We start from the raw sequence: 46496 nt of genomic DNA on the forward strand, positions 1-46496 counted from the left end.
CTCCATCGTTAACTATTGCTATATCATTTTCTATTCCTAATCTTATAAGATTTCTGTAAAATTCTTCATCTGCTACTGCACCAGTAGGATTGTTAGGATAATTAACAATTAATATTTTTGCTTTTTTAAGTATTTCTTTATCGATATTACTAAGATCAGGCAAATAATTATTTTCTTCTTTTAAAGGCATCTTAAATATATTACATCCAGCAATTATTGCAGCTGCTTGATATACTGGATATGCTGGATCAGGCAAAATAACATAATCATCAATATCTGTCAATGATAGAAACAAATGAGCTATTCCTTCCTTTGAACCAATAAGTGCTGCAACTTCTGCATTATAATCAAGATCAACATTATAATTTTTATTATAATAATTTGCAACTGCTTTTTTAAATTCATCAATCCCGCTATAGGGCGGATATTTATAGTTTTTTGGATTTTTTATATAATTCCCCATAGAATTAACGATAACTTCAGGCGTTGGAATATCTGGATCACCTATACCTAAATCAATAATTTCAATTCCCTTCTGCTCTAACTGCTTTTTTACAGCGTCTAATTTAGAAAAAATATACTGAGGAATTTTTTGTGTTCTATTTACAAATTTCAAAATTTATCCCTCCAGATAATCATCTTAAAATCATAATATTCTGGAGGGAATTTTGTTGTTACTAATTATATGAATTTAAAACCATTTCAATCCAGCTTTCCTTAGGCTGTACTATTTCGTAATTTAAATTTTGTTTATCTGATTTCTTAAGTTTTAAATTCAAGGTGTTATTTTTACCATCTTTATTAATTTGTGCTCTAAGTACAACTTTTGGAGCATAACCATCCTTATATGAGATAATTGTGATTTCTCCATATTCTTTTGCAACTGGGTAATCTACAACAGTTGAATTGTCAAAAGGAATATCAAATTGGGCAATACCCTTTTTATCAGTAACAGCTGAAAGTTTTGCTTCAGGTATAACGATTTTAACGCTTTCTATAGGTTTTTTATTTTCATCTGCTACTGAAACTTTGAATTTTATCATATTATCAGTTTTAATACCTTCACCTTCAAATTTTTCATAGGCCTTTACCATGTTTTCAATATAATTTATATCTGGAAGATTACAATTAGCTGTTATTTTCTTACCTTTTGTTAATTCAACTTTTGCAACTGAAGTCGAGCCTCCAGGATAAATGTTGTAATCCATTTCCATATGTTTTCCGTATCCATCTTTAACAACTATTATATTAACAAACCCGCAGTTCATTTTATTAATTACTTCATCAGTATATCTTGAAAAATAATCTTTATTCAGTTCAACAATAATTTCAGGGGTTTTTCCCATCTCATCGGTTGTATATACTGTGCTGTCTCCTACAATATATACCTTTGCATCTTTAATTGGTGATTTAGTTTGCTTGTCTAATGCTACCACAATCATTTTTTGTTTTTGCGGCATTTCTGCTATTACATTAGTTGAACTGGATTTTTTGAGGCAGCTTTCAGCAAAAAAAATCATCACTATTGCGAGTATAAGTAATAGCTGCTTATATTTCAATTATATCCCCCCAATAATTAACTCTTCTTATCTATATTTATTTGAGGGAATATCTAAATATTACTTTTTTATTCTATATTAAATAAATATATTTATAGTGAATAAATACCTTCACATATAAATTCAGCTGGTCCTTCCATAACAACATTTTCTTCATAATATAATACATTTAAATCCCCTGCCGCAAGCTTAGCAGTTACTGTTCTATCTGTTTTACCATTAATATAACAAGCAACAACACTTGCACAAGTTCCAGTACCACAGGCCAATGTAAGTCCTGCCCCTCTTTCCCATGTTCTTACTTTAATTGTTTTCCTATCTAATACCTCAACAAAATTTACATTTGTTTTTTTAGGGAATATACTATTATTTTCAATAATTTTGCCTATTTCTATTACCTCTTTTTCGTCAATCTCATTTACATAAACTATTGTATGGGGTACACCCAACAATATTGTAGATAAATTATATTCCTTACCACATATTGATAATGTATAATTTTTATTATCTAAATCACTTAAAAACGGTATTTCATTTTTAACAAAAGATGGTCTTCCCATATCAACTTCAACGCTGCAAACTATTTCATTGATTACTTTAAGTTTTACATTTTTTATTCCTGATAGAGTTTCTACATTAAAACTTTGTTTGTTTATTATTCCCTTTTCATATACATATTTTGCAAAACATCTTATTCCGTTACCGCACATTTCAGCAAGACTTCCATCTGAATTTATAATAGTCATTTTTATATCTGATATATCTGATTTTTCAACAATAAGTATACCATCTGCCCCTATTCCTAAATGCCTGTCACAGCTTTTTTTTGCAACAATGCTCCAATCAACTGAATACTCTAACAAATTGTCAAAAACTATAAAGTCATTACCTAAACCATGCATCTTCGTAAAAAACATTTTAATCACAATCCTTTCAAATTATTATATTTAGTGTTATACTTTTATTCATAAAAAATTGTTCGGAGGTAATATTATGCCCTTAGATGGAGTATTCGTGAATTCTATTGTTAAAGAACTTTCAACTATAATAAATGGTAAGATAGATAAAATTCATCAGCCATCAGACTATGAAAATATATTATTAGTTAAAAAAGATAAAAAAACATATAAAATATTATTGTGCTCTAACCCATCATATCCCAGAGTACATATTACAGAAAATAATTATGAGAACCCTGCAGCACCTCCATCTTTTTGCATGACTTTAAGAAAGCATTTAAATGGTGGTAAAATAGCCGATATATATCAGGTAAATTTTGATAGAATCATTGAGTTTAAAATTGAAGGAAGGGATGAATTAGGCTATCCTATAATTTATTTTCTTATAATTGAAATCATGGGTAAACACAGCAATATAATTCTTCTAAATGAAAAAAGATATATTATTGATAGTATAAAACGTATTACAAGCGATGTAAACAGGTATAGACAAATAATTCCGGGTGTAGAATACATCTGTCCTCCTATAGGAGAAAAAATCAATCCATTAGAACAAAACGATGAAAGCATTATAAATATTTTTTCAAATTTTAATAGTGATAAACCTGTATACAAACTCTTTACTGATAGTTTCCTTGGAGTTAGCAAGACTTTAGCTTATGAGATATGCAATAACTTAGCAAACACCAAACTGAAAGATTTATCAAATGAGCAAAAGCTTTTATTAAATATTAATTTCCTATATTATATGGCAAAAATAAGAAGCTATGATTATAAATATATAATATTTTATAAAGAAACTTCTATGTTCGATTATTATGTCTTTGAGCTCAGTGAATATAAGAATTTAAAATTCGAATTATATGAATCTCCCAGTAAAGTTCTCGATACTTTTTATGGTCAAAGAGATTTGAAGGATAGTTTAAAACAAAAATACACTTCTTTATTTAAACTAATAACTAATTTCATTGAAAGGACAGATAAAAAAATTCAAATCTATAAAGAGAAGATTGAGGAGTGCAGTAATTTTGATATATATAAGATATATGCAGATATTTTAATGGCTAATCAATATTATATAGACTTAAGTTCTGATAAAGTTGAACTTCAAAACTTTTATGATCCTGAACTTAAAAATATTGTTATACCAATTGATGTTGATGTTTCACCTGTTCAAAACGCTCAAAACTATTATAAAAGATATAATAAAGAAAAAAATACACTTGAAATTACAAATAAGCTTCTAAAGGATAGTATAGAGGAAAAACAATATCTCGAATCGATACTTTGTAACCTTGAAAACGCTTCAGATATGGATACTATAGAAGAAATAAAGTCAGAACTTTTTGAGCTTGGATATATAAAAAAGAAAAAAAACAATATAAAGCAAAAAAAATCATCCCCTCATCATTTTAAATCGAGCGATGGATTTGATATCTATGTTGGAAAAAATAATTTTCAAAACGATTACCTGACTATGAAATTTGCAGTAGGAAGCGATATTTGGATGCACGTTAAAAATATACCTGGTTCTCATGTTATTATAAAATCTAAAAATGGAGAGGTTTCTGATACTGCCCTGCTTGAAGGTGCACTTTTAGCTGCATTTTTCAGCAAGGCAAAAAACTCCTCTAATGTTCCCGTAGATTACACTGAAAAAAAGAACGTAAAAAAACCTTCTGGTGCAAAACCTGGTATGGTAATATATTATACAAACAAAACTATATATGTAACTCCTAATGAACATAAAATTAAAAGTCTTATTTCCCTTGCCTAAAAATAAGATTGCAAGTTTAAAACTTGCAATCTTATTTCATTTCTCTAATGACTATCTCATCTAATATTTCTGCTGCAGTCTCAATCATTTTTATACATCTTATATCATCATTTCTATATCTTTGTTTTAAAATTGCACAGTTTTCTGTTCCAAGTCTATTAGTGAACTTTTCAATAAACTCTTTAGTAAGATTTTTAATTTTATCGCTCTCATGAGCTCGTTCTTTTGTAAAAAGAATACCTAAAACTGCAATTGCTCCTGATATAGCTCCGCATACTCCTTCAACAGCCATTCCCCCGCCAAAAGCCGCCATAGTTTTTAATACAGTTTTGTCTAAATTCATTTTATATTCTTCATTTGCAGCATATAAAATCGTTTCAGCACAGTTCAAATCATATTCACTCGAGTAAAATTTGCGAGCAGTATTAATTAACAAGAAAATCACTCCTTTTTTATATTTATTAATTTTTTTATTTTATTTGTTTAAGTATTATTTAGGCTTATCAATTATGATAATAGCACATATGATATTTTTATAGCTTATTTATCATACTTGAAAGGTATCCTGCTCCAAATCCATTATCGATATTTACAACGCTGACACCGCTTGCACAGCTATTCAGCATAGTAAGCAGTGCTGATAATCCTCCAAAATTTGCTCCATATCCAACGCTTGTTGGAACTGCAATTACTGGTTTATCTATTAAGCCCGCAACTACGCTTGCTAGTGCACCCTCCATACCAGCAACGACTACAACTACTTTAGCAGCTCTAATAATATCAATTCTGCTAAAAAGCCTATGTATTCCTGCAACACCAACATCAAATATTCTTTCAACTCTATTACCTAAAAATTCTGCTGTTGCTGCAGCTTCTTCTGCAACTGGAATATCCGATGTGCCTGCTGTAACAACGGCTATGAAGCTCTCTGGTATACTTATATCTTTTCTCTTAATTGTAATTATACGAGCAGTTTTATTATATTGTGCATCTTTACATATATTATAAACTGCATTATACATTTCTTCATCAGCTCTTGTAGCAAGTATATTACAATTTCTTTCAAGCATGCATTGTACTATTCCTGTTACCTGTTCAACTGTTTTACCTTTACAATAAATAACCTCTGGATAACCAACTCTAATTTCTCTATGATTATCAATCATTGCATATCCTATATCTTTAAATGGATAGTTTGCAATTTCTTTTAATCCATCTTCAATTGAAATTTTATCATTTTTTATATCCTCAAGCAGTTTTCTAATATCCTTTTCATCCATATTATCACCTGTTTTTATTTTTTATTGTTTCATTTAAGCTTCCTGTTCTATATCCTTCAATATCAAGGCAAACATATTTAAATCCAAAGCTTTTTAAGTTTTTAACAATGTCATCTAAAAGATTTTCATCAAAAAAATTAACTCTTTGGTCTTTTGGAACTTCGATTCTTGCTACATCATTGTGGTTTCTAACCCTTACAGCCTTAAATCCAATACTCATTAGATACATTTCTGATTTTTCTATTTTTTTTAGTTTTTCTATTTCTATTTTCTCACCATAGGGTACTCTTGAAAGCAAACATGCGTAGGCTGGTTTATTCCAAGTATTAAGCCCTAATTCTTTAGAAAGCAGTCTAATATCTTCCTTAGTAAATCCTAATTCGAGAAGCGGACTTTTTACATTAAGCTCCTTTAATGCCTTCATTCCTGGCCTATAATCCCTTATATCATCAGCATTTGTTCCATCTAATACGAATTTTATGTTTTTCTTTTCTGCTGTATCAATTACACAGCTGAATAAAGCCTTTTTACATAGATAGCATCTGTTTTCAGGATTATCCATTATTTCATTTATTATTGGCATATCAATTATTAAATGTTTGATATTAAAATCACTTGTAAACAATTTTGCTTCTTTTATCTCCCACGAAGGTATATAGGGAGAGTTAAAAGTTACAGCTAATGCATTTTCCCCTAAAGCATCTTTTGCAGCTTTTAATAAAAATGTGCTGTCTACTCCTCCTGAAAAGGCTATCAAAACCTTATCAAGAGTTTCTAAGTATCTAACTAAACTCATGTACTTGTCTTTTAAATTCATTTAATATCACCTCAAATTATATGTCAATTTCTATTTTAAATATAATTTGACAGTAATGCAAATAAAGCTTCTGCGAAACGCAGAAGCTTTATTTTATCTATTCATTGCTTCTTCAATTGCAACAGCTACAGCAACACTAGCTCCAACCATCGGATTGTTGCCCATACCTATAAGTCCCATCATCTCAACATGTGCTGGAACTGAAGATGAACCTGCAAACTGTGCATCAGAATGCATTCTTCCCATCGTATCAGTCATTCCATAGGATGCTGGGCCTGCAGCCATATTATCTGGGTGAAGAGTTCTTCCTGTACCGCCGCCTGATGCTACTGAAAAATATTTTTTACCTTTATCGTAGCATTCTTTCTTATAGGTTCCTGCAACTGGATGCTGAAATCTTGTTGGGTTTGTTGAATTACCAGTAATAGATACATCCACATCTTCAAGGTGCATTATTGCAACACCTTCTCTTACATCATCAGCACCATAGCATCTAACCTTTGCTCTTTCTCCATTTGAATATTTTATTTCTCTTACTATTTCAAGTTTTCCTGTGTAATAGTCAAATTTAGTCTGCACATATGTAAATCCATTTATTCTTGATATAATCTGTGCAGCATCCTTACCAAGTCCATTTAGTATAACCCTTAAAGGTTCTTTTCTTACTTTATTAGCAGATTTTGCGATACCAATTGCTCCTTCTGCAGCAGCAAAAGATTCATGTCCTGCAAGGAAAGCAAAGCACTTTGTTTCTTCTCTTAAAAGCATAGCAGCAAGATTTCCATGACCTAACCCTACTTTTCTGTCGTCTGCAACTGAACCAGGTATGCAAAAAGCCTGAAGTCCTTCTCCTATTGCCTCAGCAGCATCTGCAGCTTTTTTGCAGCCTTTTTTTATTGCAATAGCAGCACCAAGAGTGTACGCATAGCATGCATTTTCAAAGCAGATAGGCTGAATACCTTTAACTATATTGTAAACATCTATACCTTTTTCATCACATACAGCTTTAGCCTCTTCAATGGAGTTCATGCCATATTTATTTAAAACAGGTATTATCTGATTTATTCTTCTCTCATATCCTTCAAATAACGCCATCTGTAAAACCTCCTTTATTCATGTCTTGGATCTATTACTTTTGCAGCTTCATTAAATCTTCCATAGGTTCCTGATGCCTTTTGAAGCGCTTCATTAGCATCCATTCCTTTTTTAATCATGTCCATCATTCTTCCAAGACTTAGATATTTATAACCTATTATTTCATTATTTTCATCAAGTGCTAATTCAGTAATATAACCTTCTGCCATTTCAAGATATCTTGAACCCTTATCTAATGTACCATACATAGTTCCAACCTGGCTTCTAAGTCCTTTGCCAAGATCTTCAAGACCTGCTCCAACAGGTAGTCCACCTTCTGAGAAGGCAGTTTGGCTTCTTCCATATACTATCTGCAAAAATAGTTCTCTCATTGCTGTATTTATAGCATCGCATACAAGATCTGTATTTAATGCTTCAAGTATTGTTTTACCTGGAAGTATTTCAGATGCCATTGCTGCTGAATGAGTCATTCCTGAACATCCTAAAGTTTCAACAAGAGCCTCTTGAATTATACCATCCTTTACATTTAAAGTAAGCTTACAAGCACCCTGCTGAGGAGCACACCAGCCAACTCCATGGGTTAACCCGCTAATATCTTTTATTTCTCTTGCCTGAATCCATTTTCCTTCTTCAGGTATTGGTGCTGGGCCATGATTAGGTCCCTTTGCAACGCAAACCATTCTTTCAACTTCCGATGTGTAGTTCATTTCATATCCCCTTTCTGTAACTTTATAACTGTTTATATATTAACAAATACTTTTAAATACAACAATATATAATTTTACATTTTAAATAATTTTTAATAAAAGTTTTTAAATAAGGATATGGCTGCAAGTATGCAGCCATATCCTTATTTTTCTTCATCAACATTTACTGTTGTATTGTTTTTATTTCTTAAAGCTCTTGCTTTAGCATGTATCATTGCATCATTCCCAACTTCAAGATATCCATGCCTCGATTTTCTGCTCTCTTCACTATGTGCCATTGCTGAAATGAAATCAGCATTCTTTTTATTATTTTTACCTTTGAATTTAAAACCTCCTTTCAAAGTTATAATTATTTTTTGTAAAAAAATTAAAAAATAATTAAGTTTTTTAATACAACATAAAGATTTTGTGTTATTATAATTATGATACAAATTAATTGTAGTATTTTTAACATTAATTGGTAACGCCTTTTTTAAGGCATTTACATGTATAATTTTTTATACATGTTTGCATATAATTATTAAGTTAAGGAGGTCTTTAAATGGTTAAGAAGATGAAAACAATGGATGGAAATACTGCTGCAGCATACGTATCCTATGCATTTACTGATGTAGCAGCAATATATCCAATAACACCATCATCTCCCATGGCAGAAAATGTTGACGAATGGGCTGCCCATGGTCAAAAAAATATTTTTGGTCAAGAAGTAAAAGTAGTTGAAATGCAGTCAGAAGCTGGTGCAGCTGGTGCTGTTCATGGTTCCCTCGCAGCCGGTGCTCTTACTACAACTTTTACAGCATCACAGGGTTTACTTCTTATGATTCCTAACATGTATAAAATCGCTGGTGAGCTTTTACCTGGAGTATTTCATGTTAGTGCAAGAGCTTTAGCAAGCCATGCTCTCTCAATATTCGGAGATCATCAGGATGTTATGGCAACAAGGCAGACAGGCTTTGCACTTTTAGCTTCAAGCTCAGTACAGGAAGTTATGGATCTTGGAGGAGTTGCACACCTTTCAGCAATCAAGTCGAGAGTTCCATTCCTTCATTTCTTTGATGGATTTAGAACATCCCATGAAGTTCAAAAAATTGAATTAATTGATTATGAAGATTTAAAGAAGCTTGTTGATTTTGATGCAGTTAATGAATTCAGAAACAGAGCATTAAATCCTGAACATCCAGTAACAAGAGGTACTGCTCAAAACCCAGATATATACTTCCAGGCAAGAGAATCTTGCAATAGATTCTATGATGCTGTTCCAGATATAGTTGCAGGTTATATGGAAGAAATATCCAAAATCACAGGCAGGGAGTACAAGCCTTTTACATATTATGGTGCAGAAGATGCAGAAAACATAATAGTTGCAATGGGTTCTGTTACTGAAACTATAAAGGAAACTATAGATTACCTTCTATCAAGAAATGAAAAGGTAGGCTTAATAACAGTTCACCTTTACAGGCCTTTCTCTTCAAAATACTTCTTAGATGTTCTTCCAAAAACAGTAAAGAGAATTGCTGTTCTTGACAGAACAAAGGAACCAGGTGCAATTGGTGAGCCATTATACTTAGACGTTAAAGCGCTTTTCTATAATACCGAAAATGCACCTTTAGTTGTTGGAGGACGCTATGGACTTGGTTCAAAGGATACAACTCCTGCTCAAATTAAAGCAGTTTATGACAATCTAAAACTTTCAAATCCAAAGGATAAATTTACTATAGGTATAAATGACGATGTAACATATACATCCCTCGAGGTTAAAGAAGAAATAAGCACCGCACCAGAAGGAACAATCAGATGTAAATTCTGGGGACTTGGTTCAGACGGAACAGTTGGTGCAAATAAAAACGCTATAAAAATTATAGGCGACAAAACTGATTTATATGCTCAAGGGTATTTTGCATATGATTCTAAAAAGTCAGGCGGAGTTACAATATCTCATTTAAGATTTGGTAAAAAGCCAATTCGTTCAACATATTTAATAAATGATGCTGATTTTATAGCATGCCATAATCAATCCTATGTAGATAAATATGATATATTAAAGGGATTAAAGGATGGAGGTACCTTCGTTCTTAACTGCAAATGGAGCGTTGATGAACTCGATACAAAGCTTCCATCATCAATGAAAAAATATATTGCAGAACATAACATAAACTTCTATATAATAAATGCAACAGATATAGCTCAAGAAATAGGTCTTGGCAACAGAATCAATATGATAATGCAGGCTGCATTCTTTAAATTAGCAAATGTTATTCCAATAGATGATGCAGTAAATTATCTAAAAGAAGCTATTGTTAAGTCCTATGGCAAAAAAGGTGAAACTATAGTTAAGATGAATAACCTTGCTGTTGATAAAGGTATAGATGCACTTGTTAAAGTTAGTGTTCCATCCTACTGGAAGGATGCTGCTGAAGAAGCTGCAGCTGAAATTGATGCTCCTGATTTTATAAAGAAAGTTCTAATTCCTATGAATCGTCAGGAAGGAGATTCGCTGCCAGTCAGCACTTTTGTTGGTGCAGAAGATGGTACATTCCCAATGGGTACAGCAGCATATGAAAAGAGAGGAATAGCAGTCGATATCCCTGAATGGCAAATGGATAAATGTATACAGTGCAACCAGTGCTCATTTGTTTGTCCTCATGCTGCCATAAGACCAGTTCTTGTAACTGAAGAAGAATTAAAGGGCGCTCCAGAATCCTTTAAAGTTAAAAAAGCAGTTGGTAAAGGACTTGAAAATTATTCATACCGTATGCAAATAAGCCCTCTCGATTGTACAGGATGTGGAAACTGTGCTGATATATGTCCAGCAAAGGAAAAAGCTTTAATAATGAAACCACTTGAAACTCAAACAGAATCAGAGGTTCCAAATTGGAATTATGCAATGTCAGTTCCAGTAAAGGATAACCTTATGTCAAAAGAAACAGTAAAGGGAAGCCAGTTTGCGCAGCCTCTTCTTGAATTCTCAGGCGCATGTGCTGGCTGTGGAGAAACTCCTTATGCAAAGGTTATAACTCAGTTATATGGAGATAGAATGATAATAGCTAATGCAACTGGATGCTCATCTATCTGGGGAGCATCAGCACCGTCAACACCATATACTAAGAACGCAGAGGGTAAAGGACCTGCTTGGGCAAACTCTTTATTCGAAGATAATGCAGAATATGGTTACGGTATGGCAGTTGCAGTAAAACAAATCAGAAGCAGACTTGAAGACTTAATGAAGGAAGCTCTAACTCTTGATATTCCTGAAGAATATAAGAATGCTTTCTCAATGTGGCTTGAAGGTAAAGAAGATGCTGAAAAGAGCAAAGCTGCTACAGCTAATATCCTACCCCTAATAGAAAAAAATGTCGTTGCTAATGATAGAGCAAAAGAAATTATAAAAGAAATATCTGAAAAGAAGGATTACCTCATAAAGAAATCAGTTTGGATAATAGGTGGCGATGGCTGGGCATATGATATAGGATATGGCGGACTTGATCATGTTCTTGCATCAGGTGAAGATGTAAATATACTCGTATTTGATACTGAGGTTTATTCAAATACTGGTGGACAATCATCAAAATCAACCCCAATAGGTGCAGTTGCTAAATTTGCAGCTTCAGGAAAGAAAGTTAAGAAAAAGGACCTCGGTATGATAGCAATGTCCTACGGATATGTATATGTAGCTCAGGTTGCTATGGGTGCTGATAAAAATCAATTCCTTAAAGCAATAACTGAAGCTGAAAAATATCATGGACCATCAATTATTATAGCTTATGCTCCATGTATAAATCATGGTCTTAAGGAAGGTATGGGAAGAACTCAAGCTAATGCAAAACAAGCTGTTGAAGCTGGATACTGGCATCTTTACAGGTTCAATCCTGAACTTAAAGAGCAGGGCAAGAATCCATTCATACTCGATTCTAAAGAGCCAACTGCAAGCTTCAGAGAATTCTTAAATGGTCAGGTTAGATATACATCTCTGCTTAGAACTTTCCCAGAAACAGCAGAGGAGCTATTTGCAAAGGCTGAGGAAGTTGCTAAAGAAAAATATCAAACATATAAGAAATTAGCTGAATAAGTTTAAACATTGAGTCGGCTCAAAAAGGTTACTGCAAAAGCAGTAACCTTTTTATTACGTTTATTAAATATAAATTACAAAATGAATGTCTAATCTATTCGAAAATTTGGCACTACCACAAATTAACATTCTAAGATAAGGATAATTTATAGCACTATAAATTCGTACAGTGTTATTAAGAAAGGCATAAAAAAACTACTGCAAATAGCAGTAGTTTTTTACTATTAAGCAACGTTAGCGTTATCTTTTCCTTGTGCCTTCTTCATTGCTGATCTAAACATAGTAACTGATGTATAAAGAATAACTATTATTACAAGCCATTTTAATGTGTTAAGAGGAAGTGATTTTACTATATATGCTGCTATGAATACACCGATTGTACCAAATATTGTTATAGCAAGGGATGCCTTTCTGTCATAAGCTCCTTCTTTAACGAATTTAACTGATGCAGCTGGCATTAAGAATGCACAAGAACCCATCATTATTGGGAATGCAACCTTTGGGCTCATTCCAAGAGCAAATACAAGTGCCATACATGGAGCATAAAGTCCAATTCCAAGAGTCATAAGCGCACCAAGTATAAAGTTTGCAACGATTGCTATAATAAGTTTTGCTCCGGTAAGACCTATTGCATCTCCACCTGCTGGGAAAAGCTTAAGCTGTGATGCAAGCATTACAAGAGCAACTACTGCAAGTGCAATACCCATACCAACTTGAACTTTTTTCTCATCAAGCTTTGATACTATTCCTGCTCCAAAAACTGCACCTATTGTTGCAGCAGCAAGCATAGTAAGGAGGGTTATTGGTTCAACTTGTATTACAGTAATAAATATAAATGCTTCTGCAACAACTGGTATTGTCATTGAAACGTTAAGAGTTCCTGGTATTGTTCTGTCGCTTGTTAGTTTGAATAATTTAAATAATGCTGTTGTTGGAGCAAAGCTGCCTATACCAAGAGTATCAAAGAAGTTTGTTAGAAAACCTACTGCACCTAAAGCAGCAAAGTTTCCATTTTCGAGCTTTCCTTTTTTTGATGCTTCGATGTAGTCCTTAATGAATACTACTGCGAAATATAATGTTAAGAGTCCGAGTAAAGAAAGAACGATTTTTAACATGTTTTTTCCTCCTTTATATAATTTTTTATTTAAATATGCACTTTTTTACTTGGTGCATGCATATTTAGCAACACATTATACATATTTCTCTCTATTATACAACAGATTCTATTATAGAGTAAAGCCATATTTTAATGGGTCTTCTGGATCAATTATGAATTGATTGAAACCTGTTATATAAGCGCTTCCAGTTATTTCTGGTATTATTGCATTATAGTCTCCAACCTTTGTTTCTCCTACAACTTTTCCTTTAAACATAGTTCCTGTTATACTTTCATAAATAAATTCTTCATTCATCTTTAGCTGTCCCTTTGCATAAAGAGTTGCTAATTTTGCACTTGTACCAGTTCCGCAAGGAGATCTATCTACTTGTCCCTGACCAAACACAACTACATTTTGTAGTGTAGCCTTTGGATTTTTAGCTGGTCCATATATTTCCACAAGATCTACACTCTTAATATGCTCAAGAACTGGATGCTGAACCTTAACCTGCTCATTAACAGCCTTTAATATCTTCATACCTACATCGCATAACCTTTGAGCATTGCTTGTGCAAATATCTATTCCAAGATCTGCTGATTTAACGAGTGCAAAGAAGCTTCCTCCAAAGGAAATATCTATGGTAAGCTTGCCTACTTCTGGCACATCAACTTCCACATCCTGTTTATAAAGGAATGATGGAACATTAACTATTGAAACTTCCTTTGCCTTTCCATCCTCAACCTTTACTTTTCCTTTAACAAGCCCAGCAGGCGCTTCAAGTACAACATCAGTAAATGGCTCTTGAACAGGAACCATTCCTAATTCTACAGCAACTGTTAATGCACCAATTGAGCCATGACCGCACATGTTTAAATATCCGCCGCCATCCATGAATATTATTCCAAGATCTGCTTCTTCCTTAGTTGGCTGTGTTATTATTGAACCAAACATATCCTTATGGCCTCTTGGTTCATGCATTATGGCAGTTCTAATGTGGTCGAGATTTTGTTCAAGGTAAGCCTTTTTTTCAGGCATTGTTTTACCTGGTATTACAGGAACTCCTCCTACTACTATCCTTGTTGGTTCTCCCATAGTATGTGAATCTACAGCATTTATTGTTCTCATCGCTTTCATATTATTCTCCTACCTTTCTCATTTTTAATTTTAAAAATGCAAGAGCTTTTTTAGCATCTATTTCTGTTACGTTATTTTCTCCAACTACTTCTGTTTCTATGCCTTCTGACGATTTATTAAAGTCAACTATTGTATCCATATATTTGTTAGTTACAACGAATTGCGCTTGTGTTCCAACAAAGCTTAATCCTACAACCGGAATATTTCTTTTTCCAATTTCTTCTATAGTATTAGCATAATCTACATGGCTGTTTCCCCAGCCGTCAACAGAAATTATTACACCATCTGCTCTCATTGCTTCAGCCCAAGCAGCCGCTCTTTGTCCAACAAAGTATTTATCTTCGTTAGCCTGTGGTGTACCTACAATTATCACACCTAATAAATCAATATCCTTATCCTTTGAAACAACATCGAGTAAAGGATCTCTAAAATGATGAAGAGTTGTTTCCTTTGTAGATGGACCTACTCCCATAGTAACACCTCCTAATGCATGGCTCTTAATGCGCCATCCCTATATTCATTAGGGCTTACTATTATCGGCACATTTCCCATATCAATAATTGACCTTCCGCCTTCAAATCCTCCAGGCTCTTTTGCAAAAAGGAGTGTATCATACATAGCCCCTTGACCTGCAACCTGCTTTATAATTACAACTTTTTTCTTTTCAGGTCTTATAATGTCGGAATATTCGTACCTTTCATCGCATAATCTTCCATTCATTTTCTTTAAATAATCCCTTATTTCCTGTACAAGTTTGTCGCAGGCTCTGTGAGCTGAATTAATTCCATCTCTTATAATACCCATTCCTTCTTTTAATGTAACATCTACATGGATTATAATATCATCCTTAGAAGGTGTACCTGCTCTCCCAAATACGACCTGTTCTTTCAATATTCCTTCCGAAGATCCGAATTCAGCAACCTGTATTCCTGTTTCGTCAACTCCAGTAAGCATAACATATACGCCCGTTAATGCATGAGTAATTCCTTCTCCCATTTTTCCTAAAACCTTAGTAGCAATTGGAGAAAAATCCATTATTGAATTAACAAACATATCATGATTATCGGGATATATTAAATCTATTGTAATATCTTTTATAAAAGCTTGTTCGTTATCAATCAAACAATCTTTTATATTATCTCTTATATAAAGAACCTTATTTTCAATGTAAGTTTTTTTGGAAAATTCTACTTTATTAATATGAAAAGTTTTAATAACAAGGCTTCTAATTACTTTTTCATCTGACATATATACCACCGCTTTTTAAATTTTCCTAAAGGAGAAACTATTAGTTTCTCCTTTAGGATATATTTTAGTAATCAAACCTTAGCAACATACTCATATGGTAATGGTACTATCTTACCTGGTGTGTCAATTTCTATAAGCTGTTTTAATGTATCTTTTAATATATTTCTTTGCATTTCAGGATCGTTTGGTTTTCCAGCGTTTGCTCCCATTGGAACAAGCGGAGCTACTGCTCTTGGAGTACCAGTCTGTTTAACTACTGGTGGTAATGCTGCAATTATTATTGTAGGAATCCCCGATTCCTCAATCGCTCTCTGTACAAGTACAGCTGAACGGTGACAAGTACCTCACCCAGCAGTTAGAACTACTGCATCAACGTTTTCTTCCTTTAATATTTTAGCAATAGCAGGACCAGTTTCATTCTTAAACTTTTCCTGGTTTCCGCCGCCACCCATAAAACCTGCGTGTACAGGTGCAACTTCTTTTATAAATCCTTCTGCTGCAAGTTCTCTCAATCTGTCGATTGGGAACATACAGTTAATATCCTTGTTAACGTCTCCGTTATCATATCCTCCGTGGGATACCATTAAATCATGGGAATTGCAATCTCCTGGTATTAATCTATAGGTAAAGTCTCCAGCAAGATTGAATCTTTTATCTGACTTTAAATGAACACCTGCTGCTGTTGCAAAAGCAATTCTCATTTCACTGAGAGGCTTTGTTACAGGAGTCCAAACAGGTGGTGGTGTTATTGGCACAAATATTTCTGACTGTAAACCCTTAACAACTGTTAATGCCATCAATCCTTACCTTCCTTTCTCTTTTTTATTTCAATATTGCTTACATATTTTTCGTTAGGCTCCTCAGATAATACTTCTATAAAACTCATTTTAAAGCCTACTTCTTGGCCTACCTTTAAAGGATAGTCAGTAATGAGCATCCTCATTGGTATTTTCAAAAACCCAAGTCTTCCTTTAAGGTCTATTGAGACACATCCATCATGAACCTCAACGATGATTCCCTGCATCTCAATAATTTTATCTCCGTATTTCATTTTAATTCCTTCTATCTAAAATTACTTTGTTGAATATTTTTCAAGTCTCTTTTGGCTCATTGGAATTGAAGTTTCGTTTTCAACTCTTTCAATCTTAGTGTTATAAGTTTTTTCAATTGCTTCAAGGTTGCTTTCCTTAACGTTTGGATTCCATTTTCTTTCAGCAGCCTTTACTTCTTCGTCTGCCATAGCAGATTTTAGCATTGCCATTGCTCTTATAGCATCTTCCTTGCAAAGTGTATTGCAGGATAGAACTTCGTTTTCAATTCCAGCTTCTGACTTGTTATTGTCAACCATATATTTCATGTACTTGTTTCCAACAACAAGGGCACCCTGTACTGCACAGAAGGACATACCAACAACTGGAATACCTCTCATACCTATCTGCTCAATATGACTTGCAAAGTCGATATGGTTGTTTCCAAAACCTTCTGTAGTAACTACAGCACCATCAACATCCATTGTTTCAACAAGCATTCCAAGTCTTTCTGATACATAGAACTTTTCAGCATTTATCTGCGGACTTCCAACGAATACTACTCCACAAAGGTCAACTTCTGGATCATTCATTGCTTCAATTACAAGAGGTTCTCTCCAATAGTGTCTTGAACATTCCTTTGATGCAGGTCCTATACATGTTAACGCATGTATTCCTCCATCAAGTACTTCGAGAGGTGATAATACTACTGGAACATTACCAAGGTCAACGTTTGGTTTTCCACCAAGAACTCCTACAGGCTCAACAGGAAGAATTAAGTTATCGTGCATTGCTCCTTGACCCATTATTTCTTTTACAACAACAACCTTCTTCTTTCCAGGTCTTCTGTATTGAACGAATTCTTCAGTTTCAACAACAAGGCTTTCGTCGAGTTTCTTTAATGCTTCTCTTATTTCTTGAGTAATTACATCTGTAGCTTTATGAGCTGCAAGAGGACCTGGTCTTTCCATGTTAGTACCAGCTGCTATTGTAACCTGAGTCTTTATGAATATTTCTCCTTTATCAGGTGCACCTGGTCTTCCCCACATTATATTCTCTTCAAGAATACCTTCTGATGAACCGAATTCTCCTATCTGAACTCCGTTTTCATCAGTACCTGTAACCATAACGATTACACCGTCTAATACTCTTGTAACTCCGCTTCCAAGCTTGCTGTCTCCTTCTTTAGTTGCTATTGGCTGAACGTCCATTATAGTTTCGCTGTAAGTGTTGTACTTATCTGGAGTTATTATATCTATTTTAATATCTTTTACAAGATGATCTGCTAACAATGCATCTTTACAGATATCTTCTCTTATATAAAGAGTTGTTCCTTCAATCTTTGTCTGTGGGCCAAATTCAACTTTTTCTATCTTAAAGTGTTTCTTTATAAGATTTCTTACTACTTTATCTTCAAGCTTAACTTCCTGCTTAGCTGCTTCTGCTGCCTTTTCAACAGCTTTTACTTCTGATTTAACTGCTGGTACAGAAACTGGAGCTTTTGCACTTGCTGCAGCGCCAGCTATTGATAATGGTATTTCAATGTCAATACCCTTACCTTCAGCAATTTTAATCTTTAATGTTCCTCCAAAAGCAGCTGCTGGAGCCGCAGTTTCAACTGCACTTACTTCTTCAGCTTTTTCTTCAAATCCTTCAAGCATCGACGCTGTAATTGGTGTTAATGCTGCAGCATCAACCTTAAGAGTTGCACCTATTACTTCTTTTCTTGTTAAAACCTTTGAATCCAAGTTAACAAGAAGTGAATCTTGAAGCTTTTCAAAATGCATTGGATTCTCTAAGTCTTCAGCTTTTATTGTTTCTCCTGCTGTCTTGTTGTACTTTAAAACAGCTTTTGCATCTCCATCTGAAAGCTCTTCGGTTTTGCTTTCCTCTTTAGCTCCACCTTCTATTTCTTTAACACCTTCAAGTAAATCTGGAGTTAATGGAGTTAATGAATCAATAGTCTTTAATAGTTTTGCACCTAATACCTGACCTATCTTTAATGTATTTGCAGGTATTGTTAAAAGTCCTGAATCAACAAGATCTGGGAATACAGCTGGATCTTCCAGATTTTCTGCTGATAATATTGTTCCTGCCTCTGTTCTACAGCACACAACAGCAACTTCATTTTTTAGTTCCTGTGCGTGTTCAGCACTCATTGACATTCAAAATCAGCCTCCTTTTTATTTTTTTTCTTCCATTGGTAATCTTCTTGTTAGTGGATAATCGATTGTTCTAAATACATGATCTGTATGATGGTAAACCGGAAGTCCTGCCTTTGGAGCACAGCACATTACTGTATTTGTACAGTCGCTGCAGTTTGATACGAGAACTCTTTTTGCTCCCTGCTTTTTAAGGTACATTATACCCTGTGCCTGCCCTGGACAATCTCCCGGAGTTAAGCATTTATTTGCTCCTTTAATTTCTACAACGTTTTTACATTTTGTAACTCCAACTACCTTTGAACCCATCTTTTCTGCTAGATCTCTAAGTCTTGCTTCATTAGCACCGCAAGCACAAACTAAAAGTCCTAAAGGTCCTTCAAACTTTGGAAGTTCAATTGTTACTATTGCTCCTCCAGATGTTTTAGTTAAATATGCTTTTTCAATATCCTGAGATGTTCCTGTATATGGACCTCCAACAATAAGTTCACCATATTTTCCATCAATTCCGCCTGCTCTCTCTATTAAGTCTTTAATTGGAGTTCCAACTGGAACTTGGAAAAATACGTTTGGCTTTATACCGCTTTTAAGCTTTCCAACTACAGTTATGTCCTTATCAATAACAGGCTTTCTTTCTTCAACTGCTCTTGTAATATTTGCAAGAGTTTCAGTATTTAAAACTACACATTTTGCTTCTATAGGAAGCTGTGTTGGTTCAAGCCATATTCCAAATATAGAATGGATTACTGCTCTTTCTTCTCCTGCAGGATACATATCAGGAAGTTCTCTTATTTCAATATCCTTTGTGCCATTTAGAGCTTTGTTTATTGCTTCTATAGCCTTCTTGTTTTTACCCTTTATAGCAATATAGCCCTTAGGAGCCTTTGTTGCTTTCATTGCATATCTAATACCTCTAATTACTATATCAGGATCTTTTTCAAGAAGTTCTATGTTGTGGTGAAGAGCTGGTTCGCACTCTGCGCAATTTGCTATTATATACCCATCTTCAATTTGAGATTTAAGTTTTATATGGGTTGGAAAACCTGCACCACCGGCACCAACAATTCCTGCTTCATAAACAGTTTCTACTATATTATCGCATTCTTTAATCTTAACGTAATCTGATGATTGTACTTCATCAGCTGAAATAATTATTTCACTATCAGTAATTTTACTTACTGTACCATTAATACTTGAGTGAATCTTTGCGCCTAAACCATTCGGCTCAGCTATACACTCTCCTCTTTTAACTGTCTGACCTTCTTTTACAACAGGTACTGAAGGTGCACCTACATGCATTTTTAAAGCGAAGCTAAATAATTTTGCCACTTTATCACCTCCATCTTTTTTTCACATATTTATATTGCAATTTGCATGCCAAAACTGTTTTGATATTAATTTTTTTTATAATGTGCATTACAACTATTATTATTAGCAATTGAATTAATTTTTATTTAATTAGTTATAAATAAAAATGTCAAATATCCGACATCTATTTTTTATTCATGCTTCTTTTAATAATAAAGAACCATGTAAATTTCAGTCTTAAAGGCTAAATTAATAACAGTGTCTATATTTTGACACACGTGTCGAATATTTGACATTTAAAAATTATATTAACATTTTTATTTTTAACATTTTATAAAAACGTATTCGCATTTACGATAAATTATATTGATTTAGCTTATAATATAAAGTTGTACGCTTTATGTTGAGCATTTTTGCTGCTTTTTGTTTGTTTCCATTCGTCAATTTTAATATTTTTATTATAGTTTCTTTTTCTACCTTTTCAACTATTTTTTGAAGATCGTATTCATTTTCTTCAACTTCAACCTTTTGTATTCCTACGTTTAGAATATATTCTGGAATGCAGTTTATTGTTATATTTCCGTTATTGCACAAAATAACCATCCTTTGTATAACATTTTTAAGTTCCCTTATGTTGCCTTCCCAATTATAATTCTCTAATACATCATAAACAGAATTATCAATGCTGTTTATTTTTATATCTTCTTCATCAGCCATTTGGTTAATAAATAAATTTATTAAATCTTTTATGTCCTCTTTTCTTTCTCTTAATGGAGGAAGTTCAATCTGCACAACTGCAAGCCTATAAAAAAGGTCATCTCTGAATTTGTTTTCCTTCATCATTTTTTTTAAATCTTTATTTGTCGCAGCAATAATTCTCGTATTAGTTGGTATACCCTTTTCACTGCCAAGCCTGTATATTATTCCATCCTGTAATACTCTTAATAATTTTGCCTGCATCTCAAAGGGCATATCTCCAATTTCATCAAGAAATAATGTTCCGTTGTTAGCAAGCTCAAATTTACCCATTTTACCTTTTTTAGCTGCACCGGTAAAAGCTCCTTCAACATAGCCAAACAGCTCACTTTCAAGGAGCTGCTCTGGTATTGCGCTGCAGTTTACAGCAACAAAATTTCCAGTTCTGCCGCTCGCTTCATGTATTGCCTTTGCGAATACCTCTTTACCTGTACCGCTTTCTCCAGTTATTAATATGCTTGCTGAAGTATGGGAAACTCTTTGGGCAAGGGCTATTGCATCTATTATTTTTTTATTTTTCCCATATATATTTGAAAAACTATACTTTTTAGAAATTTCCTTTTTATACGCATCTTCAAGAAATTCAACCTTTTCCTTTTCACTCTCAAGCTGCTTAGATAAATTTACAACTTCCGTTATATCTCTATCAGTTGTAACTACAGCAATAAGTTCATTGCTCGAATTGAATATAGGTATTGCACTCAAAATAACGCTTTTCCCTTTTACAGGCTCATGCTGCATATTTTCAATAGGTTTTTTTTCCTTTAAAACCTTAAGAGTCATTGCATTAGGGAAAAAATCAGCGATATCCTTTCCAATTATCTCCTCAGATTTTATGTTATATAGGTTCTCAGCACTTTTATTCCAATATATAACATTGCCTTTGCTATCAGATATACATATCGCTTCATGAATATTGTCTATTATGTTATTTTGAAAATCAAAAAGCTCATTCATCTTAATATAAAAGGTATCTCTTATGTTATTAGCTGTTAAAATTCCTATTACTTTTCCATTCTCAACAATAGGAAGTCTTCCAATGTTTTTCTTTATCATCAAATCCCTTGCATCTTTAACAGAAAAATCCGGTCCTATTACTAAAACATCTTTTATTATATATTTTTCAATAGGTTCATCAAAGCTTACATCTAATTTTTTAATCTTTGATAAATCATACTTTGTAAATAGTCCCACAATATGCTCATTTTCATCCATAACTATTACTTCATCTTTAAAAGCTCTTATCATTTTATTCATAACAGAGTTAATGCTTTCAGTTGGCAGTGCTTTTAAAAAATCTACTGTCATTATATCCTTTACCTTAAAAAACAAGTCTGCTATCATTTTAAAGCCCCCTTACTGTTGTCCTAAGTATAAAAAATTACTCCTCAATACCCAAAACATCCTTTACTGTATATAATCCTGCTTTTTTATTTTGAAGAAAAGCAGCACAATCACAGGCACCTTGAGCAAAGCATTCCCAATTATGTGCATGATGAGTAATTTCAAGTCTTTCTCCTAAAAGACCAAAAATAACTGTATGGCTGCTTGATATATCACCGGATCTTATTGAGTGATAGCCTATACTCTTAGGAATTCTTTCACCCTTTCCTCGTCTTCCATATACCGCTATATCCTCTAATTTTTTGCCAAGTTCCTTCGCAATAACACTTCCCATTTCTTTAGATGTTCCGCTTGGAGCATCCTTTTTGTTTCTATCGTGCATCTCTATAATTTCAATATCTGAAATGTTTCCTATTGTTTTTGCAGTAATTTCGAGAAGTTTATACATAAGATTTACAACTCTTGATGTATTAGCAGCAAGTACAATTGGTATCTCATTTGAATATTCTTTTATAATGTTTATTTCTTCCTGCGAAAAACCAGTAGTACCGCATACAACTGCCTTTTTATGCTTTACCGCTGATTTTATGACATTTATTGATACTTCAGGAAATGTATAATCAATTATCACATCACACTTATCTATTATTTTTTCAATATCATCAACTACAACTGCTCCTAGGTTTTTCCCTATTTTTGTTATTTCTCCAACATCCCTTCCTATGTAATCCCTTCCTTTTGGTGCTACAGCTCCAACTATTTTCATGTCGTTTCTATTTGAAATAACTTCAACTATTAACCTGCCCATTTTTCCAGCAGGACCAATTACTACAATATTCATCATAATCCTCCATATATTTTCATAATTTTCTTTATTTTTATATAATATTGTATAATATTTTTTAATAAAAATAAAGATAATTATATATTTTTTTAATACTATTCTTCATCATTAAAATCATAAAAATCGAGGTAAGAATACTTATTACCATTTTTCTGCCATCCTAAAATTGAATTTAAATTTACATTCTGAGTAGCTCTAAAAATGAATTTATCAATATCTTTATATTTTATTTTTAAATCTTTAATTAAATCCTTAATCTCATATCGCTTATTTCCTGTTCTTTGTGCAGCAACCATACAGGCGCAATTTATAGGCATAATGCCGCTTTCTTTGGTATAACATTCAATATAGTGTTCTTTTATTAAATAAAGGGGTCTTATAAGCTCAATACCTTCAAAATTTTTTGATTTCAATTTAGGAAGCATAGTTTTAAAGCATCCTGTATAAAAAATATTTAAAAGTACCGTTTCAATAACATCATCAAAATGATGTCCTAAAGCAAGCTTATTGCATCCAAGTTCTTTAGCTTTAGAATAAAGTGCACCTCTTCTCATTTTTGCACACATAAAGCATGGGTAATCCTTTGCAATTCTATCTACTATCTCAAATATTCCCGATTCATAAATATGTATAGGAATATTTAAGTAATTGCAGTTATCAATTAAAAGCTCTTTTATGCTTTCATGATATCCAGGATCAGCTACTATAAATTCAATTTCAAAATCAACTTTTTTAGTTCTTTTATATTGCTGAAAAAGTTTTGCCATAAGAAGGCTGTCTTTACCCCCAGATACCGCAACTGCAATTCTATCTCCATTTTCAATCAAACTGTATTCAGAAACTGCCTTTATAAAATTTCCCCATATATGATGTCTGAATTTTGTTGTTATGCTTCTTTCTATTTCAAAAAGAGGCTTTCTTTCATTATCTGGGATTAATACTTTACATCTGCTGTTTGATATTCCGCTCAAAATATCTCCTCCCATACTATTTTTACTTTATTTATTGTAAAGCATATTTTATTATTGTCAAATCCTTATAATAACTCATAATATATACAAATGCTGAATTTAGGGAGATAGCATGGGAAATAGATTATATAAAAAATATATAGAAAAATTTGATATTAATCTTCTCGACTGCAAATTTCTCGGAAAAGGTCACAATGGAATGGTCTATCTTCTTCCCGAAGGAAAGGTTATAAAAATATGCTTTGAAACATACAGCTGCGAACGTGAATACAAAATACTTGAAAGGATAAATAATAATAAATATTTTCCAAGAGTATACGGAATGTGCGGCAACTATATGATAAGAGACTATGTTGAGGGTATACCATTAAACAAATACATTAAAAGAAATGGACTTAGCAGAAAACTATCTAAAAATTTAATTAACCTTCTTATAGAATTTAAGAAACTTAATTTTTCAAAACAGGATATACGCTGTAAAGATATTATAGTTAAATCTGATGAGTCAGTAATGGTTATAGATCCTAAAAAATGCTATACAAAAAACAGAGATTTCCCAAGGCATTTAGTTAAAGGTCTATATAATCTTGGTGTATTAAACATATTTATTTCCGAGCTTTATGAGTATAAACCGGATTTATATAAATCTTGGATTGATAAGATTACAGATTATATAAAAAACACATATAGTCTAAAAGAAAGCGATTAATATATAGCCCATAATACAGCTTTAAAGTATTATGGGCTAAATAACATAAAGTATTAATATATCTTAATTATTCCTTTGATATCTTTGCCCAGGTATCCTTTAATCCTACAACACGGTTAAATATTAAACTGCCCTCTTTTGAATATTTTGAATCGAGGCAAAAATAACCTGTTCTAAGGAACTGATATCTTTCTTTCAAATCAGCATTTAAAAGGCTTCTCTCAGCTTTACAGCCTTTTAAAACTTCTAAGGAATCTTTGTTTATATAATCTGTAAATTCCTTACCTTCAGTATCATCCGATGGGTTTGCAGCTGTAAACAGATTATTATAGAGCCTTACCTCAATATCAATAGCATGCTGTGCAGATACCCAGTGTATAGTACCCTTTACCTTTCTTCCATCAGGAGATTCTCCTCCTCTTGAAGCAGGGTCGTAAGTACAATGAAGTTCTACTATTTCACCATTTTCATCCTTAACAACACTGTTGCATTTTATAAAATATGCATTTTTAAGTCTAACCTCTCCCCCAACAGTAAGGCGGAAGAATTTCTTTGGAGGATTTTCCATAAAGTCATACTTTTCAATATATATAACCTTTGAAAAAGGAACCTTCCTCGTGCCTGCCTCTAAATCCTCTGGGTTGTTTTCTATATCAAACTCCTCAACCATATCATCAGGATAATTGTCTATTACAACTTTAAGAGGTCTTAGGACAGTCATTACTCTTTTAGCTCTTTTATTCAAATCTTCCCTTATGCAATGCTCTAAAACTCCAATATCAACTATACTGTCAGCCTTTGCTACACCTATCCTGTTGCAGAAATCCCTTATAGACTCAGGGGTATATCCTCTCCTCCTAAGACCTGAAATAGTTGGCATCCTTGGATCATCCCAGCCGTCAACATAACCTTCCTTTACAAGCTTTAAAAGTTTTCTTTTGCTCATAACAGTATAATTGAGGTTAAGCCTTGCAAATTCTATCTGCTTTGGAGGATTTCTGAGTTCAAGTTCTCTTAAAACCCAGTCATAAAGAGGACGGTGATCTTCAAATTCGAGAGTACATATAGAGTGCGTTATACCCTCAAGATAATCTGAAAGAGGATGAGCGAAATCATACATAGGATATATGCACCACTTATCACCTGTTCTATGATGGGTTGCCCTTAAAATCCTATATATAACCGGATCTCTCATGTTAAGGTTTGGAGATGACATATCTATCTTTGCTCTTAAAACCCTTGAACCATCGGGAAATTCTCCATTTTTCATTCTTTCAAATAAATCGAGGTTTTCTTCAACCGTTCTATCCCTATAAGGGCTGTTTTTTCCAGGCTGTGTTAGAGTTCCTCTATATTCTCTTATTTCATCAGCGCTTAAATCACACACATATGCCTTTCCTTTTTTAATTAACTCCACAGCAAATTCGTATAGCTTATCAAAATAATCCGAGGCATAATACATTCTGTCTCCCCAGTCAAAACCAAGCCAGCGAACATCTTCCATTATGGATTCAACATATTCAGTATCCTCTTTGCTTGGATTTGTATCATCAAATCTTAAGTTGCACAGTCCATTATTGTACTGTGCTATTCCAAAATTAAGGCATATTGATTTAGCATGACCTATATGAAGATAGCCATTCGGCTCTGGAGGAAAACGGGTATGTACCTTTTGTCCATAGGTATTTTCCTCCATATCTTTATTTATTATATCCTGAATGAAATTGGAATAAGTTTTTTTAGAGTTTTCATCATTGAGTACTTCTTCATTATTAATTTTATCCACCATTTTAAAACCTCCTGTTTTTATGTATAAACAAAAAAACCTTTAATCCTGATATAGGACGAAAGGTTTTAGCTTCCGCGGTACCACCTATTTTGGCAATGCCCACTTTATACTCTCTTTAACGGGAGAAACCGCCGGATTTACTTGGCTAACCCTTTTTCAATCCAGTGCTCAAAGGCCTGTTTCAATAAAAAACCATACCGGATTCCCACCATCACCGGCTCTCTTGAATGGTACTTCTACCTACTTATCCTTTTCATCGCATGAATATATTTATTTCAATTATAGTATTATTATAAAAAATATGTCAAGATACTTTAGCTAAAATTTATATATTATATTCATCAAACATATCGGGTATTAAAATATCAGCATTAGATATGACTTTTAGTTTATCTTTTAAACTTTCCTGCGCTTCAGGTTCCCCATGGATTATGAAAATACTTTCCCTAACTCCATTTTTAATATTTTTAACCCAATTTAATATACCATTTACATCTGCATGCCCAGAAAGTCCCTGTATGCTGTGAATTTTTGCTTTTACAACCATCTTTTCTCCAAATATACTGACCTCTTTAGCTCCATCAAGTATTTTTCTTCCCAAAGTTCCTTCAGCCTGATATCCTACAAAAACTATAGATGATTCTTCTCTCCAGATGTTGTGTTTAAGATGATGTTTTATTCTGCCTGCTTCACACATTCCGCTTGAGGATATAATTACTACTCCTTTTTTTTCATTCAAAGCCATAGATTCCTCAGAAGTTTTTATAATATTTAAATTATCAAAGTTTATAGGATCAATATCATTATTTAATAATCTCAGCGCTTCCTCGTCATAGCATTCTTTATGTTTTTCAAATATTTCTGTAGCCTGAATCCCGAGAGGACTATCCAAATAAATTTCAATATTTTTTAGCCTTTTTCTTTTTTCAATATCGATATAATAATTAAGAAGATATAATACTTCCTGAGTTCTTCCTACTGCAAAGGAAGGAATTATTACATTTCCGCCTCTTTCTATAGTATCAATTATTATATTGTATAAATCTTCCGACTCTTTTTCCGCTTCATGTATTCTATTTCCATAGGTTGATTCAATTATTAAATAATCAGTTTCATCTATATATTCATAATCCCTTATAATCGGTATATTAAAATTGCCTAAATCTCCTGTAAAAGTTATCGTCTTTATTCTACCATTTTCTTTTATCTTCAAAACAACTAAACAAGAACCTAAAAGATGTCCTGCATCCTTTAAGATAAAGCTTATATTTTCATCAATTCTTTCAATCTTTTCATAGGATAAAGGAAATAAATACTCATTTACCAATTCAGCATCTTCCATTTTATATAGAGGTTCAACGGTTTCAAGACCCTTTCTCAATCTTTTTTTGTTGTCCCAAAGGGCTTCCTTTTCCTGTATGTGAGCACTGTCCTTTAGCATTATATTTACAAGCTCTGAAGTTGCAGAAGTACAGTATATGCTTCCTTTAAAACCTTTTTTAATTAAAAGAGGTATTCTTCCGGAATGATCTATATGTGCGTGAGTTAGAATAATAAAATCCAATTCCTTGGGATTAAATGGAAAGTCCTCTTTGTTAAGTTCCTCTTTATTTCCCTGAAACATTCCGCAATCTATTAAAAACTTTCTTTTACATGTTTCAATATAACAACAGGAACCCGTAACCGTTCTTGCCGCACCGCAAAACTTTATTTTCATAAAAATCCCCCTTAACCATTCTTATTTAATTATATCACATAACTATTTATAAAAATATAAACACCGAACTTTCGGTGTTTATATGCAAATATCCGCCATAATAACTCCTTTAATTTGCCCTGAGTTATCTATATAGGGCATAGCAATAGCTATACAATAATTATATGAAACGTTTGAAATATATGGTTCAGTATTGTATTCTTTTCCCTTAATCGCTTCTTTAAAATATGGTCTAAAGGAAAAATCCATATTGTTTTCATCTATTTTTTCTGTCGCTGATACCATTATTCCTTTATCATTCAATATACCTAAATATTCAAAATTTACTGCTTTATTTAATTTTTCCTTTAACATTTGTGACGCTTTATTTATATTCATATTATTTTCATTTAATTCCTTATTAATAGATTTTAACAGTTCAAATCCTGATTTTATAGTTTGTCTTTCTTTTTCCCCTATTTTTATGTTTTGAATATAGGATTTTAACATTTTATCAATTCCATCTGCTGTAAAATTCATCTCTTTTACAAGGCCTGACATTTCAGTAATTGACGCAAGCTGCTCCTGTGCTGCTGCAGAAACTTCCTCAGAAAAAGCTACTGATTCCTGAATAGATGCTGATATATTTTCTACAAGAGCGCTTATATTTTTTGTCATCTCATAGGTCTCTTTTGCAAATTGGCTTATCTCATTTATAGAATCATATGTAGCCTTTGTTGAATTTATAATATCATTAAAGGAGTTCTTTGAAGCATTAGCAAAATTAATATCCTCTTTTATTTCCTGAGATTGAATATTAGCTTCTTCGGTTATTTTACTTATAGATGACGTTATTTTTTCTATAATTGATTTTATTTCACTTGCTGAATTAGATGACTGCTCTGCAAGCTTCCTGACTTCCTCTGCAACAACCGAAAAACCTCTCCCATGTTCTCCTGCCCTTGCTGCTTCAATGGCTGCGTTTAATGCAAGAAGATTTGTTCTATCGCTTATTTCTGTGATTACCGAGTTTATATTCTGTATTCTTTCTGCCTCAAGCTGTAAATCTTTTATATTGTTAACGAATTTTAAGCTTTCATCTCCAGTTTTCTGCATCTTTTCAATAAGCATTTCAAACACTCTCTGATTTTCCTTTATAATATCTGTCATTCTCTTTGCAATTTCTTCTGCTTTATTTACATTATCAAGTATATTTTTACTATTCTGTGCCATTATTATTACATCTTTATTGGCACTTTCTGCTGATTGAGACTGCTTTGCTGCGCCCTCTGCAATTAGCTGTACAGAGTTTGCTATTTCATTTGCTGCCTTTTCTATGTTATCATTTCCATCATGTATTGTACTTGCAAGTTCTCTATTTTTTTGAGATACCTGAGCGATATCACAAAGTATTTTTCTAAGATTTTTTACTATAGCATTAATTCCTTCTGCTACTTCTTTATTCTTACCTTTCGAATTTATGTTATGATTTAGCTGCCCTGAAACTATTGTTTCAATATCACTTTTTAACTCATCGTTATTTACAGGCATAATTTTTTTTGATAAAAACCAAAATACAATGACTATAGCAAGAAAAATAACTGATAAAACAAATAAAATAATAAAATTAAAATTAGAAATTCCATAAAGAGTATTACTGCCTGATAAATACTTATATGCAGCAGAGGATATAATATAGCCTCCTGAAGCTAAAACTAATAATATCAAAAGAAGGCTTATTAAAATAATTGATTTCGAATTTTTCCACATATTACCCCTCCTAAATTTTACTATTTTATGATTAAAATTCGACATAAATATAATTTTTCCTTCATATAATGATATTTTTTTATCAAATTTTTAATAATAAGTTGAATATAAATAAATTCTAAATTTATAATAAGAAATTAATGATATTTTATTTTGATATAAACAAAAAAACTTTTGAGAATTAGAATTCTTCTCAAAAGTTCTTTGGTATTAAACTTATTATAACTCATTTTCATTAATAGAATCATCTTCAATTAATAAATTGCTCTCTTCAACAGGAAGTTCTTGAACATTTCTTAGTTTTCTTTCAATTGTTCTTGTTTTTTTGCTGGCATTTTCTATACTGCTGCTCGCTTCTAAAAGCTTTTTCTGAGTCTTGTCAAGAAGCTCCGAGAATTTTCCAAACTCAGTTTTAACAGCACCAAGTATTCTCCATACCTCGCTTGATCTCTTTTCAATTGCAAGAGTTCTAAATCCCATTTGCAGGCTGTTTAAAAGCGCTGCTATTGTAGTAGGTCCTGTAATTATAACTTTATAATCCCTTTGCAACACCTCAATCAACCCAGCATTTTTAACAGCCTCTGCAAAAAGGCTCTCTGTGGGCAAAAACAATATCCCAAAATCAGTAGTGTTTGGAGGGTCTATGTACTTTTCATATATAGTTTTTGCCTCATCCTTAATTCTTCTCTCAAGATGCTTTCTTGCATTTTCAACACAGTCTTTATCGCCTGATTCCTGAGCTTCAAGAAGCCTTTGAAAATCCTCCTGTGGAAATTTAGCATCAATAGGTAAATAAATATATTTTTGATAATCATCTTTCCCTGGAAGCTTTATAGCAAATTCAACTCTGTCATCGCTTCCTTTTTTAGTTGGGATATTTACATCGTATTGTTCCTTTGTTAATATATCTTCTATTATATTAGATAACTGTATCTCTCCCCAAATCCCTCTTACCTTTACATTTGTCAGAGCTTTTTTTAAATCATTTACGCCTGAACTTAAGCTTTGCATTTCTCCAAGCTGTTTGTAAAGAGCTTCAAGTCTTTGGCTTATATTAGTAAAAGACTCTCCGAGCCTTTTCTCAAGAGTTGTATGAAGTTTTTCATCAACAGTTGCACGAATATCCTCAAGCTTTTTATTATTATCATCCTGAATATGTTTTAATTTTATTTCAACAGACTCTCTTATTTTTTCAAGGCCTTCAGAATTTGTTTTTAAAAGTTCCAACAGCCTTCCTGTAAGCAAATCTATTTGATTCTTTTGCAAATTCGCCATACTGCTTACTTGTCTGTTAATATTTTCAGACATACCTAATATGCTATTAGATATCTCTTGTCTATTCTGAGATGAAATTTTATTGTTTTCTTCCCTTACCCTTCCTATTTCATCTTTTAATGCTGTAACTATTTTGCTTTCAAGAGAATCAAAATATAATCTTATAGTTTTTTCATCTATGTTGTCCTTTTTTTGTTTTGACAGTATTAATATTTGAAGAATAACTATTATAATTAAAAAAAATACAATAAAAAAATTTAAATAAGCAATCATTCCCCCACCCCCATTTATTATTAAAAAATATTTATAAGATCTTTTAATGAATTTATTTTTATATCATATGAATCAACATTGCCAAATCCATAGGATGCATATATAAATTTAATATTAGCTTTTTTTGAGGCTTCTTCATCAACCTTTGCATCTCCTACGTATACAGGATTTTCTATTTTATTTCTCTTCATTATAATTTTAATATTATTATTCTTATCTAATCCTGTCTTTCCTGAGCATTCATAGTCTTTAAAATATTTTTCAAATCCGTTATATTCTAAAAAAGTCTCAATATATCCTTCTTGACAATTGCTAACTATAAACAAAGGATATTTTTTATATAGATATTTCAATGTTTCTTCAATATAAGGATAAAGTCTTGCACCATCTCTTTTAAGCATTTCACACTCTTTTATGCAGCATTCCTTCATCATAATATTTAAAGATTTATCATCTACATCAGGAAATAGTTTTTTAAATATATCCTCTATTCTCTTACCCATATAGCCTTTAAGCTCTTCGATGCTGATGAAATTATTAAATTTATGAGAAATTACAACTTCTCTCCAAGATTTAAAAATCACTTCCACAGCATCCCATAAAGTCCCATCAAGATCAAATATTATGCCATCAATGTTTTTAATCATATCACCTGTTCCTTTCATTTCCCAATTTTAATATAACTCACTTTTATATTTTAAACCAAAAATTTAATTTAAAAAAGCAATAAAATTAATTAAAAATACTATTTATTTTTTCTATTTTTATGATTTTATCTATTATATTTATCTATGATATGGGAATACTTTAGATAAATAGGAGGTGAAGATATGGATATTAATTTTATTCCTGGAGAAGAGTATATAGTAATAAACCGCCATACAGGCGAGGTATCCTACTGAGTATCCGATGAAAAAGGCAGATTCTATAACTGAAAGGATAAGCCTTCTGCTGGTAGCAGATTATAATATTCTAAAAAAGCTGTCTTAAAGTATTACATATACATTAAGACAGCTTTTACTTATCCCTTATAGGGTTCTAAATGCACCATGCAGTGTTTTATATGGTCTATATCTGTTTCAACATTTAAATGAACAGCCTCGGCAATTTCATGTCCCTGTTTTACAGTCATATTTTCATCTACACATATCTCTATATCAACATATATTTTATTTCCGAAGAGTCTTGTTTTTAACATGTTTATTTCTTTTACTCCTGGGGTCGACATAGCAACGGATTTTATTTTTTCAATCGTTTCTTTATCCGTTGACTCATCAATAAGCTGAGCTGTAGATTTTTTATAAAAATCAATTCCTACTTTAATTATGAAAAAGCTTACTATTATACCTGCTACAGGATCCATGAATTTAAATCCATGCCTTGCTCCAAAAATACCTAAAAGAGTTCCAATAGATGAAAAAGCATCTGATCTGTGATGCCATGCATCCGCTTCCATAGAAAGACTTCTTATTTTTTTTGCAACTATAATTGTATACCAATACATTCCTTCTTTAACTATTATTGAAACTGCAGCAGCAATAAGGGCAATAAATCCTGGTGTTTTAATATCACCTGAAATAAGGCTTTTAATACCTTCATATCCTATTAGAAACCCCGTTATAAGAAGAATTGTACTTACTATTTTTGCACACTCTGCCTCAAACTTTTCATGGCCGTAGGGGTGCTTTTCATCTTCATTTTTAGCAGATATTTTAAGTCCTAATATTACAACAAAGGTTGCAAGTATATCAGAGAGAGTGTGTACTCCATCTGCAAGCATTGCAGTACTTTGTCCTATTATCCCTGCAACAATTTTAAATACGCAAAGTGCTGTATTAATAAATATTGTAACCCATGATGTTTTTGTTCCTAATCGATAATTCTCCACGATATCACTCCTAACTGATAATTAGTGATAATAACATTATATGCCTTAAATATTGATTTATCAACTATTTTTTGATTAATATTATTTATCAATTGATAACAAGTATATATTTCATTTGGCAATAATTAATATATGCTATATATTTTCCTTTTGAGATTATATAAATAAAAAAGTGCCTTGCAGTAAAATTAAATTTAAAGCAAGACACTTTTTATTGATTTTAAAAGCTTTTATAATTTATATAATCATATCGATTAATGGAGATAAGAATATTATTACTGATAAGATTATAATAAATGCAACTGTTATCCATATTACTATATTTTGAACTTTGTTGTTAACATATTTCCCCATAACATCTTTTCTGTTCGTCAAACGAACCATAAAAATTAATATTATTGGAGAGAGCATTCCTGCAAGCTGCTGTGTAAAGAGCATTATTCCAACAAGAGATATTTTAGGAAGAAGCACAATTAATGCGCTTATTATAATCATTCCTGCAAATATTCCATAAAAAATAGGTGCTTCTTTAAATTCATTATCAAGTCCTCTTTCAAATCCAAAGGCTTCACATATTGCATAGGTTGTTGAAAGAGGAATTATTGCTATTGCAAGAGCCGAAGCTCCAAATAGTCCTATACCGAATAATGCTGAGGCATAATTCCCAGCAAGAGGTTTAAGGGCAAGGGCTGCCTGTTCTGCACTTTCTATTCTGATGCCATTTTTATATAAAGTAATAGCTGTAGTAACTATTATAAAAAAGGATACCATATCTCCCCAAATAGCAGATAAATATACATCTAATTTTTCATATTTATAATCTTCAATATTTAATCCTTTATCTACAATTGATGACTGCAGATAAAACTGCATATAGGGCGTTATTGTTGTTCCTATCATACCTATAAATGTGAGTATAAATTCTTTGCTAAATTCTAATTGCGGAGTAAACATCTCTTTAAAAACCACATTCCACTGAGGCTTTGCAATAAAACAAGTTATGATATAGGAAAAAAATACAAAAGTAAATACCAAAAACACCTTTTCAATTTTTGAATAATTTCCTCTTGTTATTATAAACAGCGTAAAGGCAGCAACAAATGGAACCGATATATATTTGCTAATTCCAAAGAGTTCCAAGCTCGCTGCAACACCTGCAAAATCGCCTACGCAGACTCCAAAGTTTGCTATAAAAAGTGTAAGCATTGCAAAAAAGGCAAGTTTTACACCAAATTGTTCTCTTATTAAGTCAGAAAGCCCTTTGCCGGTAACAACAGCCATTCTCGCATTCATTTCCTGAATAACCCCTAAGCTGAAGGTTATAAGCAGCAAACCCCAAAGCATTTTATATCCAAAATGTGCTCCAACTGCAGCATAGGTTGCAATTCCTCCAGCATCGTTTCCTGCATTAACTGTAATAAGACCTGGTCCTATAATCCCAAGTATGAATAATAGATTTTTAATCCTTTTGTTTTTTATTTTCCCCATAGCTGCCTCCTATGCTGACCTTTTCAGTATTTTCTTCCATCGTGGTAATAGAACTTCATCTACTATATCGTTTAATATAGCCATTCCAAGAAGAACTTTTTCTTTGTTTACTACAGGAATTGCAAGAAGTTCATATTTTGTAACTATTTCAGTTAAATCATCGAGGGTATCGGTATCATAAACATAAATTATATTACTTTGCATTATATCCTTCAACTTTAAATTAGGTGATGAAACTATAAGATCTCTTAAAGACACTACTCCAAGAAGCCTTTCATCATTGTCTGTTACATAAAGATAATAGGCAATTTCTGAGCTTGGTTTTGTCTCTCTAAGTTCTTTTATAACTTCTTCAACTGCTTTTTCATGATTAAAAGCAATATAATCTTTATTCATGATGCTTCCAACGAGGTCATCATCATATTTTAAAAGTTCTTTTATCTCCTGAGCGTCGTTTCTATCCATTTTCTCAAGTATTTTTTCAACCTGTTCCTCATCAACATCTTCAAGTATATCTGCAATTTCATCGTTAGGCATATTTTCAAAAATCTCTTTTGCAAGTTTTATATCAATATTTTCAACAAGATCTGCCTGATATTCATCTTCAAATTCCTCGAGAGTATCAGCTGCAAGCCTTGTGTCGAAAGTTTTAAATATATGGCTTCTATAATTTGCATCAAGATCTTCCAAAATATCAGCAATATCTGCTGGATGAAGAGATTTTAACTTTTTATATGGCATAGATAAAGTAATTCTATCTACCTGTCCTTTTATAGGCTCAACATTATCCCATATAACAAGGCTGTCAGGTAAATTTCTTCCAAATTTTGAGGCTAATAGTTCTGCAAAGTTCAATACTCCGAGCCTTCTTAAAATGCCTCTAAGTCCAATATCAACGGCAATTACTTTATAGTTTTCACCTATTTCTGCAAGCCTTAAGTCATTAACTCTTACAACTCTTCTTCCGTTTATGTCTACTATCTGCTTATCTAAAATGTCATTTGAAAGAGAATAAAAATTTTTATCCCTTTTATATTCAAAATAATTGTCTACGATTATTTTGTATCTCTTCTCATCCTTAAAAATACCTAAGGACTTAAATGCAATTTCTTTTAAAGCATCTCTATTCTTTATTCTAAGCCCTTGTACTGCAGGGAGATGTTCATCAGAAGTTACAATAAGGTCATTGAGTTTACCAAGATAGATGTTAGTTGAATCGTAAACAGAAACGCTAAGAAGATTGCTTATATAGCATCCTTTTACTCTTTCCATGTCTTTGTCTCCTCCCTTTCGGCAGGAGAAATGCAAAAGGCAGTATTAATGCATCTGCAGTTCTCCCGCAATATTTAGTTTTCCGATAATATTCACTAAAAATACTACTGGGATAAGGACCACATTCCATTAATACCACCTCCAATTCTATAGAATAAAATTTCTCACATTATCATATTATGAATTCAAAATATAAAATGTCATATTTTCTCTTGTATATTGTAACACTTAATAAAAGTTATTAAAAGAGTGCTTTTATAAAAGTTCTATTTAGAATTAAAAAGGTGCAAATGCACCTTTAACTAATATCCAAGCTGTTTATCTACAAATATAACAAACATTCTTCCTTTTTTGCCTTGATTCTTAATAAGAACATAGTTTCTGCATATTCTATCAGGGCTTGAACAGTCCATACAATAACCTGTTTTTGTACATGGGGTATTCTTATTTAATCTTTTTGCATTAGCTGGTGCAGACATTTCCCTGTTTCTTATTATTGCTTCATCTAAATCTCTAACTATTTTATTTATTCCAGCTATAATTATAACTTTATCTGGACCATAAATCATAGCAGCAACTCTGTTGCCATTTCCATCAACATTATATATTTCCCCTTCTTCAGTTATTGCATTGCTACTCGTAAAATATGCATCTGCAAAAAAGCTTTTTCTAAAAATATCTTTTAAATCATCTGTGCTTAATCCTTCTTTATATCTGTCTAAAAAATTATATCTTCCGCTTCTTAAATGATTGATTACTCCTGTTTCAAAAAGTGTCATAGAACCTCCAACAGAAACAGTTGAACCCTCTTTAACGATTTCAGTAATCTTTTTTATAAGTTCTTCTTCACTTTTGACATAAAAACCTTCTATATTATTTTTTTCAAGATTCTCAATTGTCCTTTGAACCCTTTTTTCAATAACGAAGTTAGCATTGTTATCCATCATATCTCCTCCCTTTTACCATTCTATTAAAATTATATCATCATTAGAAAAAAATATCATTATAATAGTTAATTCATTTTTTCTCCTCCATTTTTAATAAACTCATTTTCCCACTTTTCTACGTATTGTCCCGTTGACCATTCAGCCATAATTGTTTGGCTTTTATCTTCAAGTTTAATTTTCTTTATTGGCTGGGTTGACAGCTGTCTATTTTCTATTCTGTAAATTTGTATTTCCTTTATAGTTAAAACTACCGCAATATCCTCATTAGGCGAAGTAAAAACATCAACAGCTTCAGGAACTTTTAGTTTTAATTCACTCCAATTTATTGAAAGTTTATCATAAGAAACAAGTTTTTTTGAAGGTATTACTGCTATATTAAAATCTTCAGATATTTTACCGCTTACTCTTCCATTTACAATCCAGTGTCCGCTTCTTCTTATAATGGTAAAATTGCTCTCATCGATTTGGTTATAGCTATCATATATACTATTATTATTTTTTAATGCTTCATGAAAAATATTTTTTGCATCATCACCAAATAGTTCGCTTATTCTTATAGGATTTAATGTATCCATTGCATCTATTGGAAAAAATCTGTAGTATAAATTATTCTCAGAATTTTTTATTTCAACAGATATATAATCATTTCCTAAAAAAATTATTCTTCTTAAATTGCCAATTCCAAAATCACATTTTATCTCTTTAAACTCTTTTTCGTTTTTCTCAATTGGATAAGCTTTAATAGTATCTTTAATAATGTCTAATTTCCAAAAACCGCTTTTTCTTGGAAAAATAAAACCATCCATTTCCATTATATTAATCAAATTATTATATTTTATAAACAATGTTTTATATTTAATATCTTTTGAGTCTTTAGGTTTATAGGACAGTCCTAATAACAAACCTGAAGGTTTGTTATTTTCAGTTTTCGAATTATAAATAGTATCTTGCTCTTTTATTTTAAAGCTATTTAATTTTTCAAAACTTACACTATTATTAGTCTTTTCAAGTATGAAAAAAACATTGTTGATGTTAATCATTAACTTATTATCGTTTATTTTTAAAAGCTCTGTAAAGTATTTATTTTCAGATGTTATTGTAATAACCTGCATCTTACTGCTTAATACCCCAAGTTGTTTTGGAGTAATTTTATATTTATATATTAGATACTCCTTTGTATTAACAATTTTTATTCTGTAATTAGGATTTTCACAATATAAATTGCCAATTAAGGCAAAATCCTTGCAAAACATAGAAACTTCATCCATAGATTCAATTCGATTATTTTTATTTTCTTCACCTAAATAATATTTATAAATTTTCCATTCTCCTTCTATTGGAATTTTTTTGTTTTGCGGAAGCAATATATAATCATTCATAGTTTCATTTGTTAAATTGCAGGAGGAAAGAAATAATATATTTAAACATACTATAAATATTAAAAATTTACTCTTCATAGTAATCCTCCATAATAGGAAGGTAGATGTAAACATCTGTGCCTATATTTACTTCGCTTTTTATTTCAAGCCTTCCCCCATGCAACTTTATGATTTCATCACAAATTGAAAGTCCTAAGCCATTTTGAGATTTACAATTTTTCCCTTTAAAGAATTTTTCTTTAATATAAGGAAGTTCCTCTTTTGGTATACCACATCCCGTATCTTTAATACATATTAAGAGAAATGGGTAAGCAATTTTTAATGAAAGAGTTATTTTCCCGTTTTTAGGAGTATATCTTAATGAATTATCAAGTATGTTTATAAAAACCTGCTTTATTTTGTCTTCATCTGCATATAAGTATATGTTTTCTTTAGGGCATTCAATTATAAGATTTATTCCTTCTGCTTCTGCTCTTGGAAGAAGCTGCTTTTTTACATTTTCTATAAGAGAATTAAAATTTATTTTTTGTTTATTAAGTCTATTCTTTCCTGAAATGAAACGTGAAATATCGAGAAGCTCATCAACCATTTTTGTTAATCTATCGCATTCCTTTTCAATTATTTCAAGTCCATCCATTGTCAGTTCTTTATCGCTGATATCCCCAGTTTTTAAAGTTACAGCCCATCCTTTAATAGAGGTTAAAGGAGTACGCAGTTCATGGGAAATTGAAGAGATAAAATCATTTTTAAACTTATCCCTTTTTAATATTTCATCAGCCATATAATTTAAGGTATCCGACAATTTGCCTATTTCATCATCATATTCTTTTACGCTTTTTACGTTAAAATCACCTGCTGCCATTTTCTCTGCAGCTGAATTTAAGTTTTTAATCGGTTTTATAATAGTATTAGAAAGCTTTAAACTTACCATTCCAGATATAATTATTACTATTAATCCTACCCACATAAACATTATTGAAATTTTTATTATTTTTATGTTGACTTCTTTCAATGAAGTTATGTATCTTATTGCTCCAATTATCTTTCCGTCGCTTTTTAAGGGATAGGAAACAGCCATAACATAATTATCACAATAAGTTGCCTTACCAATAAAGCTTTTTACATTACCTTTTAAAGCTTTTTCTACATCAGGCTTTTCAATACCTTTATCCTCAAAGACTCCAATTGAATCCATAAGCAAATTTCCATTTTCATCATATATCTGAACTTGTAACGAATTATCTTCATAATAAAAATCTACATCATCCATTATGTTATCCTTTAAGCTTGATGATGAAAAGTATCTCTCATAAAGTTCAGATGAAATCTTTAATTTATTTATTAAAAGTACCTCTATACTTTTATAATAATAATTTTTAACTGCTAATATTAAAAAAATATCTATTATTATAACAGTTGTTATTATTACAATAAGAAAACTGCCTACAAGCCTTTTTTTAATACTTTTCATAAATCACCACTACCTGTTTTTAAATCTGTAGCCAATTCCCCATACTGTTTCAATATAATGGGGTTCAGCAGGGTTGTCCTCAATTTTTGTTCTAATACGCCTTATATTAACATCAACAATTTTTGTATCCCCAATAAAGTCATATCCCCATACTTTGTTTAGTATTTCATCCCTTGAAAACGCTTTGTTTGGGTTTTGCATAAATAATTTTATTATTGAATACTCTGTAGGAGTCATCTCAATCTCAATATCGTTTTTATATACTTTTTTCGAATAACTCTCAATTCTAAAAGGACCATATGTAATAATTTCTTCTTCGTCAAACTTTTCGTCCATTCTTCTTAAAATTGCTTTTATTCTTAAAATAAGTTCAATTGGATTAAAGGGCTTTACCATATAGTCATCTGCCCCGCATTCGAGCCCTGTAATTTTATCTATGTCTTGTCCCCTTGCAGTAAGTATTATTATTCCTATCTTTGGGTTCTTCTTTCTTAAAATCCTGCATACTTCAAAGCCATCTATTTTGGGAAGCATAACATCAAGTACAGCAACGTCTATATCAAATTCCTGTATCTTATCTAATGCCTCCTCTCCGCTTGCAGCTTCAGTAACCTTAAAATTCTCCCTTTCAAGATTAATTTTAATAAATTTTCTAATCGTAGCTTCATCTTCAACAACAAGTATTTTTATATTCACACAACCACCCTCTTTGTAACCTTAGTTTATTATAGCATTGTTAAAACAATTTTTTAATATTTCATATATAATGTACTTTAAATGCATAGTTTTTTTGTTACAAATTAGTTACAGTTCATTTAGGGACGGTTCTTTTTCATATTATCATTTTGCAGTTTATTTAGGGACGGTTCTTCTTCAAATTATCATATTGTAACTATGCGATTTAAAATTATTAAAATTTAGCCTATTTTATTTTTAGAAACAGCAACTATACCAAAAGTGCCATCATTCAATTCAAATTTTAGGTAATTTACATGGTTTAGGGACTTTTCTTATGTTGTGTTTATTGGGACGGTTCTTTTTCATTTTTACTATTTTCATGTAAAAAAAAGTTATTTATAATGAATTTAATTTTAATATTAATTCCTTCTATGGAATATAGCTATTTATTTTTGTAAAATAAGATTAATTTAAGGAATAATTATTAATTTTTTATTTTAACTTATAAAAATTTTATATCAAAATCATAGCTTGTCCAAAATTATCATAAATATATTTAGGTATTTATCTTCGTTTTTAAAAAATTAATTAACTAAATATTTAGGGAGACTAAATGTTACTGTTGGCAGCTTTTATAAAATCCCCTATTATGTTTTGATATTTTTTATTCTTTTTTATGACACTAAACCCATAACTGCAAAGGCTGCTTGCATGAGATATAGTAATGTTCCCTGCAAGAGCACAGATTTCTTTATAGCTCATGTTGCACAGAGAGCGCATCAAAAGTATAGCAACTCCTCTAAACTCCTTTGCCCCTTTTTTCCCTTTTATATGAAATATATCGGGTGTTATACTCTCACAATAATTTGCTACAAATTGAAGCACTGCTTTAGGCGAGAGGTTTCTAACAAGAATCTTTCTCTCACTCCTATACTGTGAGCCATCATTCTCAAATTCAACAATAGCTTTCATCTTCTTATCATTGCACTTTCCAACAAACTTAACATAAAGCTCCCTTGCCTTTTTTATATCGCTGCTGAACTGACTTAAAACAAAAGTGCTATCGATTATTTCATAGTCATCCTTTCTTAATCCAAGGTATATACCAAGGCTGCTATAAGGGTAATCTTCTATATTGTCTTTATATTTTTTTAAATCAACGGGGTTTTTGTGTATGTATCCTGAGAGGGTAACAAGATAAGCATCATCATCAACAATTATGCTTTTAAACCTATCAGCAAAGACGTGCCCCCTTCTTTCATACTTTTTGTTGTAATACTGGGCATAACGCTGGTTTATGCCATGCATAAACCTCGACACATCGGCACCGTTTGCATCTATGAGAAAGTGTGCATGATTATCCATAAGGCAGTAGGCGTAAACTTTAAAGAGGAAAATATCTCTATAGTGCTTTACAATGTCCAATAAAGAATCCTTATCCTCATCTTTTTTAAAAAGAATAGTATCCCCAACGCTTCTTACCATTATATGATATATACTGTCATAACTTTTAACTCTTGCTGTTCTGGGCATAAAATAACACCTCCGACAATACTTTTATGTTTAGTATTACCGAAGGTGAAAAGTTTATGCATTAAAATGAACTGTCCCTTGATGTTTTATATTTTCTTCAACAACCTGCTTATATGCTTTTGTTTCTTTGTAAATCTCATCCTTAAAAGGATTAAGTTTGTTTTTGTAAATCTTATTAAACTGGTATACTGCTAAAGCAACATTTGCAATTAAGGATAATAAGCTTAAAATAAAGAATGCCACTGGATTATGTGTTGTAGGAACTGGAGCTATACGATCTGCAAATGAAGGTACAGTCATAACAAACATAATCCATAAACTAAGTGTCTGTGCGCGGTGCTGAAGCCATGCTCCTTTTTTTATAAAGAAAGCAGGTATAGTGCAAGAAAGCAGCAATGCTAAACCGCAATAAAATGAATGATCTGATATACAATTGTAAGTATATGCAAAATTCCACAAATCATAAGCAATAATCCAAGGCCAGATCATATCAGGCCAAATCATATCTTTTGTTTTATCTTTTGAAACAAAAATACCTGTCCAACCGCAAATTGTAACTATATTAAGTAATCCAGCTATACCATTCATTATGTTCCATGGTCCTGACATTACCCAAAGATTATCCACATATGCACCATTCCACGCTTTAAATGTAAAACATTGAAAGTCACGGATAGCTGCTTCAAGTATATTAAGCGCTAATATTAGTGGAGGAAAACATAATGCCCACTTTTTTTTAGAAAGAGATGGAATATATCTTATAGCCATAAATCCTAAACATCCAGCAAGTGCAGAATAAGTTTTTACCCAATTAAACCATGTACCTGTACCGTACTCATTTCCTATCGCTGCTGTCTTAGGCCAAACAAATATGGTTAATATTAGTGGAACAAAGAAAAAAAGTATAATTCCACCCCATTTTGTTGAACGGGCAAACTCATTAAATGCCATTAACGAAAATAAAATAAAAATCCAAATTGCCCATATAGTGAAGCTTGTTGGCTCATACAAAAAACCCATAATTTTAATCCCCCTTGATTTAATTTGATATATATATTATTTTATGTCTGTCTACTATAAGCTTTTTAAATATTCTAATATCTTTTGTTATATGTTAATTTTTACCTCATTACCATTATATAGTACTATTTAGTTCACGTCAAACTATTCCATATTTAAGATATTGGGTACACAAAAAACTCACATTTAGAATATCTATCTAAATGTGAGTTTTTTATTATTTATTTTCTGAAAGATTAAATGCCACCTCTAAAAGTTCATTCGAAAGTTTCTTTGCTGTATCCGTTTGATTTATGTGTTCCTTAGACATTGCAGCTGCCTCTTGTGAATTTGCCATAGTTTCCTCTGAAACTGCAGCAATATTTTCTCCTGCATTGGCAATTCTATTTATTCCATCTAAAACATTATCCATCATATTATTTAAAACATTAGTCTTTTCTCTTATATTGCTCACATTAATATTTATGTTATTAAACATTGTACTTACTTCAGTAACCAATTGTTGTTGCTTTTGATTTATGTTTATGAGTTCTGTAACTGCCTTAACTGAAGATATTGTTTCATTTTGAAGTTCATTTATTATATTTGCAATGTTATCAGAGTTATTTTTACTTTCAAGTGCAAGTTTTTTAATTTCCTCTGCCACTACTGCAAATCCTCTTCCTGCCTCTCCTATCCTTGCTGCCTCTATTGCTGCATTCAGCGCCAATAGATTTGTTTGTTCTGCAATTTGTGCAATAACTCCTGTAATATTAACGATGTCATCTGATTTAGTCTTTAGTGCATCCATTGTATTGCTTACACTTTTATTTTTTTCATTTACTTCATTTGCCATACTTGATAAATCATTTATTATAATTTGTCCCTTATCAACTATATCCTTTGTAATATTTGTTGCCTCCTTTATTTCCTTAGAAGCCATTGATGTGTTATCTACGTCTTCCTTTATTTTCTCTATGGTATTATTTGTATTTTGAATTTCTTCTGCAGTATTTGAAGCCCCCTGTGCAATTTCTTCTACTGCAGTTGAAAATGCCATTGTAGATGACGCTATTTCATCTATAATATTATTTAATTCCATAGAATTGTTTTTTACAAGTGCTGCTATCTCAAGTAAATTTTTCATTGTATTAACTGCTTCTTTTTCCTTATTTTCTGCTTCTAAAAGGCTATTTATCATATTAGTTCTTAATTCCTTAGTAACATTAACTACCATAAATACTGTTGGTAAGTACATAACAACAGTTCCTATCATCATATTAAATGAAGATATTTCCTCATTTGATGTTGCACCTGCATTTATCCTAAGTACAATAAATATCCCCATTACTATTGCGGCTGTAATATTTTGTATTATTGTAAGTAGCTTATCTGCATATAATGTATATATTATTGCATATGGAAATAAAAATATAAATGTTATAAGTTTAGTAGCTGTTAATAAATTTACAATATATCCCACACCATAAGTTACCATTAATATCCATTTAACTTTAGAAGAATCATTTTTCTTTTTATAAAATATAAATCCAATTATAAGACCTGATAATGCTATAGATAAAACTGCAATTACAAGATACAGAGGTCTATTTCCCCTAATATATTCAGAAATAAAGCCCAAAGCAAGAATTATAAATATTAACAAATGAATTTGAAGAACTGTTTTATTAATTTTACTTAATTGTTTTTCAATCATTTTAACCTCCAATCCACCGCTTTGCGAGTGGAACAAACAGTAATGAAAAATATTCTGTACAGTCTATACACTATTAAAATCATTCAGTATCCTTAAAAATTTTATCTTCTGTATATGTCTTTCTTTTGTTATATTCCCTTTTAAAATTTAAACACTTATTTATTCCCATCCTTTTCTTAGAAAATCTCTCAGTCTATATGCAATATCTTTTTTTAAATTGGATATTTATATTTTATTAACCTTTATATATAATACTTTATATCGTATACTGTCTAACCGTTCTATTTATAATCAATCATATCATCACCCCCTGATAGGATTTATATGGAATAATATTCCACTTGTCAATGCTAAAGTCTTAAAAAGAATAGCTTAAAGCTCTCCATATAAAGGTGAAGGTTACATCTTTTAGTTAGAAATAATATACATATAATCCATTTTTAATATTCTCCATTATTTTGCAAATTCCTTCTTAATATTTAATTTTTGACTCTAATTTTACAACTCCCTTTATATAGAACTTATCTAATTCCCACTATCTTCGTGAACATAATGCATATATAAAAGGGGCAAATTGCCCTAAGCATTAAGTTTAAAACTATTCTCTTTTATCGCCACCAAAAATTCAGCATGTGCCTTCTCTTAAAACATATTAATCTTTAACAGCAAAACAGCCCTGATTTCTCAAGGCTTATAGTATCAATTGAACGTTGTATTTTATCCATTCACTTAGATTTTTGTTTAGTGTAAAATATAAACGTAAGCGTCGAAAAATTTCCTCATAGATATATGCAGATACCCCTGATAAAATTACAGATATAAAAAAGGAGGTATCTGTAATGGAGAATACATCAAAAAAGGCATTTTGGGAAAATATCGTACAAAAATATTCTTCTTATGAAGGAACATTAAATGATTTTTGTACAGAAAACAATATATCTAAGCGTCAGCTTTATTATCATAAAAACAAATTTAATAATTCAAATAAACCAGTATTTCATGCAATAGATTTAAAACCTCTTGAAAATACAAATAATGCTGAACAGAAAAATAATAATATACGTATAGAAATTGGCAAAGCTAATATAATTATACCTGCAAATGAAGCACAGCTAATAAAAATTATACTTAGGGAATTGCAATCAAGATGCTGAGCATTAATAATGTCGATACTGTTTATCTTGCCTGCGGCGTAACAGATTTAAGAAAAAGCATCGGTGGATTAGCTCTTATTGTTCAAACGCAGCTTAAACTTGATCCTTTTGAAAAAGCATTATTTGTATTTTGCAATAAGCAGATGAATAAATTAAAGGTACTGCATTTTGATGAAGGTTTTTGGCTCTACTATTACCGATTAGAAAAAGGGCGTTTTAAATGGCCAATGACAAAGGCGCAAGCCTTAGGAGTAAACTTAGAAGAATTAAGATGGCTTTTAAAAGGTTATGAGGTAAGAACTGTTT

Annotated in this window: 40 protein-coding genes and 1 other annotated feature (1 of these 41 only partly in view); of the genes, 5 read left to right on the forward strand and 35 right to left on the reverse strand. The window is 31.7% G+C overall.

Translation table 11 applies throughout. The annotated features are described in order from the left end of the window. From B5D15_RS09125 to dapF, 3 genes are all read right to left on the reverse strand, one after another. Positions 1-616, reverse strand: partial view of an aminotransferase class I/II-fold pyridoxal phosphate-dependent enzyme gene (locus tag B5D15_RS09125; RefSeq protein ID WP_078696810.1) — the 5' portion only. 539 nt of this gene lie to the left of the window's left edge; only the first 616 of its 1155 coding nucleotides appear in the window; it begins with the start codon at positions 614-616; its stop codon lies off the left edge, out of view. Between the two features lie 61 nt (positions 617-677). Continuing rightward, a complete protein-coding gene (locus tag B5D15_RS09130) occupies positions 678-1559 on the reverse strand; it encodes a hypothetical protein (protein ID WP_078696811.1) in 882 nt (293 codons plus the stop codon). Positions 1560-1651: 92 nt separating this feature from the next. Beyond that, positions 1652-2476, reverse strand: coding sequence for a diaminopimelate epimerase (gene dapF / locus B5D15_RS09135; protein WP_078696812.1), 825 nt, complete (start codon positions 2474-2476; stop codon positions 1652-1654). 76 nt (positions 2477-2552) lie between these two features. Here dapF and B5D15_RS09140 point away from each other — a divergent pair, with 76 nt between their 5' ends. Then, on the forward strand, positions 2553-4295 hold the full coding sequence (locus B5D15_RS09140) for an Rqc2 family fibronectin-binding protein (RefSeq protein WP_078696813.1): 1743 nt from the start codon (positions 2553-2555) through the stop codon (positions 4293-4295). 31 nt (positions 4296-4326) lie between these two features. Here B5D15_RS09140 and B5D15_RS09145 read toward each other — a convergent pair whose 3' ends face one another. The 6 genes from B5D15_RS09145 to B5D15_RS09170 all read right to left on the reverse strand — a co-directional run bounded on the left by B5D15_RS09145 (position 4327) and on the right by B5D15_RS09170 (position 8535). Further along, positions 4327-4731 (reverse strand): C-GCAxxG-C-C family (seleno)protein, encoded by a 405-nt coding sequence (locus tag B5D15_RS09145; protein ID WP_078696814.1) that lies wholly within the window; start codon positions 4729-4731, stop codon positions 4327-4329. A gap of 97 nt (positions 4732-4828) precedes the next feature. Beyond that, a complete protein-coding gene (gene larB, locus B5D15_RS09150) occupies positions 4829-5575 on the reverse strand; it encodes a nickel pincer cofactor biosynthesis protein LarB (protein ID WP_078696815.1) in 747 nt (248 codons plus the stop codon). Positions 5576-5579: 4 nt separating this feature from the next. Beyond that, positions 5580-6392, reverse strand: a complete 813-nt coding sequence (larE, locus tag B5D15_RS09155) for an ATP-dependent sacrificial sulfur transferase LarE (RefSeq protein WP_078696816.1) — start codon at positions 6390-6392, stop codon at positions 5580-5582. Positions 6393-6485: 93 nt separating this feature from the next. Beyond that, positions 6486-7487 carry a GGGtGRT protein gene (locus B5D15_RS09160; RefSeq protein ID WP_078696817.1) on the reverse strand — a complete coding sequence of 334 codons (1002 nt, stop codon included), beginning with the start codon at positions 7485-7487 and terminating at the stop codon, positions 6486-6488. Positions 7488-7501: 14 nt separating this feature from the next. Continuing rightward, on the reverse strand, positions 7502-8194 hold the full coding sequence (locus B5D15_RS09165; RefSeq protein WP_078696818.1) for an iron-sulfur cluster assembly scaffold protein: 693 nt from the start codon (positions 8192-8194) through the stop codon (positions 7502-7504). Positions 8195-8337: 143 nt separating this feature from the next. Then, positions 8338-8535 carry a hypothetical protein gene (locus tag B5D15_RS09170; protein ID WP_143287266.1) on the reverse strand — a complete coding sequence of 66 codons (198 nt, stop codon included), beginning with the start codon at positions 8533-8535 and terminating at the stop codon, positions 8338-8340. Positions 8536-8735: 200 nt separating this feature from the next. On the opposite strand from B5D15_RS09170, the gene nifJ reads away from it, so the two are divergent. Continuing rightward, positions 8736-12260: a pyruvate:ferredoxin (flavodoxin) oxidoreductase gene (nifJ, locus tag B5D15_RS09175; RefSeq protein ID WP_078696820.1), complete on the forward strand. Its 3525-nt coding sequence runs from the start codon at positions 8736-8738 to the stop codon at positions 12258-12260. Positions 12261-12484: 224 nt separating this feature from the next. Here nifJ and B5D15_RS09180 read toward each other — a convergent pair whose 3' ends face one another. The 11 genes from B5D15_RS09180 to B5D15_RS09230 form a co-directional block, all read right to left on the reverse strand. Then, on the reverse strand, positions 12485-13375 hold the full coding sequence (locus B5D15_RS09180) for a sulfite exporter TauE/SafE family protein (protein ID WP_078696821.1): 891 nt from the start codon (positions 13373-13375) through the stop codon (positions 12485-12487). Positions 13376-13486: 111 nt separating this feature from the next. Beyond that, on the reverse strand, positions 13487-14491 hold the full coding sequence (locus B5D15_RS09185; protein ID WP_078696822.1) for a proline racemase: 1005 nt from the start codon (positions 14489-14491) through the stop codon (positions 13487-13489). A 1-nt stretch (position 14492) separates the two neighbouring features. Next, positions 14493-14963 carry a glycine/sarcosine/betaine reductase component B subunit gene (locus B5D15_RS15775; RefSeq protein ID WP_078696823.1) on the reverse strand — a complete coding sequence of 157 codons (471 nt, stop codon included), beginning with the start codon at positions 14961-14963 and terminating at the stop codon, positions 14493-14495. Between the two features lie 11 nt (positions 14964-14974). Continuing rightward, positions 14975-15739, reverse strand: a complete 765-nt coding sequence (gene prdD, locus B5D15_RS15780; protein WP_078696824.1) for a proline reductase cluster protein PrdD — start codon at positions 15737-15739, stop codon at positions 14975-14977. 71 nt (positions 15740-15810) lie between these two features. Then, entirely contained in the window at positions 15811-16536 is a 726-nt protein-coding gene (gene prdB / locus B5D15_RS09200) for a D-proline reductase (dithiol) protein PrdB (protein WP_078696825.1), read from the reverse strand. Further along, a complete protein-coding gene (locus tag B5D15_RS09205; protein ID WP_179122248.1) occupies positions 16536-16796 on the reverse strand; it encodes a CBO2463/CBO2479 domain-containing protein in 261 nt (86 codons plus the stop codon). The genes prdB and B5D15_RS09205 overlap by 1 nt, the downstream gene beginning before the upstream one ends. A gap of 15 nt (positions 16797-16811) precedes the next feature. Further along, positions 16812-18932: a D-proline reductase (dithiol) proprotein PrdA gene (gene prdA, locus B5D15_RS09210; protein WP_078696827.1), complete on the reverse strand. Its 2121-nt coding sequence runs from the start codon at positions 18930-18932 to the stop codon at positions 16812-16814. Positions 18933-18950: 18 nt separating this feature from the next. Further along, complete coding sequence (gene prdC / locus B5D15_RS09215; RefSeq protein WP_078696828.1) at positions 18951-20258, reverse strand: proline reductase-associated electron transfer protein PrdC; 1308 nt, start codon at positions 20256-20258, stop codon at positions 18951-18953. Positions 20259-20588: 330 nt separating this feature from the next. Next, complete coding sequence (gene prdR / locus B5D15_RS09220) at positions 20589-22337, reverse strand: sigma-54 dependent transcriptional regulator PrdR (protein ID WP_078696829.1); 1749 nt, start codon at positions 22335-22337, stop codon at positions 20589-20591. Positions 22338-22374: 37 nt separating this feature from the next. Further along, positions 22375-23178: a 4-hydroxy-tetrahydrodipicolinate reductase gene (dapB, locus tag B5D15_RS09225; protein WP_078696830.1), complete on the reverse strand. Its 804-nt coding sequence runs from the start codon at positions 23176-23178 to the stop codon at positions 22375-22377. A gap of 98 nt (positions 23179-23276) precedes the next feature. Continuing rightward, entirely contained in the window at positions 23277-24152 is an 876-nt protein-coding gene (locus tag B5D15_RS09230) for a tRNA 2-thiocytidine biosynthesis TtcA family protein (RefSeq protein WP_078696831.1), read from the reverse strand. 112 nt (positions 24153-24264) lie between these two features. On the opposite strand from B5D15_RS09230, the gene B5D15_RS09235 reads away from it, so the two are divergent. Further along, the gene (locus tag B5D15_RS09235) at positions 24265-24861 is read left to right on the forward strand and encodes a protein kinase (protein ID WP_078696832.1); all 597 of its coding nucleotides are present in this window, start codon (positions 24265-24267) and stop codon (positions 24859-24861) included. A 67-nt stretch (positions 24862-24928) separates the two neighbouring features. Here the strand turns inward: B5D15_RS09235 and B5D15_RS09240 are convergent, their stop codons facing one another. From B5D15_RS09240 to B5D15_RS09310, 15 genes are all read right to left on the reverse strand, one after another. Continuing rightward, positions 24929-26650, reverse strand: a complete 1722-nt coding sequence (locus tag B5D15_RS09240) for a glutamine--tRNA ligase/YqeY domain fusion protein (protein ID WP_078696833.1) — start codon at positions 26648-26650, stop codon at positions 24929-24931. A 48-nt stretch (positions 26651-26698) separates the two neighbouring features. Next, positions 26699-26916: a binding site (T-box leader), on the reverse strand. Positions 26917-26975: 59 nt separating this feature from the next. Next, the gene (locus B5D15_RS09245; protein ID WP_078696834.1) at positions 26976-28367 is read right to left on the reverse strand and encodes an MBL fold metallo-hydrolase RNA specificity domain-containing protein; all 1392 of its coding nucleotides are present in this window, start codon (positions 28365-28367) and stop codon (positions 26976-26978) included. Between the two features lie 78 nt (positions 28368-28445). Continuing rightward, on the reverse strand, positions 28446-30116 hold the full coding sequence (locus B5D15_RS09250; protein ID WP_179122246.1) for a methyl-accepting chemotaxis protein: 1671 nt from the start codon (positions 30114-30116) through the stop codon (positions 28446-28448). A gap of 219 nt (positions 30117-30335) precedes the next feature. Next, positions 30336-31664 (reverse strand): DNA recombination protein RmuC, encoded by a 1329-nt coding sequence (locus B5D15_RS09255; RefSeq protein WP_078696836.1) that lies wholly within the window; start codon positions 31662-31664, stop codon positions 30336-30338. Positions 31665-31684: 20 nt separating this feature from the next. Further along, a complete protein-coding gene (locus B5D15_RS09260) occupies positions 31685-32329 on the reverse strand; it encodes an HAD family hydrolase (RefSeq protein WP_242948724.1) in 645 nt (214 codons plus the stop codon). A gap of 356 nt (positions 32330-32685) precedes the next feature. Then, a complete protein-coding gene (locus B5D15_RS09265; RefSeq protein WP_078696837.1) occupies positions 32686-33552 on the reverse strand; it encodes a cation diffusion facilitator family transporter in 867 nt (288 codons plus the stop codon). 237 nt (positions 33553-33789) lie between these two features. Then, positions 33790-35040, reverse strand: coding sequence for an Nramp family divalent metal transporter (locus B5D15_RS09270; RefSeq protein ID WP_078696838.1), 1251 nt, complete (start codon positions 35038-35040; stop codon positions 33790-33792). 9 nt (positions 35041-35049) lie between these two features. Further along, positions 35050-36312, reverse strand: a complete 1263-nt coding sequence (locus B5D15_RS09275; RefSeq protein WP_078696839.1) for a magnesium transporter — start codon at positions 36310-36312, stop codon at positions 35050-35052. Positions 36313-36614: 302 nt separating this feature from the next. Beyond that, the gene (locus tag B5D15_RS09280) at positions 36615-37256 is read right to left on the reverse strand and encodes a lactate utilization protein (RefSeq protein ID WP_078696840.1); all 642 of its coding nucleotides are present in this window, start codon (positions 37254-37256) and stop codon (positions 36615-36617) included. A gap of 68 nt (positions 37257-37324) precedes the next feature. Beyond that, on the reverse strand, positions 37325-38716 hold the full coding sequence (locus tag B5D15_RS09285; protein ID WP_078696841.1) for a hypothetical protein: 1392 nt from the start codon (positions 38714-38716) through the stop codon (positions 37325-37327). Continuing rightward, positions 38706-40109 (reverse strand): HAMP domain-containing sensor histidine kinase, encoded by a 1404-nt coding sequence (locus B5D15_RS09290; RefSeq protein WP_078696842.1) that lies wholly within the window; start codon positions 40107-40109, stop codon positions 38706-38708. Before B5D15_RS09290 ends, B5D15_RS09285 begins: the two co-directional genes overlap by 11 nt. Positions 40110-40118: 9 nt before the next feature. Next, positions 40119-40805, reverse strand: a complete 687-nt coding sequence (locus B5D15_RS09295; RefSeq protein ID WP_078696843.1) for a response regulator transcription factor — start codon at positions 40803-40805, stop codon at positions 40119-40121. A 591-nt stretch (positions 40806-41396) separates the two neighbouring features. After that, positions 41397-42320, reverse strand: coding sequence for a transposase (locus B5D15_RS09300; RefSeq protein ID WP_078696844.1), 924 nt, complete (start codon positions 42318-42320; stop codon positions 41397-41399). A 54-nt stretch (positions 42321-42374) separates the two neighbouring features. After that, the gene (locus B5D15_RS09305; RefSeq protein WP_078696845.1) at positions 42375-43340 is read right to left on the reverse strand and encodes a DUF5692 family protein; all 966 of its coding nucleotides are present in this window, start codon (positions 43338-43340) and stop codon (positions 42375-42377) included. A 217-nt stretch (positions 43341-43557) separates the two neighbouring features. Continuing rightward, complete coding sequence (locus tag B5D15_RS09310) at positions 43558-45036, reverse strand: methyl-accepting chemotaxis protein (protein ID WP_078696846.1); 1479 nt, start codon at positions 45034-45036, stop codon at positions 43558-43560. An 839-nt stretch (positions 45037-45875) separates the two neighbouring features. Here B5D15_RS09310 and tnpA point away from each other — a divergent pair. Together tnpA and tnpB are read left to right on the forward strand one after the other, a co-directional pair. Beyond that, complete coding sequence (gene tnpA, locus B5D15_RS09315) at positions 45876-46190, forward strand: IS66 family insertion sequence element accessory protein TnpA (protein ID WP_143287270.1); 315 nt, start codon at positions 45876-45878, stop codon at positions 46188-46190. Then, positions 46184-46496: IS66 family insertion sequence element accessory protein TnpB (tnpB, locus tag B5D15_RS09320; protein ID WP_078696847.1), on the forward strand; the 313-nt coding region annotated here is incomplete at its 3' end. The genes tnpA and tnpB, both read left to right, overlap by 7 nt.

This window comes from Caloramator quimbayensis, from assembly GCF_900167605.1.
In the GTDB taxonomy this organism is placed as follows: Bacteria; Bacillota; Clostridia; order Clostridiales; family Caloramatoraceae; genus Caloramator_B; species Caloramator_B quimbayensis.

Coding starts and splice junctions, on each gene's coding strand:
- B5D15_RS09250 (WP_179122246.1), bottom strand. CDS start 30,116: ATGTGGAAAAATTCGAAATCAATTATTTTAATAAGCCTTCTTTTGATA.
- B5D15_RS09285 (WP_078696841.1), bottom strand. CDS start 38,716: ATGAAGAGTAAATTTTTAATATTTATAGTATGTTTAAATATATTATTT.
- tnpA (WP_143287270.1), top strand. CDS start 45,876: ATGGAGAATACATCAAAAAAGGCATTTTGGGAAAATATCGTACAAAAA.
- B5D15_RS09290 (WP_078696842.1), bottom strand. CDS start 40,109: ATGAAAAGTATTAAAAAAAGGCTTGTAGGCAGTTTTCTTATTGTAATA.
- prdR (WP_078696829.1), bottom strand. CDS start 22,337: ATGATAGCAGACTTGTTTTTTAAGGTAAAGGATATAATGACAGTAGAT.
- dapF (WP_078696812.1), bottom strand. CDS start 2,476: ATGTTTTTTACGAAGATGCATGGTTTAGGTAATGACTTTATAGTTTTT.
- B5D15_RS09235 (WP_078696832.1), top strand. CDS start 24,265: ATGGGAAATAGATTATATAAAAAATATATAGAAAAATTTGATATTAAT.
- B5D15_RS09300 (WP_078696844.1), bottom strand. CDS start 42,320: ATGCCCAGAACAGCAAGAGTTAAAAGTTATGACAGTATATATCATATA.
- larB (WP_078696815.1), bottom strand. CDS start 5,575: ATGGATGAAAAGGATATTAGAAAACTGCTTGAGGATATAAAAAATGAT.
- B5D15_RS09165 (WP_078696818.1), bottom strand. CDS start 8,194: ATGAACTACACATCGGAAGTTGAAAGAATGGTTTGCGTTGCAAAGGGA.
- prdA (WP_078696827.1), bottom strand. CDS start 18,932: ATGTCAATGAGTGCTGAACACGCACAGGAACTAAAAAATGAAGTTGCT.
- B5D15_RS09185 (WP_078696822.1), bottom strand. CDS start 14,491: ATGAAAGCGATGAGAACAATAAATGCTGTAGATTCACATACTATGGGA.
- B5D15_RS09180 (WP_078696821.1), bottom strand. CDS start 13,375: ATGTTAAAAATCGTTCTTTCTTTACTCGGACTCTTAACATTATATTTC.
- dapB (WP_078696830.1), bottom strand. CDS start 23,178: ATGAATATTGTAGTAATTGGTCCTGCTGGAAAAATGGGCAGGTTAATA.
- B5D15_RS09280 (WP_078696840.1), bottom strand. CDS start 37,256: ATGGATAACAATGCTAACTTCGTTATTGAAAAAAGGGTTCAAAGGACA.
- nifJ (WP_078696820.1), top strand. CDS start 8,736: ATGGTTAAGAAGATGAAAACAATGGATGGAAATACTGCTGCAGCATAC.
- B5D15_RS09245 (WP_078696834.1), bottom strand. CDS start 28,367: ATGAAAATAAAGTTTTGCGGTGCGGCAAGAACGGTTACGGGTTCCTGT.
- B5D15_RS09140 (WP_078696813.1), top strand. CDS start 2,553: ATGCCCTTAGATGGAGTATTCGTGAATTCTATTGTTAAAGAACTTTCA.
- B5D15_RS09310 (WP_078696846.1), bottom strand. CDS start 45,036: ATGATTGAAAAACAATTAAGTAAAATTAATAAAACAGTTCTTCAAATT.
- B5D15_RS09160 (WP_078696817.1), bottom strand. CDS start 7,487: ATGGCGTTATTTGAAGGATATGAGAGAAGAATAAATCAGATAATACCT.
- B5D15_RS09260 (WP_242948724.1), bottom strand. CDS start 32,329: ATGAAAGGAACAGGTGATATGATTAAAAACATTGATGGCATAATATTT.
- larE (WP_078696816.1), bottom strand. CDS start 6,392: ATGAATTTAAAAGACAAGTACATGAGTTTAGTTAGATACTTAGAAACT.
- B5D15_RS09275 (WP_078696839.1), bottom strand. CDS start 36,312: ATGGAAAGAGTAAAAGGATGCTATATAAGCAATCTTCTTAGCGTTTCT.
- prdD (WP_078696824.1), bottom strand. CDS start 15,739: ATGTCAGATGAAAAAGTAATTAGAAGCCTTGTTATTAAAACTTTTCAT.
- B5D15_RS09255 (WP_078696836.1), bottom strand. CDS start 31,664: ATGATTGCTTATTTAAATTTTTTTATTGTATTTTTTTTAATTATAATA.
- B5D15_RS15775 (WP_078696823.1), bottom strand. CDS start 14,963: ATGGGAGTAGGTCCATCTACAAAGGAAACAACTCTTCATCATTTTAGA.
- B5D15_RS09240 (WP_078696833.1), bottom strand. CDS start 26,650: ATGGTGGATAAAATTAATAATGAAGAAGTACTCAATGATGAAAACTCT.
- B5D15_RS09305 (WP_078696845.1), bottom strand. CDS start 43,340: ATGGGTTTTTTGTATGAGCCAACAAGCTTCACTATATGGGCAATTTGG.
- B5D15_RS09270 (WP_078696838.1), bottom strand. CDS start 35,040: ATGGGGAAAATAAAAAACAAAAGGATTAAAAATCTATTATTCATACTT.